General features: G+C 69.6%; 63 protein-coding genes and 1 tRNA gene. 31 read left to right on the top strand and 33 right to left on the bottom strand.

Annotated features, from left to right (window positions below):
* Positions 1 to 95: 95 nt before the first annotated feature.
* Complete coding sequence (locus KUG41_RS11260) at positions 96 to 2264, top strand: ATP-binding protein (RefSeq protein ID WP_216904158.1); 2169 nt, start codon at positions 96 to 98, stop codon at positions 2262 to 2264.
* Here KUG41_RS11260 and KUG41_RS11255 read toward each other — a convergent pair.
* The 5 genes from KUG41_RS11255 to KUG41_RS11235 all read right to left on the bottom strand — a co-directional run bounded on the left by KUG41_RS11255 (position 2223) and on the right by KUG41_RS11235 (position 7469).
* A complete protein-coding gene (locus KUG41_RS11255; RefSeq protein WP_216904157.1) occupies positions 2223 to 3131 on the bottom strand; it encodes an NAD(P)-dependent oxidoreductase in 909 nt (302 codons plus the stop codon). The two genes, KUG41_RS11260 and KUG41_RS11255, sit on opposite strands and share 42 nt — an antisense overlap.
* Before the next feature lie 52 nt (positions 3132 to 3183).
* The gene (locus KUG41_RS16145) at positions 3184 to 4902 is read right to left on the bottom strand and encodes a mechanosensitive ion channel family protein (protein ID WP_216904156.1); all 1719 of its coding nucleotides are present in this window, start codon (positions 4900 to 4902) and stop codon (positions 3184 to 3186) included.
* 71 nt (positions 4903 to 4973) lie between these two features.
* Positions 4974 to 5636, bottom strand: a complete 663-nt coding sequence (locus KUG41_RS11245; RefSeq protein ID WP_216904155.1) for a DoxX family protein — start codon at positions 5634 to 5636, stop codon at positions 4974 to 4976.
* 77 nt (positions 5637 to 5713) lie between these two features.
* Complete coding sequence (locus tag KUG41_RS11240) at positions 5714 to 7309, bottom strand: cryptochrome/deoxyribodipyrimidine photo-lyase family protein (RefSeq protein ID WP_216904154.1); 1596 nt, start codon at positions 7307 to 7309, stop codon at positions 5714 to 5716.
* Between the two features lie 22 nt (positions 7310 to 7331).
* Complete coding sequence (locus tag KUG41_RS11235) at positions 7332 to 7469, bottom strand: hypothetical protein (protein ID WP_216904153.1); 138 nt, start codon at positions 7467 to 7469, stop codon at positions 7332 to 7334.
* A 201-nt stretch (positions 7470 to 7670) separates the two neighbouring features.
* Here KUG41_RS11235 and KUG41_RS11230 point away from each other — a divergent pair, with 201 nt between their 5' ends.
* The 3 genes from KUG41_RS11230 to KUG41_RS11220 all read left to right on the top strand — a co-directional run bounded on the left by KUG41_RS11230 (position 7671) and on the right by KUG41_RS11220 (position 9005).
* A complete protein-coding gene (locus tag KUG41_RS11230) occupies positions 7671 to 7925 on the top strand; it encodes a hypothetical protein (RefSeq protein ID WP_216904152.1) in 255 nt (84 codons plus the stop codon).
* A gap of 63 nt (positions 7926 to 7988) precedes the next feature.
* Entirely contained in the window at positions 7989 to 8132 is a 144-nt protein-coding gene (locus KUG41_RS11225; protein ID WP_216904151.1) for a chlorophyll a/b-binding protein, read from the top strand.
* 81 nt (positions 8133 to 8213) lie between these two features.
* Positions 8214 to 9005 carry a hypothetical protein gene (locus KUG41_RS11220; RefSeq protein WP_216904150.1) on the top strand — a complete coding sequence of 264 codons (792 nt, stop codon included), beginning with the start codon at positions 8214 to 8216 and terminating at the stop codon, positions 9003 to 9005.
* Between the two features lie 33 nt (positions 9006 to 9038).
* Here the strand turns inward: KUG41_RS11220 and KUG41_RS11215 are convergent, their stop codons facing one another.
* The 3 genes from KUG41_RS11215 to KUG41_RS11205 all read right to left on the bottom strand — a co-directional run bounded on the left by KUG41_RS11215 (position 9039) and on the right by KUG41_RS11205 (position 10614).
* Positions 9039 to 9251 (bottom strand): hypothetical protein, encoded by a 213-nt coding sequence (locus tag KUG41_RS11215; protein ID WP_216904149.1) that lies wholly within the window; start codon positions 9249 to 9251, stop codon positions 9039 to 9041.
* Positions 9252 to 9357: 106 nt separating this feature from the next.
* Entirely contained in the window at positions 9358 to 9951 is a 594-nt protein-coding gene (locus KUG41_RS11210; protein WP_216904148.1) for a pyridoxamine 5'-phosphate oxidase, read from the bottom strand.
* 3 nt (positions 9952 to 9954) lie between these two features.
* The gene (locus tag KUG41_RS11205; protein ID WP_216904147.1) at positions 9955 to 10614 is read right to left on the bottom strand and encodes a class I SAM-dependent methyltransferase; all 660 of its coding nucleotides are present in this window, start codon (positions 10612 to 10614) and stop codon (positions 9955 to 9957) included.
* A 94-nt stretch (positions 10615 to 10708) separates the two neighbouring features.
* Here KUG41_RS11205 and KUG41_RS11200 point away from each other — a divergent pair, with 94 nt between their 5' ends.
* Positions 10709 to 11101, top strand: coding sequence for a VOC family protein (locus KUG41_RS11200; RefSeq protein ID WP_216904146.1), 393 nt, complete (start codon positions 10709 to 10711; stop codon positions 11099 to 11101).
* On the opposite strand, the gene KUG41_RS11195 is transcribed toward KUG41_RS11200, so the two are convergent.
* The 6 genes from KUG41_RS11195 to KUG41_RS11170 all read right to left on the bottom strand — a co-directional run bounded on the left by KUG41_RS11195 (position 11088) and on the right by KUG41_RS11170 (position 16256).
* Positions 11088 to 12416, bottom strand: coding sequence for a cytochrome P450 (locus tag KUG41_RS11195; protein WP_254217164.1), 1329 nt, complete (start codon positions 12414 to 12416; stop codon positions 11088 to 11090). The genes KUG41_RS11200 and KUG41_RS11195 overlap by 14 nt on opposite strands.
* A gap of 28 nt (positions 12417 to 12444) precedes the next feature.
* On the bottom strand, positions 12445 to 13353 hold the full coding sequence (locus KUG41_RS11190; protein ID WP_216904144.1) for a PfkB family carbohydrate kinase: 909 nt from the start codon (positions 13351 to 13353) through the stop codon (positions 12445 to 12447).
* Positions 13354 to 14142: an ABC transporter permease gene (locus KUG41_RS11185; protein WP_216904143.1), complete on the bottom strand. Its 789-nt coding sequence runs from the start codon at positions 14140 to 14142 to the stop codon at positions 13354 to 13356. It lies immediately after the preceding gene.
* A complete protein-coding gene (locus tag KUG41_RS11180; protein ID WP_216904142.1) occupies positions 14142 to 14954 on the bottom strand; it encodes an ABC-2 family transporter protein in 813 nt (270 codons plus the stop codon). Before KUG41_RS11180 ends, KUG41_RS11185 begins: the two co-directional genes overlap by 1 nt.
* Positions 14951 to 15934, bottom strand: coding sequence for an ATP-binding cassette domain-containing protein (locus tag KUG41_RS11175; protein WP_254217163.1), 984 nt, complete (start codon positions 15932 to 15934; stop codon positions 14951 to 14953). Before KUG41_RS11175 ends, KUG41_RS11180 begins: the two co-directional genes overlap by 4 nt.
* 61 nt (positions 15935 to 15995) lie before the next feature.
* Positions 15996 to 16256, bottom strand: coding sequence for a galactose oxidase (locus tag KUG41_RS11170; protein ID WP_216904141.1), 261 nt, complete (start codon positions 16254 to 16256; stop codon positions 15996 to 15998).
* A 163-nt stretch (positions 16257 to 16419) separates the two neighbouring features.
* On the opposite strand from KUG41_RS11170, the gene KUG41_RS11165 reads away from it, so the two are divergent.
* A complete protein-coding gene (locus tag KUG41_RS11165; RefSeq protein ID WP_216904140.1) occupies positions 16420 to 17247 on the top strand; it encodes a transglutaminase family protein in 828 nt (275 codons plus the stop codon).
* A 36-nt stretch (positions 17248 to 17283) separates the two neighbouring features.
* On the opposite strand, the gene KUG41_RS11160 is transcribed toward KUG41_RS11165, so the two are convergent.
* A complete protein-coding gene (locus KUG41_RS11160; RefSeq protein ID WP_216904139.1) occupies positions 17284 to 17535 on the bottom strand; it encodes a hypothetical protein in 252 nt (83 codons plus the stop codon).
* A gap of 220 nt (positions 17536 to 17755) precedes the next feature.
* On the opposite strand from KUG41_RS11160, the gene KUG41_RS11155 reads away from it, so the two are divergent.
* The 8 genes from KUG41_RS11155 to KUG41_RS11120 all read left to right on the top strand — a co-directional run bounded on the left by KUG41_RS11155 (position 17756) and on the right by KUG41_RS11120 (position 22785).
* Positions 17756 to 18085, top strand: a complete 330-nt coding sequence (locus KUG41_RS11155; RefSeq protein ID WP_216904138.1) for a hypothetical protein — start codon at positions 17756 to 17758, stop codon at positions 18083 to 18085.
* A 75-nt stretch (positions 18086 to 18160) separates the two neighbouring features.
* Positions 18161 to 18934, top strand: coding sequence for a phycobilisome rod-core linker polypeptide (locus tag KUG41_RS11150; protein ID WP_216904137.1), 774 nt, complete (start codon positions 18161 to 18163; stop codon positions 18932 to 18934).
* 193 nt (positions 18935 to 19127) lie between these two features.
* A complete protein-coding gene (locus tag KUG41_RS11145; protein WP_216904136.1) occupies positions 19128 to 20084 on the top strand; it encodes an orange carotenoid-binding protein in 957 nt (318 codons plus the stop codon).
* An 82-nt stretch (positions 20085 to 20166) separates the two neighbouring features.
* Positions 20167 to 20871, top strand: a complete 705-nt coding sequence (locus KUG41_RS11140) for a fatty acid desaturase (protein WP_216904135.1) — start codon at positions 20167 to 20169, stop codon at positions 20869 to 20871.
* 149 nt (positions 20872 to 21020) lie between these two features.
* A complete protein-coding gene (locus KUG41_RS11135) occupies positions 21021 to 21347 on the top strand; it encodes a hypothetical protein (RefSeq protein WP_216904134.1) in 327 nt (108 codons plus the stop codon).
* 154 nt (positions 21348 to 21501) lie between these two features.
* Positions 21502 to 21645, top strand: coding sequence for a chlorophyll a/b-binding protein (locus KUG41_RS11130; RefSeq protein WP_216904133.1), 144 nt, complete (start codon positions 21502 to 21504; stop codon positions 21643 to 21645).
* Between the two features lie 423 nt (positions 21646 to 22068).
* Positions 22069 to 22404, top strand: coding sequence for an RNA-binding protein (locus KUG41_RS11125; protein ID WP_216904132.1), 336 nt, complete (start codon positions 22069 to 22071; stop codon positions 22402 to 22404).
* 168 nt (positions 22405 to 22572) lie between these two features.
* Positions 22573 to 22785 carry a hypothetical protein gene (locus KUG41_RS11120; RefSeq protein WP_216904131.1) on the top strand — a complete coding sequence of 71 codons (213 nt, stop codon included), beginning with the start codon at positions 22573 to 22575 and terminating at the stop codon, positions 22783 to 22785.
* Here the strand turns inward: KUG41_RS11120 and KUG41_RS11115 are convergent.
* Both KUG41_RS11115 and KUG41_RS11110 read right to left on the bottom strand, forming a co-directional pair.
* A complete protein-coding gene (locus tag KUG41_RS11115) occupies positions 22764 to 23663 on the bottom strand; it encodes a transglutaminase family protein (protein ID WP_216904130.1) in 900 nt (299 codons plus the stop codon). The two genes, KUG41_RS11120 and KUG41_RS11115, sit on opposite strands and share 22 nt — an antisense overlap.
* A 3-nt stretch (positions 23664 to 23666) precedes the next feature.
* On the bottom strand, positions 23667 to 24041 hold the full coding sequence (locus KUG41_RS11110) for a hypothetical protein (protein WP_216904129.1): 375 nt from the start codon (positions 24039 to 24041) through the stop codon (positions 23667 to 23669).
* A 319-nt stretch (positions 24042 to 24360) separates the two neighbouring features.
* On the opposite strand from KUG41_RS11110, the gene KUG41_RS11105 reads away from it, so the two are divergent.
* A complete protein-coding gene (locus KUG41_RS11105) occupies positions 24361 to 24807 on the top strand; it encodes a hypothetical protein (protein WP_216904128.1) in 447 nt (148 codons plus the stop codon).
* Positions 24804 to 25682 carry a hypothetical protein gene (locus KUG41_RS11100; protein WP_216904127.1) on the top strand — a complete coding sequence of 293 codons (879 nt, stop codon included), beginning with the start codon at positions 24804 to 24806 and terminating at the stop codon, positions 25680 to 25682. Before KUG41_RS11105 ends, KUG41_RS11100 begins: the two co-directional genes overlap by 4 nt.
* Before the next feature lie 19 nt (positions 25683 to 25701).
* Here the strand turns inward: KUG41_RS11100 and KUG41_RS11095 are convergent, their stop codons facing one another.
* Positions 25702 to 26172, bottom strand: a complete 471-nt coding sequence (locus tag KUG41_RS11095; protein ID WP_216904126.1) for a hypothetical protein — start codon at positions 26170 to 26172, stop codon at positions 25702 to 25704.
* 194 nt (positions 26173 to 26366) lie between these two features.
* Between KUG41_RS11095 and KUG41_RS11090 the strand changes: the two genes are divergently transcribed.
* Positions 26367 to 26594, top strand: a complete 228-nt coding sequence (locus KUG41_RS11090) for a Nif11-like leader peptide family natural product precursor (RefSeq protein ID WP_216904125.1) — start codon at positions 26367 to 26369, stop codon at positions 26592 to 26594.
* Between the two features lie 202 nt (positions 26595 to 26796).
* On the opposite strand, the gene KUG41_RS11085 is transcribed toward KUG41_RS11090, so the two are convergent.
* Together KUG41_RS11085 and KUG41_RS11080 are read right to left on the bottom strand one after the other, a co-directional pair.
* On the bottom strand, positions 26797 to 27243 hold the full coding sequence (locus tag KUG41_RS11085) for a universal stress protein (RefSeq protein WP_216904124.1): 447 nt from the start codon (positions 27241 to 27243) through the stop codon (positions 26797 to 26799).
* 40 nt (positions 27244 to 27283) lie between these two features.
* Positions 27284 to 29365, bottom strand: coding sequence for a cation:proton antiporter (locus tag KUG41_RS11080; protein ID WP_216904123.1), 2082 nt, complete (start codon positions 29363 to 29365; stop codon positions 27284 to 27286).
* 165 nt (positions 29366 to 29530) lie between these two features.
* On the opposite strand from KUG41_RS11080, the gene KUG41_RS11075 reads away from it, so the two are divergent.
* Positions 29531 to 30838, top strand: coding sequence for a Rieske 2Fe-2S domain-containing protein (locus KUG41_RS11075; RefSeq protein WP_216904122.1), 1308 nt, complete (start codon positions 29531 to 29533; stop codon positions 30836 to 30838).
* Between the two features lie 21 nt (positions 30839 to 30859).
* On the opposite strand, the gene KUG41_RS11070 is transcribed toward KUG41_RS11075, so the two are convergent.
* The gene (locus KUG41_RS11070; RefSeq protein ID WP_216904121.1) at positions 30860 to 31510 is read right to left on the bottom strand and encodes a ParB-like protein; all 651 of its coding nucleotides are present in this window, start codon (positions 31508 to 31510) and stop codon (positions 30860 to 30862) included.
* A 58-nt stretch (positions 31511 to 31568) separates the two neighbouring features.
* On the bottom strand, positions 31569 to 31772 hold the full coding sequence (locus tag KUG41_RS11065) for a chlorophyll a/b-binding protein (protein ID WP_216904120.1): 204 nt from the start codon (positions 31770 to 31772) through the stop codon (positions 31569 to 31571).
* 143 nt (positions 31773 to 31915) lie between these two features.
* Between KUG41_RS11065 and KUG41_RS11060 the strand changes: the two genes are divergently transcribed.
* The gene (locus KUG41_RS11060) at positions 31916 to 33022 is read left to right on the top strand and encodes a sirohydrochlorin chelatase (RefSeq protein WP_216904119.1); all 1107 of its coding nucleotides are present in this window, start codon (positions 31916 to 31918) and stop codon (positions 33020 to 33022) included.
* Between the two features lie 391 nt (positions 33023 to 33413).
* Positions 33414 to 33665, top strand: coding sequence for a DUF2811 domain-containing protein (locus KUG41_RS11055; protein ID WP_216904118.1), 252 nt, complete (start codon positions 33414 to 33416; stop codon positions 33663 to 33665).
* 210 nt (positions 33666 to 33875) lie between these two features.
* Here KUG41_RS11055 and KUG41_RS11050 read toward each other — a convergent pair whose 3' ends face one another.
* Positions 33876 to 35546, bottom strand: a complete 1671-nt coding sequence (locus KUG41_RS11050; protein ID WP_216904117.1) for a GMC oxidoreductase — start codon at positions 35544 to 35546, stop codon at positions 33876 to 33878.
* Positions 35547 to 35724: 178 nt separating this feature from the next.
* Between KUG41_RS11050 and KUG41_RS11045 the strand changes: the two genes are divergently transcribed.
* Entirely contained in the window at positions 35725 to 37464 is a 1740-nt protein-coding gene (locus KUG41_RS11045; RefSeq protein WP_216904116.1) for a vanadium-dependent haloperoxidase, read from the top strand.
* A 38-nt stretch (positions 37465 to 37502) separates the two neighbouring features.
* Here KUG41_RS11045 and KUG41_RS11040 read toward each other — a convergent pair whose 3' ends face one another.
* The 6 genes from KUG41_RS11040 to KUG41_RS11015 all read right to left on the bottom strand — a co-directional run bounded on the left by KUG41_RS11040 (position 37503) and on the right by KUG41_RS11015 (position 40833).
* Positions 37503 to 37976 carry a hypothetical protein gene (locus KUG41_RS11040; RefSeq protein ID WP_216904115.1) on the bottom strand — a complete coding sequence of 158 codons (474 nt, stop codon included), beginning with the start codon at positions 37974 to 37976 and terminating at the stop codon, positions 37503 to 37505.
* Positions 37977 to 38096: 120 nt separating this feature from the next.
* A tRNA-Met gene (locus KUG41_RS11035) sits at positions 38097 to 38173 on the bottom strand.
* Positions 38174 to 38271: 98 nt separating this feature from the next.
* Positions 38272 to 39243: an asparaginase gene (locus KUG41_RS11030; protein WP_216904114.1), complete on the bottom strand. Its 972-nt coding sequence runs from the start codon at positions 39241 to 39243 to the stop codon at positions 38272 to 38274.
* A 33-nt stretch (positions 39244 to 39276) separates the two neighbouring features.
* Positions 39277 to 39795 (bottom strand): CGLD27 family protein, encoded by a 519-nt coding sequence (locus tag KUG41_RS11025; RefSeq protein WP_216904113.1) that lies wholly within the window; start codon positions 39793 to 39795, stop codon positions 39277 to 39279.
* Positions 39796 to 39806: 11 nt separating this feature from the next.
* Positions 39807 to 40205 (bottom strand): ribosome silencing factor, encoded by a 399-nt coding sequence (rsfS, locus tag KUG41_RS11020; protein ID WP_216904112.1) that lies wholly within the window; start codon positions 40203 to 40205, stop codon positions 39807 to 39809.
* A complete protein-coding gene (locus KUG41_RS11015; RefSeq protein WP_216904111.1) occupies positions 40198 to 40833 on the bottom strand; it encodes a DUF3318 domain-containing protein in 636 nt (211 codons plus the stop codon). Before KUG41_RS11015 ends, rsfS begins: the two co-directional genes overlap by 8 nt.
* A 123-nt stretch (positions 40834 to 40956) precedes the next feature.
* On the opposite strand from KUG41_RS11015, the gene carB reads away from it, so the two are divergent.
* Together carB and KUG41_RS11005 are read left to right on the top strand one after the other, a co-directional pair.
* A complete protein-coding gene (gene carB, locus KUG41_RS11010) occupies positions 40957 to 44280 on the top strand; it encodes a carbamoyl-phosphate synthase large subunit (RefSeq protein ID WP_216904110.1) in 3324 nt (1107 codons plus the stop codon).
* A gap of 22 nt (positions 44281 to 44302) precedes the next feature.
* On the top strand, positions 44303 to 44968 hold the full coding sequence (locus tag KUG41_RS11005) for a DUF3386 domain-containing protein (RefSeq protein WP_216904109.1): 666 nt from the start codon (positions 44303 to 44305) through the stop codon (positions 44966 to 44968).
* 16 nt (positions 44969 to 44984) lie between these two features.
* On the opposite strand, the gene KUG41_RS11000 is transcribed toward KUG41_RS11005, so the two are convergent.
* On the bottom strand, positions 44985 to 45215 hold the full coding sequence (locus KUG41_RS11000) for a DUF6447 family protein (protein WP_216904108.1): 231 nt from the start codon (positions 45213 to 45215) through the stop codon (positions 44985 to 44987).
* 39 nt (positions 45216 to 45254) lie between these two features.
* Positions 45255 to 46994: an ABC transporter ATP-binding protein gene (locus KUG41_RS10995; RefSeq protein WP_216904107.1), complete on the bottom strand. Its 1740-nt coding sequence runs from the start codon at positions 46992 to 46994 to the stop codon at positions 45255 to 45257.
* Positions 46995 to 47033: 39 nt separating this feature from the next.
* Between KUG41_RS10995 and KUG41_RS10990 the strand changes: the two genes are divergently transcribed.
* Genes KUG41_RS10990 through KUG41_RS10975 form a run of 4 tightly spaced genes read left to right on the top strand, consistent with a single transcriptional unit; the run spans position 47034 to position 49983 of the window.
* On the top strand, positions 47034 to 47252 hold the full coding sequence (locus tag KUG41_RS10990) for an RNA-binding S4 domain-containing protein (RefSeq protein WP_216904106.1): 219 nt from the start codon (positions 47034 to 47036) through the stop codon (positions 47250 to 47252).
* A gap of 10 nt (positions 47253 to 47262) precedes the next feature.
* Positions 47263 to 48024 (top strand): triose-phosphate isomerase, encoded by a 762-nt coding sequence (tpiA, locus tag KUG41_RS10985; RefSeq protein WP_216904105.1) that lies wholly within the window; start codon positions 47263 to 47265, stop codon positions 48022 to 48024.
* A gap of 8 nt (positions 48025 to 48032) precedes the next feature.
* Positions 48033 to 48902 carry a dihydropteroate synthase gene (folP, locus tag KUG41_RS10980; RefSeq protein WP_216904104.1) on the top strand — a complete coding sequence of 290 codons (870 nt, stop codon included), beginning with the start codon at positions 48033 to 48035 and terminating at the stop codon, positions 48900 to 48902.
* Positions 48903 to 48933: 31 nt separating this feature from the next.
* The gene (locus KUG41_RS10975) at positions 48934 to 49983 is read left to right on the top strand and encodes a methyltransferase domain-containing protein (RefSeq protein ID WP_216904103.1); all 1050 of its coding nucleotides are present in this window, start codon (positions 48934 to 48936) and stop codon (positions 49981 to 49983) included.
* Here KUG41_RS10975 and KUG41_RS10970 read toward each other — a convergent pair.
* Positions 49980 to 50249, bottom strand: coding sequence for a hypothetical protein (locus tag KUG41_RS10970; protein ID WP_216904102.1), 270 nt, complete (start codon positions 50247 to 50249; stop codon positions 49980 to 49982). The genes KUG41_RS10975 and KUG41_RS10970 overlap by 4 nt on opposite strands.
* Before the next feature lie 138 nt (positions 50250 to 50387).
* Here KUG41_RS10970 and KUG41_RS10965 point away from each other — a divergent pair, with 138 nt between their 5' ends.
* The gene (locus KUG41_RS10965) at positions 50388 to 50591 is read left to right on the top strand and encodes a hypothetical protein (protein ID WP_216904101.1); all 204 of its coding nucleotides are present in this window, start codon (positions 50388 to 50390) and stop codon (positions 50589 to 50591) included.
* A 19-nt stretch (positions 50592 to 50610) separates the two neighbouring features.
* On the opposite strand, the gene KUG41_RS10960 is transcribed toward KUG41_RS10965, so the two are convergent.
* Positions 50611 to 51111, bottom strand: coding sequence for a LexA family transcriptional regulator (locus KUG41_RS10960; RefSeq protein WP_216904100.1), 501 nt, complete (start codon positions 51109 to 51111; stop codon positions 50611 to 50613).
* Positions 51112 to 51191: 80 nt separating this feature from the next.
* On the opposite strand from KUG41_RS10960, the gene KUG41_RS10955 reads away from it, so the two are divergent.
* From KUG41_RS10955 to KUG41_RS10945, 3 genes are all read left to right on the top strand, one after another.
* A complete protein-coding gene (locus KUG41_RS10955) occupies positions 51192 to 51692 on the top strand; it encodes a cupin domain-containing protein (protein WP_216904099.1) in 501 nt (166 codons plus the stop codon).
* Between the two features lie 65 nt (positions 51693 to 51757).
* Positions 51758 to 52096 (top strand): hypothetical protein, encoded by a 339-nt coding sequence (locus tag KUG41_RS10950; RefSeq protein WP_216904098.1) that lies wholly within the window; start codon positions 51758 to 51760, stop codon positions 52094 to 52096.
* 40 nt (positions 52097 to 52136) lie between these two features.
* A partial coding sequence (locus KUG41_RS10945) for a DUF4912 domain-containing protein (RefSeq protein ID WP_216904097.1) occupies positions 52137 to 52485 on the top strand: 349 nt, incomplete at its 3' end.

Raw genomic sequence — 52485 nt, 5'->3', positions numbered from 1 at the left:
GGCCTGTTGCCGCAGGCGGTTGCCTGCCCGCTTCCTGGATGGGTGAATGGCAACGATCTTCCATCGCCCCTGCGGGCGGCTGGCAGCCTGGTCCGATGAAGCCCCTCCGCTGCCATCTCCTGATCGGTCCGCCGGCCAGCGGCAAGACCACCCTGGCCCATGCCCTGGCGCCTCTGCTCACCGCAGCGGGGGAAGCCCCGGCCCGGGTGCTGTCCACCGATCGGATCCGCCAGGAGGTGTTCGGGGACGCCGCAGTCCAGGGGCCCTGGACCGCCATCGAGGACCAGCTCCATGGCTGCATCATCAAGGAAGTGGCCGCCGGCAGGCCGGTGATCGTGGATGCCACCCATGCCCGGCGCCCCTGGCGGCTGGCGATCACCCAGGCTCTCAGCCTGCCGGCTCCCGTGGAGTGGATCGGCTGGTGGCTGTTCACCCCGGTGGCCACCTGTCTGGAGTGGAATCGCCGCCGTCCCCGCCTGGTGCCCGAACCGGTGATCCGCGAGATGGCGGCAGCCCTGGCCGATGGCCACTTCGGCCCCAGCCGGGACGAGGGCTTCGCTGCCCTGGTGAGTGTGGTGCCCCAGCACCATGAACAGCTCGAACCCCTGCTCACCGATGAGCTGGCCAGGCTGGACCGCCGCATCCGCTCCGCCACCAACCGGGAGAAGGCTCTGCAGCTCCACGGCCACTCCCGGCTGCTGGATCTGGAGCGGCTGCTTCACCTGCTTCGCCTGCTCAGCCGCTTCCCCGCCCTGGAGGCGTCCGATTCCGGCACCCGCGATCAGCTTGAGGCGATCGTCTCCCCCCTGCCCCAGGGGGATCTGGCGGATCGGGCGGCGGCCTACCTGCAACGGCTTCACGGCGCCTGCTACGGGAATACGGCGGCGATCCGGAAGGATCTGGCCTGGCTGGAGCGGGAGGGATTCACGGCGACCATGCCCGCCACCACGCCCCTGGTGCCCCTGCCGCCGTCCCCGCTGGAGGGGCCCTGCCCTGCCACCGGCGGGGTCCACGGCGGCTATCCCTCCCTGGGGGACAGGGCTGTGTTCATACGGGTCCTGACCCTCCTGCGCCACCTGCTGCAGGCACCCTTCGACCAGGACCCCCAGCTCTCCCTTCCGGAGCATCTGATCGCCCGTCTGGAGGCCATCCCCGGCAGCTATCTCCCCGGGGAGGTGGCCACCCTCCGCAAGGACATGGAGAAGCTGCTCACCCCCTACGGATTCCGGGCGCGCAACGACAACGTGCGCCACGGCTATGCCATCGGCACGGCTTTGCTGTCGGCACCGCGGCTGCGGGAGGTGCATGCCCTGGTCCAGCAGGCGGCTGGTCCCCTGGCCGATCCCTCCGCCCAGGACCTGCTGCGGGAGCTTGAGGAACGGCTCCACTGGGGGGGCATCGACACCGAAGGCCATCCCCCCGTGCGGGCCTTCGCCAACCACGCCGTGGCCCATCCCTCCTGGGTGCGCTCCGATTCCCTGGCGGTGGCGGCCCAGGCCGAGCGCATCGAGACGGCGATCCTGGAGCACCGCCTGGTGGTGCTGGAGCGCTACGCCTCCGCCGCCGCCTTCTCCGACAGCCCCCAGGGAACCCTGCAGGTCTGGCCGCTGCAGTTGCTGTTCCATAACGTCGCCTGGTACCTGGTCTACGAGGACCACCCCATCGGCCGGGCCGAGGGGCTGATCCACACCGAGCGGCTGGAGCGGCTGGCCCTGCGCCAGACCGGGGCCCTGCCCCACCGGGATGGGGCCCTCCACCGCCGCTCCCTCAAGCGGGTGCGCCAGCTCCTGCGGCACTGTGGCGGCATCTACTTCGGCGCTGATCTGGAGCAGCAGCTCGTTCTGGCCCATGGCCCCGCCCGCCGCCGGGCCGAGCTGCTGGTGACGCTGCGCGTCTCCTGCCAGGACTGGGCCTTCGCCTTCATCCGCGAAGGGCAGCAGCTCTATCCCGCCGAGCACACCCGCTTCTCCCGGCCCCTGGCTGGTGACACCTGGTGGTGCCACCCCAGCGCTCCCCATGTGCTCGAGCCCAACCCCCGGGGCGACAGCCACCCCTATCCGGTGGAGTTCGACCTGCCGACCTGGACCGTGGCACGGGACGTGGACCTGCGCCGCTGGCTGTTCGGTTTCGCCGGGGGCATCCGCATCGAGTCGCCCGAAGACCTGCGCGAGGAACACCAGCAGCGTTGCCGGGAGGGGCTGGCCGCCTATGCACGGCAGGCCTCAGCCCCCGCCTTCTTTCCCAACCGGCTGCGCCGCTCCTGAAGGGGTGACCGCCGCGGTGAGCCGGTGCAGGGCGCTGTAGTCGAGGTTGTCGATGCCGGCTGCCGTGGCTTCTGCGAGCAGCTGGGCCAGTCCCGCCAGGCCATCCGTCCGCAGGCCATGGGCTTCAGCCGCCTCCATGAAGAGACGGAGGTCCTTGCGCAGGTGGGCGGTGGGGAAGTTGGGGTTGGCGTAGTCGCCGCTGCGCAGCTTCGGCAACTTCTTGTCGAAGGTGGGGGCGTAGAGCGCGCTGGCCCGCAGGATGGCCATGAAGCTCTCCACCTCCACGCCGGCGGCCTCCACCAGATGCAGGGAGAGGCTGAAGGCGTGGGTGAGGCTGGCGATCAGCTGGTTCAGGGCCAGCTTGGTCTCCAGCCCGGCCCCCCTCTCCCCCATGCGTCGGGGTTCCGGGTCCAGGTCCCGCAGCAGGGGGAGGGCCCGCGCGAACAGCTCGGTGTTGCCGCCGGCCATCACCTGGAGCTGGCCCGCACGGGCCTCCGGTCGGCTGCCCAGCACCGGCGCCTCCAGAAAGGCGCCGCCCCGGGCCTCGACCTCGGTGGCCAGCGCCCTGCTCTCGCCGACTCCGATCGTGCCGATCTGGATCACGGTGCGTCCCCGCAGTCCAGCGCCGATGGCGTCGATCAGCACGCTGCGGCAGGCGGCCCCGTCGCTGAGGACGGTCATGAGCCAGGGGCAGCGAGCGGCGGCTTCGGCCGCGCCGGTGGCCGCGGTGGCGCCGGCGTCCACCAGGGAGGCCGCCCGTTCCGGCGTCCGGTTCCAGACCGTGAGCCGGTGCCCCCGTTCCAGCAGCCGTTCGCCGATGGCGCCGCCCAGAAGCCCGCTGCCCAGCAGGGCGATGTCCAGGGCCATGGTGCCAGCGGCAGCTGGCTGCGACCCTATCGGTGGCGGGGGCCCTCTGCCCTCAGGCCAGGCGGATCTCCTCCCGGGTGAAAGCCTGCTGCACCCGCAGGCGCAGTTCCCGGGCCACACTCCACTGGGCCATCGGCGTGGTCTTCAGCCAGACGCGCAGGGTGATGCCGGCCGGTGAGAGGTCCTCGATGCCCAGCACCTCGGGAGGGTGGGGCAGCCGCTGCCGCCAGGAGGGATCGTGTCGCAGATCCTCGGCCACCTGCCACAGCACGGCCATCACCCGATGGGGATCGCTGCTTCCCGCCACCTGGATGGCCAGGTCCACCTGGGCCCAGTCCCTGGTGGTGTTGATGACGTCGTTGATGAGGCTGTTGGGCACCGTGATGAGATGGCCCTGGCTGTTGCGCAGCTGGGTGATGCGCAGGTTCAGATTCTCCACCAGGCCCGTCCTGCCGCCCACTTCGATGATGTCCCCGATGGCGTACTGGTCCTCCAGCAGGATCAGGCAGCCGTGCACCAGATCCTTGACGAGGTTCTGGGAGCCCAGGGAGACCGCCAGACCGATGACCGCACCCCCCGCCAGAATCGAATAGGTGGGGACGCTGAACAGGCCCAGGGTCAAAAGAACGCCCATGATCACCAGCACCACGGTGAGCAGGCCCTTGAGGGCGCCGGAGATCGTGCGGGCGCGCAGGGCCTGCCGCTGGCCTGCATCGCCGGCCAGCCCAGGTGAGCCGGCCCAGCCGTCGAGCGCCCGTTCCACCAGGCTCTGGCCCACCCGGATCGCTGCGCTGACTCCGAACCAGAGCAGCAGCAGGAACAGGGGGGTCGTCAGCACATAGGGGCTCCAGCCCATCAGCACCGGCAGCCGCGAGAGGATGCGATACAGGCCCGCGTACCACAGACCGAGCAGCATCCAGAGCAGGGCCCAGGCCAGGACCCCGTGGGTGCGGATGCGTCGCTCAAGGCTGAAGCGCTGCTGGACGGTGCGCAGGAAGCGGCTGCGCAGATCCAGCATTTCTCCGGCTTCGGCACCGGGCCCCCGGGGCGGCGGCGGGCCCTCGACCGGAGGCTGAAGCGCCTCGATGAGGGCCCGGTTGTGGCGCAGCAACCGGTGGCGCAGCCATCCCAGGGCCAGGCTGGCCGCCGCCAGGGCCAGGAGAATGCGAGCCGCCTCGCCGGCCCGCTGGAGCAGTTCCTCCCGGGAGAGCACCTGCCGGGCCCGGTCGAGGTCCTGCTGCAGCCGCTCACGCCACTGCCAGGCCAGCTGGTCGGCACTGGTGCCGTGATACGCCGCGTCCTCCTCGGTAACGGCGAGCAGCTGGATCGGTGAGGAGTTTCCGGGATCGACGATCGTCAGGATCGGCCTGCCATCGGAGCTGGAGACCCTGACCGTGGCGGTCTCGTCTCCGAACAGCGACCGCGGCAGGGACTGCAGCAGCTTCCTGGAGACGTCCCGGGCCCGTACCTCGACGGGAACCCGGTCCTCGGGGATCTGCTCCCGGTTGAAGACCGTGGGGGACGCGATGGCGAAGAGCGGTCGGTTGTCGATCGGGGAGCTGACCCGGGCTGACTCGAGATCCCCCAACCGGGTGACTCCGACAGGAGGCTTTCTCGGGTCCTGGATCACCCCGGTGGGCAGGGTCTGGAGCTGAGCCCGGCCCGGCTGGATGGGCCCCAGCAGGCTGGCCATCAGCAACAGAGTGAGCGCCAGCCAGCGCAGCAGGCGACGTCCAGGAGCTCTGCTCAGAGGGGTGTGGCGCGGGGGCACGGACGACCTCCTCCTTCCGGGCCGCCCAAGGTATCAGCGATGCAGGGCTCCCGACGCTCACCCGGGCCTGCTCAGCCGGCGTCAGACACCATGGTGAAGGCGGGAGCCTCGGCTTCCGGGGCGTCAGTCGCAGTGTCCGCGGCGAGGGTGTCGTCGGCCAGGAGTTCCGCCACGATCCCGGCATCGAAGGAGTAACGGCCAGGGCCCACCAGCAGCAGGGCCAGGCTGCCGCCCAGGTAGAGCACCACAAGCTCGAGCACGTAGATGTTGAGCCCGCTGGTGAGGATGTGGTGGTAAGCCGCCACCGACATGGTCCCGGTCAGGGCGAGGGCACCGAGGGGAGAGAGCAGGCCCAGGATCAGCAGCCAGCTGCCGAAGATCTCCGCGTAGCCAGCCGCGTAGGCGAAGAACAGGGGAAAGGGGAGGTGCAGGGGCACCACGTAGTTGTCAGCGAAGGACTGGGGGTTGCCCAGCTTGTCCTGGCCGTGGTGGATCATCATCGCTCCGATGGCCAGCCGCAGCACCAGCAGGCCGATGTTGGCCAGGCGACCTTCCCGCAGGAAGTAGCTCTCAAGTCCCCCTCGAATAGCGGCGACGGGGGGAAGAGCGAAGGCAGGCGGGGTGCTGGCGGGGCCGGAGGCGACGGAACGGGGACGGTTGAGGGCGATCATCCAGAGGGCCACAAAGGCGGTGAAGAAGCCCGCGAAGATCTCGAGCAGGAGAGTGGTGGTCATGACAACGGCTGAAGTGTGAAGATTCTGGCGCTTCAGGTAACGAAACGTGAAGCGCCTTCTGCCGTCTCCGCGCCGCTTCAGGCTCCTGGTTGCGGGCTGCTGCCGGCCCCATGGCCGAGCCCCAGGTTCAGGTCGAGGCTGAGCTGGCCATCGTCGCCACGACGGCGGCCGCTGCTCCGGCGCCGCCCGGTGGGAGGCAGCCCCGATCGCCTGGAGCCGTGCCGCTCCTGGATGGCCGCCGCCGTGGCGGCGAAGCCGTCCTGGCGCCGCAGGGCCCACAGCCGCTCACGGGCCTGCCGGGCGGCGACGGCCAGGTCCACGATCGGAGCCGGATAGTCCGACCCGATGCGGCAGCCGCAGGCCGCCTGGGTGGCCCCATCCATCCGCCAGGGCTCATGCCGCCAGGCGGCGGGCACCCGGGCCAGCTCCGGCAGCCAGCGGGTCAGGAACAGGCCGTCGGGATCGTGGTCGAGGCCCTGCTTGAGCGGGTTGTAGATCCGGATCGTGTTGATGCCGGTGGTGCCGCTCTGCATCTGGCACTGGCTCCAGTGGATGCCGGGCTCGTAGTCGACGAACTGGCGGGCCAGGTGCAGGCCGCTGTCGCGCCAGTCGATCCAGAGGTGGTGGCTGGCGAAGGACATCAGCATGGCCCGCATGCGGAAGTTGATCCAGCCGCTGGCCCGCAGGGCACGCATGCAGGCATCCACGAAGGGCACCCCCGTGTGCCCCGTGCTCCAGGCCGCCAGCCGCTCCGGGTCGGTACAGCGCAGTCCGCGGGTGGCGGGATGGAGCTCCAGGTTCTCGATCGAAGGCTGACTCTCCAGCTTCTGGATGAAGTGGCAGTGCCAGTGCAGACGGGAGAGGAAGGCATCGAGAGCCCGGGGCCAGCCGGCCGCCGCCGCCGCGGGCAGCCCCATCAGGTCCTGGCGCCGGGCGCGGGTGGCCTGCACCACTTCCGCCATGGAGATGGTTCCCCAGGCCAGATGGGGAGAGAGCCTCGAACACGCTTCGAACGCCGTCAGCGGACTGGAGAGCCGGAGGTGGTAGGCACGCCCCCGTTGATGCAGGAATCCCTCGAGCAGGTCGAGGCCCCTGGCCCGTCCGCCCCGTTGTCGCCCGGGGCAGGGATCCTCCGTCAGCCCCAGCTCCCCGGCGGCGGGCAGGGCACCGGGCCGGATCCCGTCAAGGGGGGGCAGGCCCTCGGGGGCGCCCGGCAGGGGGTCGGCCATGCGGCGCTCCCAGGCCCGGGCCCAGCCGCGGCGATCCTTCAGCCCCCGGATCACGCCGAAGGGGGCGGTTTCCCGCCAGGGAATCCCCCGCTCACGGGCCCAGGCGGCCACGCGCCGATCCCGCTCGAAGGTCCAGAGGTTGCCCGTCTCCTGGTGGCTCCAGAGACCGGCGATGCCGTGGCCTCGGTGGGCGGCTTCGAGCACGGCCACCACATCGCCGACGCGCACCACCAGGGGCTGTCCGAGGTCGGCCAGGGCTGTGCGCAATTCCTCGAGCCCCTCGCGGCAGAAACTCCACTGCCGCGAGGAGGCGTCGGGTTGTCGCCACAGCTCGGGCTCCGCCACGAACAGGGGCAGCACCGGACCCCGTCGGCGAGCTTCCAGCAGGGGGCGGTGGTCGTGGCTGCGCAGATCGCGCTTGAACCAGACCACCTGCAACGCCATCAATTCAGCTTAGGAACCGCGTTCAGCGCTTCGGCAGATCGCTGGGCCGGAGCACCACCACCACCACGCCGACCACCACCATCACGATCAGGACCGCCGCCCCGGCGATGGGCAGCACCACTTCCGTATCCATGAGCATCCTCACCGTCTGCAGGTTCATCCTGCTCTCTCGGGCAGGCAAGGGGGTCGCCGGGGCAGGGCGAGGCCAAAAAAAAGGACGGGTCAGCGAACCCGTCCCCGAAGAACGTCTTAAGAATTGTAAACACAGCGGCCGCGACGCCGCGACCTTGTCTCCATCCGGAGGCCGCCCCACGGTTCCCGGCGGGCTGCGCCACAATCTTCATGTTCCGTTACATAAGCCATGACGGTCGGTGAGCTTTATCTCGAATCCCTCTCGACGGGTGTCATCACCCCTTCAGAACTCTCCTGGCTGACCCACGGCCAGGATCGCTTCTCCCGCCTCGAGGAGGCCACGGCGCTGCGGCTCGGGCGGCTGCTCGACCAGGGCGACATCCAGCTCGGCTGTCGTCTGCCGTCGATCAGCCCGCTTGAAACGGCGTCGTCCGGCCTGTTCGATGAATGGATCGAGCCCCTTGGCCGACAACGGCATCGCTGAATACCGTCACAAGGCTTCACGATCCTTTACACTCTCTTCAAGTTTCGCAACCCACTCCCCTTCATGACTGACTCCACCTCCCGCTTCGGTTTCGTCGCCTTTGCTGAAACCTGGAATGGCCGACTGGCCATGCTTGGTTTCGTGATCGGCCTCGGCACCGAGATCCTCACCGGCCAGGGCATCCTTTCCCAGATCGGCCTCGGCTGATCCTCCGAAGCCTTCTGCGTCAACGGCCCGGATGGCTCTGCCATCCGGGCTTTGATGTTTGCGGCGATCCCACTTCCTGCCATGGCGCACGCTCTCGTCTTTGTCCTCGCCCCTCAGGGATTGCTGCCCGATGAGGATGTTGCCTGGACGTCCCTGGTGGCGGCCCAGCGTCAGGGGGTCGCCAGCGGAGTGGCCCTGCGCATGTTCCGGGTACCTCCGCACCACGCCGGCACTCTCGATGAGCTGGTCGGCTCTGGTCAGGCCGATGCGAGTGGCGCTGATCCGTTCGAACCCGTTCGCACCGAACCCTGCGAAGGGGAGCAAGCGGAGGTTTCGAATGGTTCAGCCCTGCCCCGTCGAATGATCTGCGATGCAGTGGTTCCCCACATCGATCCCAAGTCTCTGTGGCTGGGAGCCTATGAGCTGACCGGATCGGAGCAGGAAGAGGACATCAGCGTCCATCCGGCCCGGCGCCTGCAGCTGGAACGCATCACCTGTCTGGATCAGTTCCCTCTGAGGGATGCCGATAACGAGACCTGCTGGTTCTATCCCACCGAAAATGGCAACTATCTTTGCTGGGAAAACCGACGGCGCCTTGAATTCTCGCCCGGTTTCCCCGCGGAGCGCAGTCTTCAGCAAGAGCCGATCGCCTACCAGCGCAGTGATCTGAGGCTCCTGTGGTCGCTGATGGCCGACGATCAAGCTCTCACCTGCGTCGGCCTGACCTACCAGAGGCGACGCATCGAATGGCCCATGACCGGTTCCGATCCGGAACCCTTCGCCACCTGGACCGCTTTCCGGGTGGACAGCATGGCGGAGGATACCTACAGGGAGCAAGCCAGCATCACGGTCTTTCCACGTCCGGACAACTGATCGGCTTGTGGAGTGGGGCCTGCCTGTGAGGGATCAGGAGGCTTGTTCGTAGAGCTTCTCGAGCCGTTCACGGCTCAGGTCCACGTACAGCACTTCCTCTCCCTGGGCGGGGGCTTCGGGGTGACGCTGGCGAGGGGCGGGCATGGCGGAGGCGCTGCGCAGGTTCTGCGTCATCAGCGAGAAGGCCCCGCCGGCGATCGCCGCGAAACAGACCAGATAGACGATGGGGAACAGAAACTCGAGCATGGGTCTCACCTTTTCACCCATCTTAATGTAAAGATCTGTTAATCGTGGATGGACGTCCCGGTGGGGCGTGTGGGGACGTTGGAAGCAATGGGCTCAGGCGAGTGGCTCAGGGATTGAGCCACTCCTCCTGCCAGCCCGTCTCCTCCCGCCAGCAGCGGCGCCGGTGCGGGTGACCTTGCAGCTCCAGCAGTTCCACCCGCTGCAGCCACACCCGCAGCAATTCGAAATGCTCCGGCATCGGGGCGCCATCCTGCAGTTCGCGCGGAAATGCCGCCTCCGGCTCCAGCGGTTCTCCGGGAGTGGGCCAGCCCCAGAGAGCACGGGCCCTGGGGGTGAGCGCCTCCCAGTGCCGGCGCAGGGCCAGATCCTCCGCGTCGCCGTCGAGCTGCAGCCGGTGACCCCGCAGCCGGAACTGGCTGCGGGCCCGCGGCAGCAGCCAGCAGAGCTCCAGGGGCGATTCCGCCGTCAGCTCTCCGCTTTTGGCGCTGCGCCGGTCGGTGAGCAGATCAAGGGCCGATGACCCGGCCCAGCAGCGGAACACCAGGGTGCGCACCCGCGGAGTGCCGTCGCTGCCCAGGCTGGCCAGCTGCAGCCAGCGGGCCTGGGGCGAGCGGCCCTGCCGTTCGATCGCCCCGCGCAGCAGGGGGCGCCAGGGGGGCAGGGGATCGGCGGGGCCTGGGGAAGGGACAGACGTCGCCATGGTTCAGACCCGGGGCGCGGGCTTGCTGGCGATCACGGCGAAGAAGGGATCCCCCTGCCCCCCCAGCCAGCCCATCGGGCCTTCCGCCCGCGTCGGCTCGGCGATCTGCTCCGGGGCGGGCCAGCCCTGGGCCTGCAGCACCCGGCTCACGTAGGCCAGGTGATCCCGGTCGCTGCCGTCGGTCCAGATCCGGGGTGCCTTCTGGAAGAACATCCGGTTGGAGAAGGCCACGATCACCAGGCCGCCCGGGCGCACCACCCGAAGCAGCTCGGCGGCCACGGGTTCGGGCCGCTGCAGGTACTGCCAGCCGGCCACGATCAGCACCGCATCCACCGCGGCGTCGGCCAGGGGGAGCGTCTGGTCCTGGTTGAGGTTCTGCAGCCAGTGGCGATCCAGCCGGGGGTTGGCCGCCAGTTCGGCTTCGTTGAGTCCGTGGCCGATCACCTCCTGGTAGCGCACCTCTTCCGGCAGATGGCTCACCCAGCTGCCCATCAGATCCAGCACCACCGCGCAGGGGGGGATGCGCTCCCGGTAGAGGGCCGTGAGCCGCTGGCGGAAGGCCCCGTCCAGGTGCTGAACGAAGCGCGGCTCGGCATAGAAGAGGGCATCGTCGCTGCCGTCCAGCTTGCGCCGCTCCGCTTCGTTCAGCACCTGCACAGCCATGACCCGTCGCCCTCGTTCGCCTGCCATGGTGGCGAGCCGGAGCGCCCGGGCGAGAGGGCGGGCCAGACTCCATCGCAGCCGGAAGCCTCTGCCGATGCGCTCCTCCGCCCCGCGCCGTTCCCTCGTGCTGGCCGCCGACGATCCGGCTGGGCTGGCCCGGTTCTACGGCGCCCTGCTGGAGACAGCCCCCCAGGCGGGCTTCAGCGCCAGCCACTGGCGCCTGCCGTGGCCGGGGGAGGGTCTGCTGGAGATCTACGCCCCCTCCCGGAGCCGGCCCCGCCCCCGGGGGGAAGGCCGGCTGGGCCTCTGTCTTTCCCGATCGGCCGGGGGCTTCCCTCCGCTGGAGGTGCTGAACGCCTGGCTGGACGGTGTGCTGGCCCTGGGGGCCACAGCGGTGGAGCCGCCGCGGCAGGAGTCCTTCGGGGCCGAGTCCTGGCTGGCCGATCCGGAGGGCAATCGGCTGCTGTTGCTGGTCAGCGCCGGCTGAGGCCCACCCGCAGGCCATCGCGGGGCGTGGGCGAGGGAATGATGGCCAGGCTCAGGTCCTGATCCGGCAGCAGCTCCAGATCAAGCTGCTTCAGCAGCCCCACGCTCAGCAGGCGGATCTCCAGCTCAGCCAGGGCCTTGCCGAGGCACACCCGCTCGCCACCGCCGTAGGGCAGCAGCAGGGCCCCGCAGCCGCCGGCCTCCAGATGGCGGCGCGGGCGGAAGGCGTCCAGGTCGGCCTCCGGCGACCCGAGCCGGTGACTGGCCGCGATGCTCACCTGCACCACCCGGTCGGCGGGGATCGCCACCCCCGCCAGGGTGACGGGCCGGCGGGTGTAGCGGAAGAAGCCACCCACGGGTGGGATCAGCCGCATCACCTCCTTCACCACCGCATCCAGCCGCGGTGCCCGGGACGGATCGAAGGCAGTGGCGGCTTCGCCGGGGGCCGGCGGCCAGGAGATCCCCCCCAGTTCCTCCTGCAGCCAGGCCAGCTCCGTCGGATGCTGCAGCAGGCTCAGCAGCAGGCACACCAGCGACGAGGCGGTGGTTTCGTAGCCCGCGAACAGCAGCAGCAACAGCTGTTCCACCACGTCGGCATCCGCCAGGGGCAGGCCCGCCTCATCCAGGCCGCCCGCCAGCAGGTCCAGGCCTCCAGCTGCCTGGGGCCTGCCGGCGGCGGCGGCCTCCTGGGCCCGCGCCAGCACGGCGCCGATGCGCTCCAGCAGCCGCTGGCGGGCCCGCAGGGCCTGGGCGAAGGGGCTGCCGGGCAGGGCCACAGGGAAAGAGAACAGACCCTGGGTCCAGGTTTCGAAATCGAGGAAGAGGGCGTCCCGCTCGCCCGCGTCCAGGCCCAGCACGGGGCCGGCGATCACCGCGAAGGCGAACCGGCGCAGCCGGCCGGCCAGGGCCACCGGCCCCGGGCTGGCCGCCAGGTCCCGGCAGAGGGCGTCGACCAGTCCCACGATGGCCGGGGCATAGCGCCGCAGGGCAGCGGCGGTGAACAGCTGACCCACCACCCGCCGCCGGGCCCGGTGGTCCGCCCCCTGGCGGTTGGCCAGGGACAGGCTGCCCAGCAGCCGGCGGACGCTCTCCGGCCACCAGCCCTCCAGGGCGTCCCCCTGGGCGAACAGGTCCGTCACGGCCTGCTCGCCCCGCAGAAACACCGTGCGCTGGCCCAGCAGCCGCGTTTCCCACAGATCGCCGTGGCGCCGGAAACGGTCGGCGGCGAACTCCGGGTCCCGGAAGAACGCCAGGGTTTCGAGCAGCCCGCTCACCGCCGGCGTGCGCGGCAGGGGGCGGGGCGCGACGGCGTGCAAGCTCAATGGGGACCGGGCGATCGGCCTTTCAGGCTGGCGGATCGCCGCCGGCAGCGCGTTGCCCACCGGCACCCAGCTGCAGCTGGCCCGCATAGGGGCCCCGTCCGTCCAGGCAGGCGGCGCCGCAATGGGCGCCCAGGCTGAGGGCCTGGTGCAGGGGCCAGCCGGCGGCCAGGCCCGTGGTGACCCCGGCGGCGAAGCTGTCGCCGGCGCCGTAGGCATCCAGCACAGGCCGCTGCCGCCCGACGGCGGCGTAGCGCCCCCCTGGGATCAGCACCCCGCCCCGCTCGGCTTCGGTGCCGATGTAGAGCCGCGGCGCAGGCTCCAGATCTCCGGGCCGGTAAGCCTCGCCCGGATCGGCGGCGCTGCCGATCAGGGCATCCAGCGCCACAGCGGCTTCCCGCAGGACCGCCAGGCGCACCCGCGGCGTGGCGGTGAGCACCCGGGCTCGCCGGGCCAGGACCAGGCCGGCGGCGTCGGTGGCGGTGACGAACACCCCATCGCTCCGTTCCAGGAGCTGCCAGGGCAGGTCATCGGCGGCGGTGGCCATCAGCCGCTCGCCGATCACCGTGATCGTGCGCTCGCCGTTCTTATCAATGAAGGTGACCCCACGGCGGGTCGGGGCGTCCCGCCAGGCGATGTGCAGCTCCAGACCCAGCGCCTCGAGCTCCTCGGCGGCCCGTCGGCCGGCCCCGTCCCGGCCCAGGGCGGTGAAGAAGGGCACCCGCTCTCCGCTGAGGCGGGCCATCTGCACCGCCACCACGGCCCCGCCCCCGGCCGGGAGCTCCAGACAGTCGCTGCCGTGGAGAATCTCACCGGCAACCGGCAGGTGGTCGACCGCGACGAAGCTCACCACCTCCACGTGCCCCACCACCGCCAGGGCCAGGGGCGGAAGCGGCGGCAGGGCCGCCAGGGGCAGGGGATGCAGTGGCTCCATTCAGCTGGAGGCGGAGGTGTAGAAGCGCAGGGCGAAGCGCCAGAACCAGCGGCTGGCGGCGATCGATCCGGCGGCCACCGCCAGCCCCGCCAGCAGCCAGGCGCCGGAGGCCCGGCCCAGGATCGCCTCCGCGGGCACCGTGGTGAGGAAGGCCACCGGCACCACGAAGGTGAAGAAGGCCCGCAGGCCCGCCGGGAAGGCGCTCACGGGGAAGCGGCCGGCCACCAGGACGCTGCGCAGCACCTCGGTGGCGTTCCAGATCTTCACGAACCAGATGCTGGTGGCCGCCAGCACGAACCAGAGGCTGTACAGGATCAGCAGGCTCGCGATCAGCATCAGGCCGGCGATCGCAACGGTGCGGGGATCGGGGCTGGCCCCGGCCTTCCAGGCGGCGTAGATGATCAGGCCCGCCCCCAGGCCGATGCCCGGCAGGCCCCAGGGGGAGAAGGTGCGGGCCGAGAGCCAGAACTGGCTGTCGATGGGTTTGAGCAGCACGAAATCCAGACTGCCCGTGCGCACATGGGCCACGATCGTGCTCAGGTTGGGCTGCAGCAGGGTGGTGGTGACCCCCTCCAGCAGGGTGTAGACCCCCAGCACCACCAGGGCCGCCTCCCAGCTCCAGCCCCCCAGGGAGCGGCCGCCGCCATAGAACAGCGACAGCACGAAGACACTGCCCACCAGGTTCCCCGCCGTGGCGACCAGCTCGATCAGAAAATTCGCCTTGTACTCCAGCTCGGCGGTCAGCGAGGCGATCCAGAACACCCGCAGGGTGGTGAGGTAGCGGCCCATCAGGCCCCCATGGCCGAGTAGTGGCGCAGCCCCCGGCGCCACAGCAGCAGGTTGATCGGCAGCAGCAGAGCCCCCCAGGCCGCCACCGCGGCGAAGCTCGCCCCCACGTTCACCGGCTCACCGGCCAGGATCCGGGCAGGCACGTCGACCATGTAGGGGAAGGGGGTCCACATGGCGAAGGCCCGCACCGGCTCGGGGTAGAGGGCCAGGGGCGCCACCAGGCCGGAGAGGTAGAGGTAGGGCAGGTAGAGGAGGCGCTCCAGGGCGCTGGCCTTCTCGCTCCAGAAGCACACCATCGTCAGGGTGAACTGCATCAGGAAGCGCAGGGCGAAGGCCGCCATGGTGGCCAGACCCGCCAGCAGCAGCGCCGGCAACGGCGGCCACCAGAAGGCGGCGGGATAGAGCAGGAAGAACAGGCCCACCAGGGCGACCACGAACGGCAGGCGCGTGGCCTGCTCCGCCAGGTGGGAGGACACGTAGCGCCACACCGGCGCCAGGGGCTGGAGCAGGTAGGGGGACAGGCGGCCGCTGAGGTTGTCCTCCTCGAAGGTGTACATCACCCAGACGATCGTGAACTGGCGCACCACGAAGGCCGCCAGGAAGTAGCGGGCCAGCTGCAGCTGACTCAGGCCCAGCTCGCCACCCACATCGGCGGCGCTCCAGAGGCCCAGCATGATGAAGGGCAGCACCCCGGAGAGGGCCCAGAGCACGATCTCGGCCCTGTACTCGAGCATGTAGGCGTACTGGCTGGAGAGCAGCGCGGTCGCGATGCGGCGGCCATGGGCGAGCCGCCGGTGGCGGGAACCGTTCATGCCAGTGCTCCCTGTCGGAACAGCCGGCCGATGATGTCCTCGATCGGCGGGTCCGACACCGAGAGGTCGACCACGGCCAGGTCGGCCAGCAGCCGTCCCACCTGCTCGGTGAGCCGCTCCCGCGGGATCAGCAGCCGCACCTGGCGCCCCTCGATGGCCTCCACCTCGCCGTAGCCGGCGAAGGCCTCGGCACCCAGGGGCTGGTGCAGCTCGAGACGCACCTCCCGGCAGGGCGCCAGCCGCTGGGTGAGCATCTCCAGGGTTCCGTCGTAGAAGAGCTGGCCCTCATGGATCAGCAGCACCCGCGGGCAGAGGGCGGTGATGTCGGCCATGTAGTGGCTGGTGAGCAGCACGGTGGCTCCGAAGCGGCGGTTGTAGTCGGCCAGGAAGCTGCGCACCCGGGCCTGGGCGTTCACATCCAGCCCCAGGGTGGGTTCGTCGAGGAACAGCACCGCCGGCCGGTGCAGCAGGGCCGCCAGCAGCTCCGCCTTCATCCTCTGGCCCAGGGAGAGCTTGCGCACGGGCCGGCGCAGTTCGTCGCCCAGCTCGAGCATGTCGGCCAGTTCGGCGATGCGGCGGCGGCTCTCCGCCTCAGGGATGCCGTAGACGGCCGCATTGACCCGCAGGGAATCGAGCGGCGGCAGATCCCAGATCAGCTGCTGTTTCTGGCCCATCACCAGGGTGATCCGGCCGAGGAAGTCGGCCTCGCGGCGATGGGGGATCGCGCCGGCCACCTCCACCGTGCCGCTGGTGGGATGGATCAGGCCGGTGAGCATCTTGAGGGTGGTGGTCTTGCCGGCGCCGTTGGCTCCCAGGAAACCCACGAACTCCCCCGGTTCGATCGCGAAGCTGACGTCCTGCACGGCCTTGATCGTGCGTTCGCGGCGGTTCAGGAAGTGGCGCAGGGTGCCGGCGAGTCCGGGCTGCTTGTCGGCGACCCGATAGGTCTTGCCGAGCCCCTGGGCGCGGACGATGGCCATGGGGCGGCACGGGGGAGGGGCAGAGCTCACCCTATCCAGCGCCCCGGGCGGGACGGGCTCCTCAGGCCGCTTCCGGGCACCAGCCGCTCCCGGCATGCCGGGGCTCCAACCAGCAGGGGCAGCGGTGGGTGAGATGGTCGCCGTGGCTGATCAGGGCCTGGTGCCACTGGCAGCTGAGCAGGGGGATGGTGTCGGCCTCGGCGTGGTGGCGGAACCAGTGGCAGGTGAGACAGACGCGGCGGCTGCGGCACGGAAGCAGCTGCTTGGACCCCAGGTAGGGCCAGGAGGCCAGGGTTTCGCCAGCGGGGAGGGAGAGAGACATGGCCAAAGGATGGATACATCTGTACTAGCTCCTTCCGGCTCGGCTGGCCAGCCGGGACGGCGCCGTTTCCGCTCCCGCTGACCGGAGGGCCGATCCTCCCCGATTCCCTTCCAGGCGGGCGAGAATCAGCAATCCGGGTGGTGTCGTCCCCCTTGCCCCCTTCATGCTGATCCGGCTCGGCTGCGAACTGACGATTTCCTGCTGGGCCCCGACGCCGGTGCTGGCCCTGGTCCATCCCCATGCCAGCCGGTCGGAGGATCGGCGCGGTCCCGAACGCCTGTGGCTGAGTCCTGATCGCATCGCTGAGGTGCTCACCGACGCCGACGGCAACCGCGCCTGCCGCTTCATCGCCTCCGCCGGCACCACCACCCTTGGCTTCGAGACCCTGGTGGCCGACGACGGCAGCCCCGATCCGGTGGTCCCGGAGATCGGCGAATGCCCGGTGGGGGCCCTGCCGATCGTCACCTACCCCTTTCTCAATCCCAGCCGGTACTGCGACACCGATCGCCTCGCCCAGGTCGCCTGGGGCCGTTTCGGTAGTGTCCGTCCGGGCTGGCAGCGGGTGCAGGCCATCTGCGACTGGGTGCATGAGCAGCTCCGCTTCGACTACGGCGCCGCCCGCAGCGACAAGACGGCCCACGACGCCCTGCGGGAAGGCCGCGGCGTCTGCCGCGACTTCGCCCACCTGGCCATCAGCCTCTGCCGCTGCCTCAACATCCCGGCGCGCTACTGCACCGGCTACCTGGGGTACACGGGAGTCTCTCCCCTGCCGGATCCGATCGATTATTCCGCCTGGTTCGAGGTTTTCCTAGAGGACCGCTGGCATGTCTTCGACGCCCGTCACAACATCCCGCGCATCGGCAGGGTGCTGATCGCCCGGGGGCGGGATGCGGCTGATGTCCCCTTCCTGCGCTCCTTCGGCGATCACCAGCTCACCGGTTTCCGGGTCATCACCGAGGAAATGGCACCCACTGAAGCCACGACCGGCTGAACCCCTGGCTGGTGGCAGGCAAGCCAGGGTCTGGATTCAGGCCGCCGCGGAGCGCTGACCGATCCAGCCGCTGGCCAGGGCCGCCAGCAGCGCGGCGCCGGCCAGCCCCCCCACCGCCAGGACGGTGAGGGTCTGCAGGACGAGCAGCAGAACCCCCAGGGCAGAGAAGAAGCGGATCTGGATCCGTGACTTGATCAGCAGCACCAGCAGAAGCAGCACCGTGGCCTTGAGGCCGGCCAGGGAGGCTGCTGTGAACGGGCAGAGGGGGCAGGGCGGAGGCAGCGGCATGGGGGAGCTGATCGGTTCATGCATCCTGGCGCGCTGTATGGAGAAATCATGCGCCAGGGATCGGCTCGGAGACGCCGGAGCCGAATCCCCCTACGCTCGGTGACTGAGGAATCCGCGGATCGATTCCTGCCCATCGGCCTCACCACCACGCGACCGGCCAGATCCCCTGCCGAAGGTGGCGAGTCGTGGGTCCGTCAACTTGATCACCGGGAACTCAGCGATGGCCCTGCGTATTGATGAAGCCACTTTTCTGGAAAGAGCATTATCCAGATTCGGTGCCAGATACGATTATTCCGCGGTGATCTACAGGAGCTACCGCAGCCCGATCAAGATCCACTGCAGGGAGCATCCGGTGAGGGAGATCGTGATCACTCCCGAGCGTCATCTTCAGACCACCGGCGGTTGCAAGTACTGTCTGCGTAATTACCGCAATCAGACGCTCGAGCGGGCGCTCAGAATCGATTGTGAGCCCTCCGAGCTGCCCGCACGCCAGCTGCCAATAACGCTCCAGAAGCCGCCCCTGGCCTGCAGCGAAGGTAAAGGTGTGTAAGGAAATGCGCCTGCTTAATCGTTGCCCATTTACATCACGTGTACCTTTTCGGGTCATTCCCCCTCCCTGCCCGCCATGGCACTTCCCCTGCTTGACTCCCCGCCTCTGAGCATCAATGCAAGGGTGCGGAACTTTGCCGTTCCCAGTGAGGAATCCCCTCGCCAGGTCGTCTCCGGCCTGGACAGCACCCTGGAGTCGGTCGATCGGCCCGGTCTCGATGCCCGGATCGAGCAGGCCTACCGCCAGATCTTCTTTCATGCCTTCAAAATCGATCGGGAAGTGGTGCTCGAGTCCCAGCTGCGCCGCGGCCAGATCACGATGCGAGATTTCGTCAGGGGACTGTTGCTCTCCAGGAGATTCCGGGAGGGTTTCTACGAATGCAACAGTAATTACCGGATGGTGGAGCAGCTGGTCGGCAGGGTTCTTGGGCGGCCCGTCTATGGCGAACAGGAACGCATCGCCTCCTCCATTCTGATTGCCCAGCATGGCCTGGCCGCCCTCGTGGACACCCTGCTGGATTCCTCCGAGTACCTCGACGCCTTCGGCTACGACACGGTGCCCTACCAGCGCTCCAGGGTGTTGCCGGGTCGGGCCCTGGGGGCCCTGCCTTTCAACCAGCAAGCTCCCCGCTACGACGCCCGATGGCGTGATGTGAGTGCCAGCCGAACCCCGCGCGGCGGATCCGCCCCATGGGTCCCCGGCACCCCTCGACCTGCCTGGCTGGGGGACCAGCCCTCGCCTCTGGCCCGGCAGGTGTGGCAGGGCCTGGTCACCACGGGTGGGTTTGTGCTCACCGGCTTTGTGCTCTGGACCGCCGCAGCGATGCTCAGCACGGGCTGGGGTGGCTGATCGCCCCGGCCCACACCCGGGAGGCCTGACGCCAGGGTTCGCAGTTGATCTCGGTTGTTGCGAGCTCTGACCCGCTGTGCGGACAGCTACGAAAACGTGCTTGGCTTGGATCAGGAGGTGCCCGCGCCGACGTCGCAGGCACCTCCCATGCTTTAGGTTTTGTAAAGGTTTATTGACCTCCGGAGGTTCAGCCATGTTCACGCTCGAGAAAGCGACCCAGATCTTTCCGGACACCCTGTCGGCCGATGTGGTGCCCGCCCTCAACGCCCGCTACAACCTGCTGAGTGCCGAGGACCAGCTGGCGCTGATCTGGTACGCCTACCTCGAGATGGGCAAGACCATCACCATCGCCGCGCCCGGGGCGGCCCGCATGCAGTTCGCCGAGCCGTTGCTGAACCGCATCAAGGCCATGAACTTCGCCGAGCAGAGCCAGGTGATGGTCGATCTGGCCAACCGGGCCGACACCGAGTTCTGCCGCACCTATGCGATCTGGTCGGTGAATATCAAGCTCGGTTTCTGGTACAGGCTGGGCGAGTGGATGGAGGAAGGGATCGTCGCCCCCATTCCCGAGGGCTACCAGCTCTCCGCCAACGCCGCTTCGGTGCTCAATTCGCTCAAGAGCGTCGATGCCGGCCAGCAGATCACCGTGCTCCGCAATTTCGTGGTCGACATGGGTTTCGACCCCAGCAAGGTGGACGGCTCCCAGCGCGTGGCCGAGCCGATCGTGCTGCCCACCGCTGCTGAGCAGCGCACCAAGGTGTCGATCGAAGGCGTCGACAACCCGACGATCCAGTCCTACATGGATCTGCTCAATGCCAACGACTTTGATCAGCTGATCGAGCTGTTCCTGCCAGACGGAGCTCTGCAGCCTCCCTTCCAGCGCCCCATTGTCGGCACCGATGCCGTGCTGCGGTTTTTCCGTGAAGACTGCCAGAACCTCCAGCTTCTGCCCGAGCGTGGCGTGAGTGAGCCCTCCGATGGTGGATTCACCCAGATCAAGGTGACCGGCAAAGTTCAGACCCCCTGGTTCGGTGCCGGTGTCGGCATGAATGTGGCCTGGCGCTTCCTGCTTGATCCCGACGGCAAGATCTACTTCGTGGCGATCGATCTGCTGGCCTCGCCGGCTGAACTTCTCAAGTTCGCGCGCTGATCACCCCGTCCCTTCCTTCCGACTTCTGCCACCCCGCCTCCGCCCGATGGAGCCCGTCGCCCCTGTCACTCACCCTGCGGTGATGAGCAGGGGCTTCTGGCTCGGCATGCTGATCTTCTGCGCTTGGCTGGTCACCCTCCTTGGGCTGCTGCTGGTCGACCCTCTTCGCTGGTCTCCCCCGGCCCTGCTGCTGGCCGTGGGTGTGCGCACCTTCCTGCAGACGGGACTGTTCATCCTGGGCCACGACGCCATGCACCGCACCCTGGTGCCCGCCCGCCGCTGGTTCAACGATGGGCTCGGACGCCTGGCCCTGCTCCTCTATGCCGCCCTGCCCTACGGCCACTGCCGGCGTCAGCATCTGCGTCACCACCGCAGCCCTGGCAGCGTCCGTGATCCCGACTTCCGCTCCACCAGCAGCGATGGACCGCTCCTCTGGTACGTGCGTTTCATGGGGAACTACCTCTCGACGGCGCAACTGCTCCGGCTGCTGCTCACCTGGGCGGTGGTGGCGCTGGCCCTTGCCAGGACAGAGCCCCTGCGGGCCACCAACGTGATGATCTTCTGGATCCTGCCGCTGGTGCTGAGTTCCTTCCAGCTCTTTCTCTTCGGCACCTATCTTCCCCATCGTCATGGCGTGTGCCCGGGAGAGGACGACAACGGGGTCCGGAGTCTGCCGTGCTCATGGTTTCTCTCCCTGCTGGCCTGTTATCACTTCGGTTATCACCGGGAACACCATGCCTGCCCCACCGTCCCCTGGTTCCGGCTGCCCCAGTTGAGCAATCGTTGAGCATTCAGAGAAGACACTGAGCAACCGCTGCAGGTCGCTGTTCCGTCAGGTCGGTCGACCGCTCCGGTGCCCCGCCGAGATCGCTCCGCTGAACGGCTCGCGCCCGCTCCTGGGACCACGGTAAGGTCGAAATGTGATTGATGAGAACAATGGTGAGTGTGGTGGCGGGCTGGACAGAGCTCGAGCAGGACATCGCCCGCCGTGCCTTCGACAGGGCCCACGCCCGGGCCGTCGCCGGCATCGTCCAGGCCGTCCAGGCCCAGGTCAGCAACCTGGAATCCGCAGAGCAGTGCTGGAAGCTCCATGACTTCCTCAGCATTCAGCGCCACGAGGTCGAAGGTCGTTTTGACTTCCGGCTCCCGGGGCTGTTGTTCGTTTTTGCCAGCCTGGTGAAGGACGGCCTGTTGCAGGTCGATGAACTCGAGGGGCTGGACCGGGAGAAGCTCAGCAAGATCGCCGCAATGGCGAAAATGTGAGAGAGGTGGATCCTCTCCAACAGCTCCTCAGGATCTGCCTGCCGGGAGCCACTTGCGATTGATCGCGCGATGGTTCGGATATCCCCCCCAGCGGCACCAGGGCCGACGCAACAAAACGTGTTAAGGTTTGTAACGTCAGCCCCGAACAAGCATTATGACCACCACCGACTCCCGCTTCGGCTTTGTTGCCTTCGCTGAAACCTGGAATGGCCGTCTGGCCATGCTCGGCTTCGTGATCGGCCTCGGCACCGAACTTCTCACCGGCCAGGGCATCCTTTCCCAGATCGGTCTGGGCTGATTATTTCTTAAGCTCCATCCCGGTATTGGCGGGACTGTTGATTCTTCTGACCCCAGTCTGATCGGCTGGGGTTTTTTGTGGATTTCTCCACACCTTCGGTTCGGCTTCGAAGATTGCATCCCGCTGAAATTCCTGCAGCAATCCGTCAATCCTTTCTGTTTTGCCCTTCACGGCCCTGTTTGCTGGCCAGTCGTTGAGGCCAGTGGCTGCAGGGTCTCCGGGCTGTTGAACGTGCTGATCGGTCCGCTGCCGCGGAAGGGCACGCTGGCCCGGTCATGGCCTTCCATCCCCGCGGGTTCGGTCCTCCCTCCTGAAGGGGCACGCGGGTGGATGTAGGCTTCTGGGGATTCCAAGATTTCTCTCCAGCAAGCTCATCACTTTCTAGTGAGCTGTCGAAGGATCGGTTCATAGTTTTTTCGGTTCATGACCATTTACATCGGGAATCTTTCCTTCGACGCCGAAGTGGAAGATGTTAAGAATCTTTTTGCTCAGTATGGCGAGCTTCGCCAGTGCACCCTTCCCCTTGACCGCGACACCGGCCGCAAGAGGGGCTTCGCTTTCGTTGAGATGACCAACGACGCCGATGAGACCAAGGCCATCGACGATCTCCAGGATGTGGAGTGGATGGGACGCAGCATCCGGGTCAACAAGGCCGAACCCCGCACTGGCGGCGGCGGCGGCGGCGGTCGTTCCGGCGGCGGTGGCTACGGCGGTGGCGGTGGCGGCTACGGCGGTGGCGGTGGCCGCAGCCGCTACTGATTCGCCGGGCCTGAGGCCCAGTCCATGCATCAACCGCCCCGCTCTCCGGGGCGGTTTTTTTCTGCCCGAGGCCCCCGTGCCTCCAGTCCCCGGTGGGGTCTCCGGCACGGATCGAAAGACACTCTGCTGCTGCAGCGTTTCGAGGCTGTCGGGGAGCAGATTGGGTCCATGAGTGAACCCCGCCCGCGCGGCTGCTATCGGGTCCGACCCGCCGACCAGAATGAGACCACGGTCCCGAACGACGTCCAGGGCCCCCTCTTCGACCAGCGCGACGAGGCGGAGCGCTACGCCCAGAATCTGGCCCTGGCCCGCCATGCGCCGGTGATCGTCGAGAAGCTGGCGCCGGCGGGTTGCTGGCTTCAGCTGGGCATCGTCGGCTGAGAGGGCGATGTCCCGTCCAGCCCTTCGAGTTCGGGGCCGGCCTTGAGCTGGATCCGGTAGGAGAGGCTGGAACCGACCCCGGTGCCCCTGTACCGGCCGCTCACCGGTGCCGCCAGGTGATGATCCGGAGCGGCGGCCAGCACCACGTGGCCATCGGCGACGGCCAGGCCCAGGCTGGGATCGAATCCCCTCCAGCCGCCCCCCGGCAGGTAGGCCTCGGCCCAGGCGTGCAGTTCGTGCTCGCTCACCTCGGGGGGATGGTGCATCGAGTAGCCGCTGACGAATCGGGCCGCCAGCCCCTGGCTGCGGCAGGCCGCCACGAAGAGCATGGCTGTGTCCCGGCAGGCTCCGGTGCGGGTCGCCAGGGTCTCGGCCGCCGTGGTGGGTTCCCCATCCAGGCGCCCGATGTGATGGAAGCCGTGGTGGATCTCATCGGCCATGGCACTGAGGAAGGCCGTGGCCGAGCCGTTGACCCGGTGGGCGAGGCCCCCGGCCCAGGCGACCACCCCGGGATCGATGTGATCCCCGTGGCAGCCGGCCAGGGAGCGGGCCTCCGCCGATGGATAGGTCACCGGCAGGTGCTGGGCCTCCGGGTGGGTGACGATCCAGTCGAAGGGGTTGCTGCGCAGGGTTTCCACGAGCATGTCGACCTCGATCACCAGCCGGTCGCGTTCCTGCTGGAACCAGGCGACCGCGGCGTCAGTCCCGTCGGGCTCGAGCACCCGGGTGAGGCCCGCCGCCGGCTCCACCAGCCGCAGGCTGTGCGCCAGCAGGCGCTGGCTGCAGTCCTGGCGAGGGGTCAACCGCAGGGTCATCGGCTCCAGGAAGACGGGCCGCTCGTACTGGTATGTGAGCTGGTGCTGGATTCGGAAGAACATCGCTCAGCCCATGGCCTCACGCAGGGCGTCCTGGAAGCCGTCGTCGATCACATAGGTGCGGAGCGGCTCCTCGCCCAGGTCCTCGACCAGGGGAAATAAACGTACCGAGAACCAGGCTTCGAACAGTTCCAGACTTCGGGGGTGGGGCCAGCGGCTGCGGTCCCGGCACCAGAGATCCAGTTCGGCGGTGAAGATCTGCCCGTAACTGTCGAGCAGCCTGTCCTGCGCTTCCAGTTCGCTGTCATAGGTGGGGATCAGGTAGAGGCTGTGGTCCTCCCCCAGCCCCTCCATGTCCTCACGGGTCCAGAACGGTCGGGTCCAGTCGACCATCGGCTGCCGTGGTGCCACCGCGATCGCACAGCGGTTGAGAACGGCCATCGAAGGCTTTTCAGTGGCTCCTGAACGCTAGCGAGCCAGGGGAGCAGGGGCATGGGCGAAAGCCCTGAACCCCGCCGGCAGCAGGACAGCGGAGCACCGCCGCTGACCGGGCTACGTTCCATGGCGTGAAGGTTGTCAAGGCAGCTCAGGGCTGGCCACCCTGGGACTGACGGAGTTCATCCCATCGCCGCTCCATCCCATGCCCCAGCACCGGCCGAACCATCCCGTCCACGGTTGCTGTAGGGGCGTCCTCCCCCCCTGGCCCATCCCGGCTGGGGGCGCGATCATTGCCGGCCTGACGGTCGCGGGCCTGTGCTCAGTGCTGCCCGCTGCCGCCGCCCAGCCGGTTCCGGCCGCCCGGGTGCTCTACACCCTCTCCACCGAGTGCCGTCTGCAGGGCGAAGCGCCGATCCCCTGCACGGTGGAGGCGGTGGATCAGGGAGGGGCCACCCTCTATCGCCACCGCATCGGCCGCAGCATCGAAACCGTGCGTATCACCGATGAACCGGTGACCATGGCGATCTGGGCGAACGACAGGAAGGAGTGGCGCCCCCTGCGCGGCGCGGCGGCACGCTTCTCCACCAACACGATCTGTTTCAACGGCCGGGAGCTCTGCGTGGTCAACCCCAACTACCTCAACAGCGTCCGGGAGGACCGCGCCAACACCCGCCTGCAGGGTCGTGATCTGGTGATGGTGCACTTCGGCAGTGACGGCCGGGTGGATGCCAGTTGTTACGACGACGCCTGCGCGTTGCTCCTCAAATGAAGATCTCCGCGGGACTCGCGCTGCTGATGGCCGGTGTGCTCGTCGCCCCGGTGGGTGCGGCCCCGGCGCTCGAGACCCCTTCCGCTTCAGTCACTGTCCAGCTGATCGCCCGCGGCGGCGGGGGCCGTGGCGGTGGGGGTGGCCGAGGCCGGGGCGGCGCCGGCAGGGCCGGTGGGGGATCGGCCGGCCGCAGTGGCTTTCAGGGTTCCGGCGGCGCCGGTGGTCTCAACCGGGGCACCACGAGACCCAGTGGTGGTTGGAGCAGCGGCGGGTCCGGCAGGGTGGGGAGTCCCTCGCTGGATCGTCCGGCGACCCGCCCCGGAGGCACGGCGGGGCTCAGCAGGCCTGGCGGGAGCGGATCCATCAACCGCAATACCAACGTCAACCGCAATACCAACGTCAACCGCAACACCAACGTCAACGTCAACCGCAACTGGAGCCGCAGCGTCAACGTCAATGCCTACGCCGTCAGGCCGGGCTGGGCCCGTCCTGGCTGGGGGGTGGCCCGCCCGTGGAACCACGGCTGGTATGGCGGCTGGGCCACCCCCTCCTGGGGCTGGTGGGGCGCCAGGGCGGCCGCCTGGGGCGTGGGAACCCTGGCGACCGCCGCCATCATCAACAGCGCGGTGGACGCGGCCGTGGCCGGCAACCAGACCACCATCGTGGTGCCCAACACCGACTACCAGCTGCTCTACGGCACGGTTCAGCCATCGGGGACCTATGCGGTCTCCTTCGACGTCAGTGCCGACGGCGCTGTCTACCAGCTCTCGGCGGACTGCCAGAGCGGGCTGCTGAATGGACAGGAGCCCCGGACGGCCCAGGAGGCGGAGCTGCTCAATGCCGCCTGTCAGGTGGCCTACGGAGCCGCCTCCTGAGCTTGGCAGTGTCAGGACCTCACCAGGAGAGGGGAGGCCGCTGGGCACCGATGTTGCAACCGAGCTGCTGGCCCACCAGGGCGCCGATCGGCACGGCCCAGGCGCGGCCTTCCTGACGGGAGGCGGCATAGCCCAGGCTGCCGCCCAGGATGCCCCCCACCACCCGGCCCACGGTGCAGCGCTGCTCGTTCTGGGCCTGGATGTAACCGGGATTCAGGGGAACGGCACCCTGGTAGCGGTTGGCGTCGTAATCGGCCCGGTAGCCGCCTCCATAGCCGCCGCCATAACCCCCGCCGTAGCCGGAGGGGCTGGGCAGGGTGCGCACCGGATAGGGGCCCCGACGGCTGTCGACAGCCTGGGGATAGCCGTAGTAGGGCTGGTTCCAGGGACCGGCCCAGGCCTGCAGGGGAGTGGCCAGGAGTCCGAGGGCACCGGTGGTGCCCAGCAGGCCCACCAGGCGGCTGGAAGGGCGACGAAGGATGGTCTTCATGGTAGTTCGCGTTGTGAGGAGCGACCCCGTGGACGGGGATGACTTCAATCAAGCGAGGCTCTGTGACCCAGCCATGAATGGAACCCTGTGGAAGTCCGACAGGATGTGACTGACGCCCTTGCATCGCTTGCTACTCCACCCCTGGTCAGATCGCTCCGTTCTTGCCAGGGTGAGTGGATCGGTGGGAGAACCCGATGAGCTGGAGCGAGCTGGAGCGGCTGGTCGAGGAGGCCGAGACGGACGAGGTGATCCGGCGCGGACTGCGCCATTGCCGGTCGAGCCCGGAGCTTCTGCTGGCGGCCCGCCGGCTGGGATTCCGGGTCACCCGGGTGGATCTGCAGCGGGCCTGGCAATTGCATCAGCGCGGTGAAGCCCCGGCCCCTCGGCAGGCGGAGCGGAGGCTGGAGCATCCCTCAGGCTGATCGCCGCATGGCCCGGTTCCCATGGAGGATCATGGCGCCGGACTCCCGGCCTGGATCAGCACGATCGGCTTGCTCAGGTCCACGTCCCGTGCCGCTGAGAGGAACGAGCGGGGGGCACCGATCCATTGCAAGTGGATGACGAAGCTGGGCTGTGGGCCCCCGGGTCGTCCCAGGTGGGTGATCAGCTCCCCCCAGTCCATCTTCAGCGGTACACCAGCACCGGACAGCGGGACTGGACCAGCACCCTCTGGGTTTCGCTGCCGATCAGCAGCCCCACCAGCCCGCGCCGGCCGTGGGAGGCCATCAGGATCAGATCGCAGCCCAGCCGGTTGGCGGCCTCGACGATGGCCTGGTGGGGCAGGTCACTCATCACCCGCTCGGCGTCGGCGTTGATGCCGGCCTCCCGGGCCACCGCCAGGGCGTCCTCGAGAATGCGCTCCACGTCCTTGTGGCTGGCGCTCATCAGGGCCTCCATGGTGACGGCATCGAGCATCTCCCCCAGCCCCACCAGCTGCACCGGCACGCTGGCCTGGGCATGGAAGAAGGTGATCCGGGCCCCCAGGGCAGCAGCCAGCTCCACGGCGTGCCGCACGGCCCTGATCGAGAGATCGGAGCCGTCGCTGGGCACCAGCAGGTGGCGATAGGACATGGGAGCGGCTCAGCTGGGTTCTGTCTAGTCAAGCCCCGGATCAGTGCAGCGGGTCGCTGATCACCAGGGCGGAGCAACGCAGCCGCCGCAACAGGCTGGTGGCCTGGTCGCTGGCGGGAATCGGCAGTCCCTCCACCAGGCGCCGCAGGGAGCGCAGGATCACCAGGTCGTGGTGCTCGCTGCTGCGCTCGATCGCCTCGGACACGCTCTGGCCGGCCTGGAGGTCCAGGGTCACCGGCACGCCTCCCCCGCGCCTGGAGCCCTCCGGGATCCAGCCCTGCAGCTGCACCGCCAGCTGCTCCCGCTCCGCCTGGGGCAGCCAGGGGTCATGGACGTGCAGCAGGGTGATGGCGGCGCCGTCGCCGGCCTGGCGGCCACTCAGCAGCCGTTCGGCCAGCTGGAACTGTTCCAGGGCGCCGGCGGAAAGGTCCTTCACCGGCACCAGCAGACGGCGGAAGGTGGCCGGATCCTCGCTCAGCCGGGCCATCACCACCGGACAGTGGGCCTGACGGCAGATGGCCGCCACCAGATCGCCGAACAGCCAGCGGCCCAGCCGGGGCCCGGAGGCCACTCCCACCAGCACCAGGTCGGCGCCCTGTTCCAGGGCCGCCCGGGCGATGCCGCCGGGCACGTCGTTGTCGACCCTCAGCAGGGAGCGGCTGGGCACCCCCGCCGCCGCCGTGATGGCATCGGCCCGCTCCAGCAGCCGTCGCCCCGTGGCCAGGGCCCGGTGCACCCCCGGCCCAGGCCCCCGACCCGCCTCGGCCTGGCGCGGCGACACCACCGAGAGCGGCAGCACCGTGCCCTGCAGGCCCGCGTCGCCATCGATCAGCCGGCCTGCCAGCACCAGCAGGTGTTCCTCGCCACGGGCCTCCCGGATCGGCACCAGCACCCGCAGGGCCCGACGCACCAGGGCCAGCTGGCCGCTCTCCTGGAGGCTGAGATCCTGGGCCCGGCGGGTGGCCATCCGGGTCATCGCCATCGCGGTCATGATCGGACCCAGAGTCGCGGTCACCACCATCAGCGCCAGCACGCTGTTGAGCATGCGTTCATCCAGCAGGCCCTGGCGGAAGCCCACGAAGGTGGCGGCGAGGGTGGCGGCCACCTGGGGCAGCGACAGGGACCAGAGGGTCAGCATCTGGGGCCCGTCGTAGCGGTAGAGCAGCCCCGAGAACCAGGAGGCCAGGCCCTTGCTGGTGATCAGGGTCAGGATCAGGGCGATGGCGAAGATCGAACCGGTCATGGTGCTCACGAACACCGGCAGATCGAGCAGCAGGCCGAGATCGATGAAGAACAGGGGGATGAACAGGTTCGCTCCCACCACCACCACCTGCTCCTTGACGCGGCCGTCCGGCAGCACCCCGTTCACCGCCAGGCCGGCCAGGAAGGCCCCGACGATCTTCTCCACCCCCACCAGCTCAGCCCCCACCGCCGCCAGGAACAGGGCCAGCAGCACCGCCACGAACAGGCGGCTGTCGTTGTCGACGCTGCGGCGGATCAGGCTGCGCCCCAGCAGGCGGATCAGCAGCAGCACCGCCCCGGCATAGACGGCCACCTTGAGCAGCAGGGCGATCACCCCCGGCGCGCTCAGCTGGCCCCGGCCGAGGCTGACGCAGAGGGCCAGCACCACCAGGGCGGCGATGTCGGTGAAGATCGTGCCGCCGATGGCCACCGTGACGCACTCCTCACGCATGGCGCCGAAGCTGCGCACGATCGGGTAGCCCAGGGGCGTGTGGGAGGCCAGGATCGAGCCGATCAGCACGGCGCTCACGGCCGGGTAGCCGTAGGCGAATCCCAGCGCGCTGCCGGCCAGCATCGGCAGGGTGAAGGTGAGCAGCCCGAAGCGGAAGGAGCGGGCCCGGATCCGCTGGAACTCTCCCAGGTCGATCTCCAGCCCGGCGATGAACAGCAGGTAGATCACCCCCACGTCGGAGAGCAGCCGCACGGTCTCGTTGGTGGAGGCCAGCCAGCCGAGGGCGTGGGGGCCGATCGCCACCCCGGCCAGCAGCAGGCCCACCAGATCCGGCAGCCGCAGGGGCCGCAGCAGGGGGGGCACCACCACGCTGAGCACCAGCAGCAGGGCGAAGATCGCCAGGGGATTGGCGGCCAGAAAGGTGCCCACGGGACTGCGGAGGGAGATGAAGGGAGCGTCCCCGTCTTCCTAGGAGCGACCGGGCCGCTGATCGGGTCCGTGCGGGTTCTCGTAACGGGTCCGTGCCGGTGCTCCGCTCCCCCGGGCCGGGCCCCGATCCTCCGGAGCAGGTCGCAGCCCAGCAGAATCGTTGGCATGACGGATACCGCCTGGCGCCAGCACTGGTTTCCCGTGGCCTTCCTGCGCGACCTCGATCGGTCGAAGCCCACGGCCTTCACCCTGCTGGAGCAGGACCTGGTGTTGTGGTGGGACAGGGCGGGAGACGCCTGGCGCGCTTTCGCCGACGTCTGCCCGCACCGGCTCGTGCCCCTCAGCCAGGGACGCCTCAACAGTGCAGGCGAGTTGGAATGCCCTTACCACGGCTGGAGCTTCGCGGGCGACGGCCACTGCACCGCCATCCCCCAGGCCCTGGAAGGCGCCAGCCCCAGCACCACGCGATCGGGCTGCCGGGCCTATGCCACCGCCGAAGCCCAGGGGCTGTTGTTCGTCTTCGCCGGTGAGGCGGCCGGGGCCTCGGCGGTGCCCCTGCCCCTGGTGCCGGTGCTGGAGGAACCGGGCTGGTTCGTGCAGGACACCTTCCGGGACCTGCCCATGGACGCCCTCACGCTGCTGGAGAACGTGCTCGACGTGAGCCATGTCCCCTTCACCCACCACCGCACCGTGGGCAAGCGGGAGAATGCCGCTCCGGTGGAGGCGGTGATCACCGGCTCAGGCCCCTGGGGGTTCACGGCCCTGTGGGAGGAGGGGCCCCGCAAGGGGAAGCTCGGCAGCCAGCACACCACCTTCGCCGCCCCCGGCCTGATGTGGCACGACCTCACGGCTTCGGGCTTCGCCCGCATCCTGACGGTGGTGTATGCCACTCCGATCCGCCGGGGAGAGTGCCGCCTGTTCGCGCGCTTCCCCTTCCGGTTCGAGTCGCGGCTGCCGTCGCTGTTGCTCGCCCTGCGCCCCCTGTGGCTGCAGCACATCGCCAATCACATCGTGCTGGAGGACGATCAGGTCTTCCTGCACTGGCAGGAGCGGGTGCTGGAGGAGCGGGGCCGCAGCGACGGGGCCGAGCGGGCCTTCTTCCTGGCGACCCGTGCCGACGTGTACGTGCGGGCCCTGCACGACTGGGTCAATCGCTTCGCAGGCGATCCCTTCCCCGGACAGAGCCTTCCGCCACGCCTCGATGACGGGGCCCTGATGGATCGCTGGCACAGCCACACTCGCCACTGCGCCGCCTGCAGCGGTGCCCTGCGTGGCATCCGCCGCTGGCGCCCCCTGGTGGCGGCCCTCCCCTGGCTGGCCCTGCTCGGCATCGCCTGGTGGCACAGCCTGCCGGTGCTGGCAGCAGGCGTGGCCCTGGCCGGTGCCGCATGGCTGCTGGGTCGTCGTCTTGATCGCTGGGAACAGCTGCTGCAGGCTGGTGATGGCCACCCGCCCCGCAATCGTCACGAATGACGGCAACCGATGCCGGCCACCTCAACCCTTCCAGCCCGCCAGGTGGGAGGCGGCACTCGAGCGCACCAGGGAACGGGCGGTGGCCAGGGCAGGGGTGAGCCGGGAAGAACTGAAAGGGGGCAGGGACCGGCGCCTGAGCCAGGCTCCCCAACGGAACTCGTGGAAGGGAATCAGGGGCGCCGGGTCGATCATGCCCTCCTTCTTCAGTTTCCACACCAGGCTGCGGTAAGGATCATCCTGGAGACCGTGCAGACGGGCCGGCAGGGCCGCGGCTGCCAGGGGACCAAGTCCGCGGCCGTCATAGAGATAAAGCCACCCTCGCGCCTGCAGTTCGGCCAGCACCGCCTGGGGTTCGGCGCCCGGCAGATCAAGCACCAGGTAGCCGTAGGCCATGGCGGTGGGATCGATCTCGATCAGGCCCCGGAGGCGGTGGTGGCGGTCGACCATCCAGAGGTCGCCGCCACCGCTGCGCACCAGGGGCACCGGCTTGCCGCGCAGGTAACGGAGGCGCTGTTCCGGCGACTCGCGGGAGAAATCCTGCTGGCGACTGCGGACCTCCGCCAGACCCACGCACATCTGGGTGGGCTGGAGATCGGCGATGGCAACCTTGAGCAATTCCTCCCGGGGGCCCGGGGGGGGCAGGGGCCGGTAGGGGGGAAGGTGGAGGCTCATGGATGCCGGGTGTTCGGCCCCATCCTGACGGCTTCCCCGCTGAATCAGCCGCGGCGGATCAGCCCTGGGAGAGCAGGGTGCCCAGACCGATCTGGTGCAGGATCCCCTGGCCGGTGAGGGCTTCGGTGAGCACGCCGATCACGAAACCGAGCATGGCGGCCCGACCGTTGAAGCGTTCGACAGCCTGAAGCTGCTCGGCGTGGATCTGGGCGGTGGCGGCGCTTTCGAACCAGGCCTGGTCAATGTTGGAGGTGTTGGTCATGGGGGGTTGGGGGGCAACTGCGAGCAAATGTAACAAAACAATGCAATGGCTTGACCGCCTCAGGGTTCGGCTTACCGGCTTCGCTTTTGACGCTCCCCTCGTTCGTTGCCCCCGGGATAGGGTCATCCCAGGCGCAGAGCTCCATGACCACCGCCCCTGATCGCGTGATCGCTACGGAGGGGCCCCACGGCCCGATCGGGGTGCTGGTCTGCGGCCATGGCAGCCGCAACCGGCTGGCGGTGGCCGAGTTCGCCTCCCTGGCCCATCAGCTGCGGCACCACCTCGGCCCCGTGCCGGTGGATCACGGCTATCTGGAATTCGCCCGGCCGATCCTCCGCGATGGCCTAGACGCCCTGCGGGGACTGGGTGTGCGCCACGTGCTGGCGGTGCCGGCGATGCTCTTCGCCGCCGGTCATGCCAAGAACGACATCCCTTCGGTGCTCAACACCTACGCCGCCGAGACCGGACTGCGCATTGATTACGGCCGGGAGCTGGGCGTCGACCTGAAGATGATCCAGGCTGCCGCCGCCCGCATCCGCGCCTCCCTGGAGGCCGCCGATGCCGCCGCCCTCGCCGCCGGCCGCACCCCGGTTCCCCTGCACGACACGTTGCTGGCGGTGGTGGGCCGCGGCTCCTCCGATCCCGACGCCAACTCCAATGTGGCCAAGGTGACCCGGATGCTGGTGGAGGGCTTCGGCTTCGGCTGGGGCGAAACCCTCTACTCAGGGGTCACCTTTCCTCTGGTGGAACCCGGCCTGCGCCAGGCCGTGAAGCTCGGCCACCGGCGCATCGTCGTCTTTCCCTATTTCCTGTTCTCCGGCGTGCTGGTGAGCCGCATCCGCCAGCACAGCGAACGGGTGGCCGCCGACCATCCCCAGCTGGAGATGGTCCAGGCCTCCTACCTGGGGGACCATCCGCTGGTGCTGGACACCTTCCGCGAACGGGTGGAGGAGGTCCTGGGGGGCGACGTGAACATGAACTGCTCCCTCTGCAAGTACCGGGCCCGGGTGCTGGGGTTTGAGCGGGAGGTCGGAGCTCCCCAGCACAGCCACCATCACCACGTGGAGGGTCTGGTGGAGAGCTGCACCCTCTGTGAGCGGGAATGCACCGGCGCCTGCCAGCCCGATGGGGTGCCCCTGGCTGTGGGCGGCTCCGGGCCTGGCCAGGACCATGGCCACCACCACCATCCTCCCTATCCCCATGCCGACCACCCCCTGGGTCCGAGGACCCTGCGGCGTTCCGCCGACTGAGCGGCGGCGGCGGTGACGGCGCAGGCCGGCTGGTCTCATCCCGTCTCGGGGTCAGGGAGACTTCGATCTGATCAGTTTTCCCAATCAATGGGGGCTTTCCCCACGACAGGAGCTTTTTCCACAGATTCGCGGGGGTTTTTCCACAGATCGCGGCGGCTCGGCGGCCACGGCGCCGTGGGGCTGGGGAAAGCCGTCGTTTGCTCAGATCCTGCTTGACAGCCTTGCCCCGCAGCCATCACCCGCGGTCGTGTTGTGGAACACCCCGACTCGGACCCAACCGGGGCAACGGGTCTCACGCCTCTGAGCCGGTACCCGCCCCCGTCGCGGCCCCTTTGACGTGGAACGCCGCCTGTGGCGTACTGGGGTCCGACCTCTGACGAAACCCAGGAGCATGGCCAAGGATCCGGAGCCCCCCGGGTGCAGCATCGCCGGCGTCAGCACCGGCAATGGCGCCAGTGTCAGCCTCGAAGCCGAGGTGCCCGAGGTGCTCTTCGATGGCATGAGGGACTTCATCAGCGCCCATCCCCACTGGGATCAGTACAGCGTCATCACCTCCGCCCTGGCCGGTTTCCTGTTCCAGAACGGCTGCCAGGAGCCCACCGTCTCCCAGCACTACCTCGACGGCCTGTTCCAGCGACGCTGACGGTTTGGCCGGAACGTTCCGGCCTGGAAGGTCAGGGACAAAAAAAAGCGAGGGTGCCAACCCTCGCCCGTGTTTTTCTCCCTTGCCCGACCCTTGGAAGGTCGCCCCGCCATTGTGCGCACAGTCCGCCGGGCTGTTTGTGGTGATCGACACCGCCATCACCTCCCGGTGAGGGCTCCCTGACCGCCGCCCCATCCGGCCGGTCGCGCCTCAGCCACGCCGCATCCGGCCGGCAGCCGCTTCACAGGCCCGCCAGGTGATCGCCATCTCCGTGAGAGTGGGGCTCTGCCAGCCGGCACTGGGCCAGCAGGCGCCATCGGTGACCAGCACGTTGGCGGCCCCCCAGCACTGGTTCCAGCCGTTGACCACCCCCTCCTCGGGCCGGTCGGCCATCCGGGCCCCGCCCAGTTCGTGGATGTAGTAGCCCGGTGGCGGCGGCTCGGGCCGCACCGCCAGGCTGGTGCGGATCAGGGGCTCCAGCAGGGGCAGCACGAACAGCTCCTCGATCGGCCGGATGCGGCCACCGGCCGCAGCCACAACCGCGGCCATGCGGGCCTGCATGTGCGACACCATCGCCTGCTCGTTCGCTCCCCAGCGGCAGTCGATGTGGGGGACGGGCAGGCCCCAGGCGTCGGTGCGGGAGCCATCGAGGCTCACCCGGTTCCCGGCGCGGGGCAGCACCTCCCCATGGCCGATCAGGAATCCCACCGCCTCCCCGGGCCGGCGCCGCAGCAGGGCTGGAGGGTCGAAGCGCTGCACCGCCGCCCAGATCCCGTAGCCCCGCAGGAACGCCTGCCGCTCTGTGTCGTCCAGATTCAGCGTGTTGGGGATGAAGCAGCTGCCGGCCCCGGAGAGCTCGGCCGGCTCGGCGGGTTCAGGGATCGCGGGGATCGAGAAGAAGCGGCTGGTGGAGATGTGGTCCATCAGGAAGCGGCCCAGGCTGCCGGAGGGATCGGCCAGGCCCCCGGGGCGCACGGCCTCGCTGGAATGCAGCAGCAGCCGCACCGTTTCGATCGTCGAGGCGCAGAGCACCACCAGGGGGGCGGGGATCCTCTCCCGCCGGCCACTGGCCGCATCCACCAGCACCACCGCCGCGGCGCGGCGCTGATGGTCATCCATCTCCAGATGGCTCACCACGGCCCCGCTGCGCACGTGCACCCGGCCAGTGGCCAGCGCCCGGGGCAGGGTGAGGCCCTGGGCGCTGGAGCGGGGCCAGGGGGCCTCCGGAGTGGGCCGGTGCAGGGCGAAGCCGCGGGAGTGGATCAGGGGCAGGCCCAGGTCACGGCCGATCGCCTCCTGCAGGTGACGCTCCCCCGGGGTGAACGGCAGCGGTGGCTGGAAGCGGCCGTCCGGCAGCTGGGGAAGGCCGTCCCGCTGCCCATGGACCCCCAGCAGGGTCTCGAGCCGGTCGTAGTAGGGCGTCAGCTCGCGGCTGGCGATGGGCCAGGCGGGGCCGTGGCCATCGCGTCGGGCGGCATGGAACTCCGTGTCCGAGAGGCGCAGGGTGATGCCGCCCCAGGTGAGGCTCTTGCCGCCCACCTGGCGCCCCCGGGTCCACAGGAACGGAGCCTCCGCGGGGGTGGTGTAGGGGTTCCGGCGTTCGTCGACGAACAGCTCGGGGTTGTGTTTCCAGAAGCCGGGGTGATGGCGCTGCAGCCGCTGCCGGCCGCTGCTCAGGTGGGCTGCCCGGCGTAGGCTGTTGAGGGGCTCGCTGCCCAGGGCGCGGCGGGGGGAGAGGTCCGGGCCCGCCTCCAGGACCAGCACCCGCAGGCCCGCTTCCGCCAGCACCATGGCCGCCACCGAACCGTTCGCGCCCGCTCCCACCACCACGGCGTCCCAGGGAGGCTCGCTGCCGGGGGCGGCAGATGGGGCGACGGCCATGGGCATGGGGGAAGGGCCGCCTCATCGTGGCGGGTCGCCTGCTGACGGGCGGCCAGGGGCGCACCTGGCACCTGGATGCCCTGTGAGGCAAAGAGGGGGCTTCACTGCAGCTTCCGTTGGGGATGTGCGGGGAATTCCTGTTGGGTAGGGATGGGATGTGACCCTTGAGAGAACCGACATGACGTTTCCGACAGCCAACAGCGATGAACTCAAGGAGTTCGGCACTCCGGGTTCAGCCGCCGCCTTTCTGGGAAATTTTCACAAGACCCTTCCCCATGATCAGTTCGGCGAAGTGGATCGGGACGCCTACCGGGACTTCGTCCGCACCTGTCAGGACATCGCCGCCGGGGTGCGCACCTCCTTTGAGCGGGTCCGCCCGGGCTCCCTCGCTCCTCCCTTTGCGCCGGCGGCGGACCCGGGCGCGACGGCGGCCGTCGCCAGGTTCACCAGCCCCCTGGCCGGCGCTGCCGCCGAGGGCTGGGGGCCCGACCCCGCCGCCATGGAGATGCCTCCGGCCCCCGGGATCAACAGCGTCAGCTCGGCAGCGGAGATGGTCGAGCTGTACTGGATGGCCCTGCTCCGCGACAAGCCCCTGCACGACTTCGCCACGGATCCGGACGTCGCCACGGCCGTCGCTGAAGTCGGCTCCTCCTTTCAGGCGGCCCTGAACCAGGACCGCGCCAGAGGGGGCCTGCGGCTGGTCGAGGATCTGCCCGCCTCCGCCTCCGGGCTGGATCTGCGCCAGGAGACGCTCTTTCGCTGCGGGCTGCACGATGAAGACCTCGGTCCCCTGGTCAGCCAGTTCTTCCTGCGGGACATTCCCTACGGCGTGCAGACGATCTCGAGCAAGCAGACGCCCTACGTGCGGGAGAAGGACTTCCTGACCAGCCGCGATGACTGGCTGCGGGCCCAGAACACCGGCAAGGATCGCTGGGGGAGGGATTACGGGGCCTGCAACAACTATGCCGATCAGCTGGATCCGGCCCGGGGGGAGATCTATTACGCGAGCTCTCCGCGTTACATCTCGACCCTCAGGGATCTGGCCCGGTTCGTCAACCGGGATGCTCTCCATCAGGCCTACTTCAATGCCGCCCTGTTCCTGGATGCCATCAACACCCCCCTCGATGACGGCAATCCCTACAAAGGGGTGCGAAAGAGCAGGGAGGGAGGCTTCGCCACCCTCGGTGGCCCAGACCTTCTGACCGTCGTTTCGGAGGTGTCCAGCCGTGCCCTCAAGGCGGTGTGGCGCCAGAAGTGGCTGGTGCACCGCCGGGCCAGGCCCGAGGTGTACGGCGGCATGATCGAGATGCAGGAAGTCGGGCTCAGCGGCAGCAAGCGCTTCTATGGACTCCAGCGGCTGGCCATCGACTCGGTGGCCGCGCAGCGGGTGCGCCTGCAGCACGGCACGAACTTTCTGCCGATGGCGTTCTCCGCCGGTTCCCCTCCCCACCCGGCCTACGGGGCCGGCCATGCCACCGTGGCCGGTGCCTGCGTGACGGTGCTCAAGGCCTGGTACGACGAGGATGCCCGACTTGAGCCCCTGCTGGCCCAGGCGGCCGGCGCCTCCCGGCGCAGGGAGCCCGTGGTGATCGACGGCCTGCTCCAGCCCGGTGCCCATCTGGGCGGCGAGAATTTCGCGGCTCCCGCCCCCTACACCGGCGCCGACGGCGGCCAGATCACCGTGGGGGGCGAGCTGAACAAGCTGGCCGCCAACGTGGCCATGGGGCGCAGCATGGGCGGGGTGCACTGGCGCTCGGACAACACCCGCAGCCTGCGGCTCGGCGAGCGGGTGGCGATGGAGATCCTCCGCAAGCGCACCCTGGAGTACGCCGAGCGGCCGCTGTCCTTCACCTTCCGGAGTTTCGATGGGGTGTTCATCACCATTTCCGAAGGCCAGATCGACCCTCCCCCCACCTGAGGCCTGATGCCACCCCGCATCGGCCGTGGGTCACCGGCTCAGCGGGCCCGGCCGGCACAGCGCTGCCGCAGGGCGGCCAGCAGCCGCGGAACCGCGTCCGGCTGGCTCTGGAGGGCGAAGGCTTCCTGCTCCGCCGCCTTGTTGCCGTGGTAGGCGGTGGCGAGGATCCCGCCGATCTGCTGGCGCACCACCGGTGCCAGGGGCAGCTGCCAGCCCAGGGGCGCCACCACGCCGGTGGGGCAGCTCTGCACGGCGTGCACCGCCTCGTGCAGAAAGGTCGGGCGGGCGATGCCGAGTTCGAAGCTGATCGGCGCCACCCAGATCGTTCGCTGGCGGGCCTGGTAGAGCCCGTAGACCCCCCGCACCGGGGGCACGGCCAGTTTCACGCTGAACCCGTGGCGCCCCAGCTCCCTCACCAGGGGCTGGAGGTCGGCCGGCAGGGCGCTGAGGGGCATCGGGTTGAGGGGGGAGCCGGCCACCAGGGCGAGGGCACCGGCCAGAGGATGGGTCATGGGTCCCAGCATCGCCAGCACCGGCCGGGCCTGCCAGGGAGCGGGCCCCGCACGCACCGGCCATAAAAAACCCCCGGCGGGGCGGGGGTGAGGATCGGACCGTTGGGGGTCTCGACGAATTGGTGGCGGGGAGGAGATTTGAACTCCTGACCTTCGGGTTATGAGCCCGACGAGCTACCAGACTGCTCTACCCCGCGATGCACCAGAGGGTTGACCTCTCGCTCGCGACCGCCGGCGTGGATCCGCTTGCAATCGCTGGCTAACTGTATCAGCCGATGCGCCTGACCCCGGCGCCTCAGTCGAAGCGCAGCTCGCCGATCACGTCGAGCCGCAGGTGGTCGGCGGGCGCCAGGTAGCGCCGGCGCAGCTCCTCCAGGGTGGAGGGGGTGAGCCATTCGAGCTGTTCAAGCAGGTGCAGGGCCACGGCCTGCTTGGCGCGGCGGGCGCCGTCCTCCACCTTGATGGCCACCCCCATGCCCTCCCCCACCCGGCTGAGGCACTGGATGCCCTCGGCGCCCCCCTTGCTGATCACCTGGCCCAGGCCCCGTCGCATCAGTTCGGTGTCGAACTGCCCCTCACCGGCGATCAGGTCGGGGTGGGCGAGCATGGCCCGGCTGAGCCGCTCCAGGTCGGCCTGCTCACCGCCGCCGAGGTGGGCGAACAGCAGGGCCATCTGGGCCAGTTGCAGCTGCAGGGTGGGGGCCCCGCAGTCGTCCATGGCGGTGATCAGTTCGGCTCCAGGCAGGCCCAGCAGTTCGCCCACCCGCTTGAGCACCTCCTGCTGCAGGGGATGGTCGCTCTGCAGGTAGCTCTCGAGAGGCCAGTGCATCTGCCGACAGGCCGCCAGGAAGGCGGCGTGCTTGCCGGAGCAGTTGTGCTCCAGCGGGCTGCTGGCTCCCGGGGGGGTGGGGCACTGCAGGTCCTCGGTGTCCAGTTCGGCCCCCCAGAGCAGCTTGAAGGCCTCCCGGGCATGGGCGGCGGTGCCGGCATGGGAGGCGCAGGCGATCGCCAGGCCCCGCTCGCCGGCCCCCATCCGATCGGCGGCGCCGCTGGCCACGAACACCGTCGCCTGGAAGGGTTTGAGGGCCGAGCGCACGAAGCTCAGCTGCTGGGGATCACCGGCCCTCATCAGCACCCGGCCACGCTGGTCGCAGACCACCGCGTGGACCCGGTGGCGCGATTCCACGATCCCGTCGCGCAGCAGGCGGACCTCCAGCGAAGGGATGCCGGGGCGGCCCGGGCCGGCGAAACTGGAGGACAGGGTCATGGCGGACGGAGACGCTCCGAGGGGGGGCCGACGTCAGAGAGCCTGGCAGAGCCCCGTCCCGAGCAGCAGCAGGCCGATGGCGACGGTGAAGGCCCGGCGCAGGCGGGCCAGCACCGGCTGCACCTGGTGGCGGGCCACCAGCAGGTCCTGCTGGCGCCAGGTGATCGGCTTCTCCCACACCTGGCCGTCGTACCAGCCGGACTCCTCGTACTCGACCCGCTCCGAGACCAGCCTTCTCTGCACGTAGGTCCAGCCGAGCCACTGGCGCAGCAGCAGGAACAGGGGCAGCAGCACCGCGGCGGCGGCGGCGGCCACCACCAGCCGGGGCGGATCGTGGCGCAGGGGGATGCTGCCGCTGGCCACCAGCAGGGCGAAGGGCAGGGAGAAGAGCCAGGTGACGCCGAGGGCTCTCCAGAGGCGGGCGGAACCATCGGCGGGCCAGGTGAAGAACCAGGAGCGGCAGAGCTGCTCGTACTCCTGCAGGGGCCGCTGGGCCGGCGGCACCGGGCAGGGGGTGTCCTGGCTGGGCAGGCTGGGAACGCCGGAGGCCATCGACACCCTCCTCAGGTGCCGCCGCCCTGGCTGCCGCCGGCGACGCCGCTCACCTCGGCCGGGGTGCCGACGAAACGCTCCTGCTCCCCGTGGCCCCAGAAGGATTCCAGGTCGTAATAGCTGCGCTCCTGGGGGGTGAGCACGTGAACGATCAGTTCGCCGTAGTCGAGCAGCACCCAGCGGCCTTCGCTCTGGCCCTCCCGCCGCAGGGGCAGGCGCTGGGCGTCCGTTTCGAGGCGATCCTCCACGGAGCGGGCGATGGCCCGCACCTGCACGTCGCTGAGGCCGCTGCAGATCACAAACCAGTCGGCCAGGGAGGAGACCTCGTCGACCCGGATCAGGCGGATGTCGACCGCCTTGCGGTCATCACAGGCCTCGGCGGCAAGCCGGGCCAGGTCGCGACTATCCATAGACGTTCTCGCTGGTGACCGACTGGCGGGAGCCCTGCTGCTGGGCCATCTCGGCCCGGGCCTTGCCGGCGCTCTTGCGCAGGGCCTCCAGGCGGTCTTCGTAGAAGGTGCGGCGGCGTTTCTTGCGGGTCTGCTCGACCAGCTCCTTGAGCGCGCCCCCCAGACTCTTGTAGGCATTGGGCACGCTGTACCCGAAGCGGCAGGCGAGATCGATGGCCCGTTCGTCGGCCAGGATCGCGTCCTGCAGACGCTTCTCGGAGTTGTTCTTCAGATAGAGGCGATAGCCGGCGAAGCCCGACAGGCCCAGAGCCATCAGCAGCAGCAGGCCGTCCTGCACCCAGAGTTCACCGATGGCGCCCCCCAGGCCGATGGCCAGGGCGGCCATCTCCCAGCCGTCGCGGGGGATGGCATCGTTCTGGATGCGACCCACCTCGTGCCAGAAGAGCAGGTTGCGGTGGTCGAGGGCAAGAACATCCCATTTCTCGAGATCCACCTGGATCTCCACCTCGTCGCGGCCGATCTCCTCGATGGTGATCAGGGGCGGATCGACGGAGGCGGCCGCTTCCACGAACACCCAGCTCTGCATCTCAGGGGGCAGCAACCCCTTCAGGCGCTGGAGTTCGCTCATCGGCGGTATCTCGGGCGAAGGTACCCCGTCAGATTAGCGATTGCCTGCGGTCCCAGCGGTGTCGGGGGGCCGGTGGGGCCGGCGACCGTGAGAGGCTTGGCGGGTTTGCCCAGCCGACCCCCCATGCCGCGCCGCACGGATCTGAAGCGCATCCTGCTGCTGGGGTCGGGGCCGATCGTGATCGGCCAGGCCTGCGAGTTCGATTATTCCGGCACCCAGGCCTGCAAAGCCCTGCGGGCCGAGGGCTACGAGGTGGTGCTGGTCAACTCCAACCCGGCCTCGATCATGACCGATCCGGACCTGGCGGATCGCACCTACATCGAGCCCCTCACCCCGGAGGTGGTGGCCCGGGTGATCGAGCAGGAGCGCCCCGATGCCCTGCTGCCCACCATGGGCGGCCAGACCGCCCTCAACCTGGCCGTCGCCCTGGCCCAGGACGGCACCCTGGCCACCTACGGGGTCGAACTGATCGGCGCCAATCTCGAGGCGATCCGCAAGGCGGAGGACCGGCTGCTGTTCAAGGAGGCCATGGCCCGCATCGGCGTGGCCGTGTGCCCCTCGGGGATCGCCAACGACCTGGAGGAGGCGATCCGGGTCGGGGAAGGGATCGGCACCTATCCGCGCATCATCCGCCCCGCCTTCACCCTCGGCGGCTCCGGCGGCGGCATCGCCTACAACCCCGAGGAATTCGAGGCCTTCTGCAAGAGCGGCCTGGAGGCCAGCCCCGTTTCCCAGATCCTGATCGAGCAGTCGCTGCTCGGCTGGAAGGAGTTCGAGCTGGAGGTGATGCGCGACAGCGCCGACAACGTGGTGATCGTCTGCTCGATCGAGAACCTGGATCCGATGGGGGTCCACACCGGCGACTCGATCACCGTCGCCCCTGCCCAGACCCTCACCGACCGGGAGTACCAGCGGCTGCGGGACCAGTCGATCGCGATCATCCGCGAGATCGGTGTCGACACCGGCGGCAGCAACATCCAGTTCGCCGTCGACCCCGCCAACGGCGATGTGGTGGTGATCGAGATGAACCCCCGGGTGAGTCGCAGCTCGGCCCTGGCCAGCAAGGCCACCGGTTTCCCGATCGCCAAGATCGCCGCCCGGCTGGCAGTGGGCTACACCCTCGACGAGATCGTCAACGACATCACCGGCGCCACGCCGGCCTGCTTCGAGCCCACGATCGACTACGTCGTCACCAAGATCCCCCGCTTCGCCTTCGAGAAGTTCCGCGGCTCCCCGGCGGTGCTCACCACCTCGATGAAGTCGGTGGGGGAGGCCATGGCCATCGGCCGCTGCTTTGAGGAGTCGTTCCAGAAGGCCCTGCGGTCCCTGGAGACGGGCCATGCCGGCTGGGGCTGCGACCGGCTCGACCTGCCCCTGGATCCCGCCGATCTGGAGCGGCGGCTGCGCATCCCCTCCCCCGACCGGATCCATGCCGTGCGCGCCGCCATGCTGGCCGGCCGCAGTGACGAGGAGATCCACCGACTCAGCGCCATCGACCCCTGGTTCCTGGCCAAGCTGCGCCGGATCCTGAGCCTCGAGGCCGCCCTGCTGCGGGGACGGCCTCTTGAGGCGATCGGGGCCGAGGCATTCCTGGAGCTGAAGCAGGCGGGCTTCTCCGACCGCCAGATCGCCTGGGCCACGGGCAGCGACGAGCTGAGCGTGCGGCGCCGCCGCCAGCGGCTCGGCGTGAATGCGGTCTTCAAGACGGTCGACACCTGCGCCGCCGAGTTCGCCTCCTCCACCCCGTACCACTACGCCACCTACGAGCGGCCCCTGGAGCGGCTGGAGGCCGACGGCTCCCTCACGGTGCTGCCCCCCGAGGATGAAGTGACCCCCGAGACCCGCCGCAAGGTGATGATCCTGGGGGGCGGCCCCAACCGCATCGGCCAGGGCATCGAGTTCGACTACTGCTGCTGCCACGCCTCCTTCGCCCTGCGGGAGGCGGGTTTCGCCACTGTGATGGTGAACAGCAATCCGGAGACCGTCTCCACCGATTACGACACCAGCGACCGCCTCTACTTCGAGCCCCTCACCCTGGAGGACGTGCTCAACGTGATCGAGGCGGAGAAGCCGGAAGGGGTGATCGTCCAGTTCGGCGGCCAGACCCCCCTGAAGCTGGCGATCCCCCTGCTGCGCTGGCTCGCCTCCCCGGAGGGACTCGCCACCGGCACCCGCCTGTGGGGCACTTCCCCCGAATCGATCGACCGGGCCGAGGACCGGGAACAGTTCGAGGCGATCCTGCGCCGGCTGGACATCCGCCAGCCCCGCAACGGCCTGGCCCGCACCGATGCCGAGGCCCGGGCGGTGGCGGCGGCCGTGGGTTACCCCGTGGTGGTGCGCCCCAGTTACGTGCTGGGGGGGCGGGCCATGGAGGTGGTCTTCGACGAGGAGGAGCTCAACCGCTACATGGTGGAGGCGGTGCAGGTCGAGCCCGACCATCCGGTGCTGATCGACCAGTACCTGGAGAACGCCATTGAGGTGGATGTCGATGCCCTCTGCGACCGGCAGGGCACGGTGGTGATCGGTGGCCTGATGGAGCACATCGAGCCGGCCGGCATCCATTCGGGCGACTCCGCCTGCGCCCTGCCCTCGGTGTCCCTGGGGGCCGACGCCCTGGCCACCATCCGCCGCTGGAGCACGGAGCTGGCCCTGGCGCTGGAGGTGCGGGGCCTGATCAACCTGCAGTTCGCCGTCCAGCTCGACGGGGCCGGCACCGAGACCGTGTTCATCATCGAGGCCAACCCGCGGGCGTCCCGCACCGTGCCCTTCGTGGCCAAGGCCACCGGCGTGCCCCTGGCCAAGATCGCCAGCCAGCTGATGGCCGGCCGCACTCTGGCCGAGCTGGGGCTGCTGAGCGAGCCGGTGCCACCGCGCCAGACCGTCAAGGAGGCGGTGCTGCCCTTCAAGCGCTTCCCCGGGGCCGACACCCTGCTGGGACCGGAGATGCGCTCCACCGGCGAGGTGATGGGCATCGCCGCCAGCTTCGGCCTGGCCTACGCCAAGGCGGAGCTGGCCGCCGGCGAACCCCTGCCCACCACCGGCAACGTGTTCCTCTCCACCCACGACCGCGACAAGCCCGCCCTGGTGCCGGTGGCCCGCCACCTGCTGGCTGCCGGCTTCACCCTCACGGCCACCTCGGGCACCGCCGCGGTGCTGGCGGCGGCCGGTCTGACGGTGGAGTCGGTGCTCAAGGTGCACGAGGGCCGGCCCAACATCGAGGACGCCATCCGCTCCGGCCTGGTGCAACTGATCGTCAACACGCCGGTGGGGCGCCAGGCCGCCCACGACGACCGCTACCTGCGGCTGGCCGCCCTCGACTACGCCGTTCCCACGGTGACGACCCTGGCCGGGGCCCGCGCCGCCGTGGAGGCCATCGCCGCCCTGCAGGAGCAGCGGCAGGTGGAGGTGGCAGCCCTGCAGGACATCCACCCGCCCTGGGTAGGGTGAACCCCCGATCGCCCGTCGCCCCGTGACCAGCTCAGTGGCAGCCCAGCCCGTCGCCCCCGGCACCGACCTGCGCGAGGCCTTCCGCGCCGCCTACGAGAACCGCTACACCTGGGAGCCCGGCTTCGCCGGCTACCAGGGCCGCTGCATCTGGGAGCAGGGGGAAAAGCGTCTGGAGGGCACGTTCCAGGTCGGTGCCGATCTCAAGGCCACGGTGGAGGGGATCGCCGACGAGGAGGTGCACAAGGCGGTCGCCTCCCAGCTGTGGGAGGTGGCGATTCACCGGGTGCGCCGCCCCTTCGAGCAGACCCACGGCGCCAACACCTTCACCGCCGGCGACACCGACGCGGTGGGCACCGAGGTGATCATGGGCGGCAAGGCCGAGGGCGACCGCTACCGCATCAAGGACAACGTGGTGACCATGGTGCACCGCCACATCCACGGCACCGTGGTGACGATCTTCACGGAAAGCGTCACCGACACCGGCCACGGCTACCTCAGCCACACCTACACCAGCCGCTACAGCGACCCAGCCAGCGGCGAGGCCCGCGGTGGCACCAGCCGCTTCACCGATCGCTTCGTACCCCTCGGCGAAGGGGGCCCCTGGGTGCTGGCCGAGCGCCGCATCAGCAGTGAGGATCCCGTGGCCGAGCAGCGCTTCCTGTTTGAGGACCTGGCCCCCCTGGCCTGAGCCGGAGGGGGCGGGATCAGCCCGCTTCGGACAGGGGGGCGATGCCCTTGAGGCGCTCGTTCAGCTGCATGGCCATGGCCTGGCGGCCCACCGCCAGCACCTTGAGAGTGTCCTCGTGCATGCGCAGCTGGGCATCGGCCACCTGCATGCCCCGCACCATCTCCTTGACCTCGTCGGGCAGGCCGTTGAGGTCGTAGCGCTTGCCTTCGAAGGTCAGCACGGGAGGTTGCTGGCTGGGCGTTTCCAAGGGAAAGGGTGCGGATCGGGCAACCCTAGGTGGCGAGCCTCAGGCCTCCAGGCGGATGAACTGGCGTTCGCACAGCTCCCGGTAGCGGCCGCCGCTGGCCATCAGCTGGTCGTGGCTCCCCTGCTGCACGATGCGGCCGCCGTCGAGCACCACGATCAGATCCGCCTCCTGCACCGTGGCGAGCCGGTGGGCGATCACCAGCACGGTGCGCCCCGCCATCGCCTGCTCCAGCCCCTGTTGCACCGCCTCCTCGGCCTCCGCGTCCAGGGCGCTGGTGGCTTCATCCAGAAGCATCACCGCCGGGTCGCCCAGCACCGCCCGGGCGATCGCCAGACGCTGCAGCTGGCCGCCGGAGAAGTTGCTGCCCCGCTCCTCGATGCGGCTCTCGTACCCGTCGGGGAGGCTTTCGATGAAGTCGGCGGCATTGGCGAGCCGAGCCGCCTGGCGGATCTGCTCGGCGCTGGCGGGGCGCCCGAAGGCGATCGCATCGGCCACCGTGCCGGAGAACACACTGCTCTGCTGGGGCACCAGGGCCACGGCCCGGCGCAGCTCCCTGGCCCTCAGGTCGGCCAGGTCCTGGCCGTCGAGCAGCACCCGGCCGCTCTGGGCCGTGTTGAAGCGCAGCAGCAGGGAGAAAAGGGTGCTCTTGCCGGCACCGGAAGGCCCCACCAGGGCCACCACCTGGCCGGGCCGGATCCGCAGATCGAGGTGGCGAAGCACGGGACTGGCCGGCTCGTAGCCGAAGCTCACCCCTTCCAGCACCAGCTCGCCGGAGACGCTGCCCAGGGGGCGGGCATCGGCATGGTCGGGGGGCTCCACCGGTTCGGCCTCGATGGCCCGCAGCCGCCGCAGGGAGGCCTGGCCCTGCTGGAATTCGTTGAAATTGGTGGTGAGGTGGGAGATCGGGTCGATCAGCATGAGCAACGCGGCCACATAGCTGCTGAAGCCCTGGCTGTCGAGCCCACCGGCCCGGATCCGGGCCGCGCCGATCAGCAGCACCGAGAGGATGCCTGCCGCCTCGATGAATCCCACCACCGGATGCTGGAGCGCCAGCAGCTCCAGAGTGCGGTAGCGGGCCTGGCGGTGCAGGTCGATCTCGGTGTCGAACCGTTCCTGAAGCCAGGGCTCGGCGGCGAAGGCCCGCACCAGGGGCAGGCCGCCGATCGCTTCCCCCAGCAGGGAGGCCAGGTCGCTCACCTGCTTCTGGCTGCGTTCGGCCGCTGCCATCACCCGGGCGCCGAAGCCGCTCACCAGCAGGGCCACCAGCGGGGCCAGCAGCAGGGTGGCCAGGGCCAGGGGCCAGTCGAGCCACACCATGTAGCCCAGAACCACCACCAGTTGCAGGGCGCTGGGGGTGGTGTCCTGGATCGTCTTGTAGATCACTTCGCCCACCCGGTCGGCGTCCTCGGTGAGGCGGTAGGTGAGATCGCCGGATGAGAGCTTCTCGAGGGCTCCGAACTCCAGCCGCTGCAGCCGGGCGAACAGCTGGCGCCGCAGCTCCTGGCTCACCCGCAGGGCCGGACCCGCCAGCAGGGTGTCCTGGCCGAACTGGGCCGCTTTCTGCACCAGAAACACCCCCAGGGCGGCGGCCACGGTGCGCAGCACCGTGTTGAAGTCTCCGGCGCCGATGGCCGGAATCAGCTGGCCCGCCAGCCAGGCCAGCAGGGGCCAGCAGGCCACGAAGACCAGCATGCAGAAGCCCCCCAGCAGCAGGGGTCGCCGGTGGGGCTTCAGCAGCGGCCAGAGCCTGCGGAAGCCGGCCGGCGAGGGTGCAAGCATCGACGAACCCTATCAGCGCTGTTCGGGCGCCTCTGGACGGTGAAGCTGGATCAGTTCCTCAAATGGCAGGGCCTCGTGGGCACCGGCGGCGAGGCCAAGCAGCGCATCCAGCGGGGCGATGTGACCGTGAACGGGGCGATCGAGACCCGCCGCGGTCGCCAGCTGGCCCCGGGGGATGCCGTGGCTATCGACGGCCGCGAGGTGCTGATGCTCTCCCCACGCCTGGCCGCTGAGGGAAAGGGGGCCATCACCCCTTAGCCTGCCTCGAATGTCGCTGCCAGGAGACTCCGTGCGCAAGGCCGTCATCGCAGGCAACTGGAAGATGCACATGACCTGCGCCGAGGCGCGGGCGTTTGCCGCCCGCTTCCGGCCCCTGATCGCCGATCTGCCCGATGACCGGGAGGTGATCCTGGCCCCGCCGTTCACCGCCATTCCCACGGTCTGCCGTCACCTGGCCGGCACCGACGTCGCCATCGCCGGCCAGAACGTGCACTGGGAGGAGAGCGGCGCCTACACCGGCATGATCTCCGCCCCGATGCTGCTGGAGCACGGGGTGACCCACGCGATCGTGGGCCACAGCGAGCCGCGCAAGTACTTCAGCGAAACCGACGAGCAGATCAATCTGCGGGCCCGCACCGCCCAGAAGGCCGGCCTGATCCCGATCCTCTGCGTGGGCGAGAGTGACGACCAGCGGGAGGCCCGCGAGACCGAGCGGGTGATCCACCGCCAGGTGGAGCAGGGCCTGGAGGGCATCGATCCCCTGCGGCTGATCGTGGCCTACGAGCCCATCTGGGCGATCGGCACCGGCAAGACCTGCGCCGCCGAGGAGGCCAACCGCATCTGCGGCCTGATCCGCGGCTGGGTGGGCAACCCCGATGTGGTGGTGCAGTACGGCGGTTCGGTCAACCCCGCCACCATCGACATGCTGATGGCCCAGAGCGACATCGACGGCGTGCTGGTGGGTGGCGCCTCCCTCGATCCGGTCAGCTTCGCCCGCATCGCCAACTATCAGGTGCCGGTGACGGCCTGACCAGGCCCATGGGGCGGACCACCCCCGTGGCTGGCGGCTTGCTGCCTGGGTTCCACTGGGGAGATCGCACCCTGGTGATGGGCATCCTCAACCTCACCCCCGACTCCTTCAGCGACGGCGGCCGTTTCGAGGCACCTGAGGCCGCCCTGCGCCAGGCCCGGCTGCTGCACCGCCAGGGGGCCGACCTGCTCGATCTGGGTGGCCAGAGCACCCGGCCCGGGGCCTGCGACGTCGGCGCCGAAGCCGAAATCGCCCGGGTGCTGCCGGCCCTGGAGAGGATCCTGGCGGCGCTGCCGGCCCCCGATGCCGGCGGCCCCCTGCTCTCGATCGACACCTTCCGCGCCCCGGTGGCCGAGGCGGCCCTGGCCGCAGGAGCCCACTGGATCAACGACGTCAGCGGCGGCCGCCGCGACCCGGCCCTGCTGGCGGTGGTGGCGGCGGCGGACTGCCCCTGCGTGCTGATGCACAGCCGTGGTGACAGCCGCACCATGGACAACCTGGCCGTCTACGGCGATGTGGTCGCCGAGGTGCGGCAGGAGCTGCTGCGTGCCACCGAGCGGGCCCTGGCGGCGGGGGTGCGGCCGGAGCGGATCCTCTGGGATCCGGGGCTGGGCTTCGCCAAGACCACCGCCCACAACCTGGCCCTGCTGCGGGACCTGGCTCTGCTGCGGGACGAGGGGTTCCCGCTGCTGGTGGGCCCGTCGCGCAAACGCTTCATCGGCGAGGTGCTGGCCGAGCCCCGTCCCCGCGCACGGCTGTGGGGCACGGCGGCGGTCTGCGCCCAGGCCATCGCCGCCGGTGCCGACGTGCTGCGGGTCCACGACGTGGGCCCAGTGGTCCAGACGGTCCGCATGGCCGATGCCCTCTGCCGGACCTGATTAGGGTCACATCACATTTCTTTGTTCCGTCATGTCGTCGTCCCTGCAGGAGGTCGTTCAGGCGTATTACGGCCAGGAGCTCACCGGCACCGCCGACCTCAAGACCACCGCCTGCTGCGACGCCGATGCGGTGCCGGCCTGGCTGCGGCCGCTGCTGGCCCGGGTGCATCCGGAGGTCACAGGCCGCTACTACGGCTGCGGCCTGGTGTGTCCACCGCTGCTGGAGGGCTGTCGCATCCTGGATCTCGGCTGCGGGGCGGGGCGCGACGTCTACCTGCTCTCGCAGCTGGCCGGTGCCACCGGTGCGGTGGTGGGGGTCGACATGACGCCCGAGCAGCTGGCGGTGGCCCGCCGCCACCAGGCCTTCCACGCCGAGTCATTCGGCTTCGCCAACGTGACCTTTCTGGAGGGCCGCATCGAAGCCCTCGAGGCCCTGGATCTGGAGCCGGGTGGGTTCGATGTGATCGTCTCCAACTGCGTGCTCAACCTCTCCACCGACAAGGCGGCGGTGCTGGCCGGCATCCGGCGGCTGCTGAAGCCCGGCGGTGAGTTCTACTTTTCCGACGTCTACGCCGATCGCCGCCTGCCCGAGGCGGTGCGTTCCCATCCGGTGCTCTACGGCGAATGCCTGGGCGGCGCCCTCTACTGGAACGATTTCCTGCGGCTGGCCCGTGCCGCCGGCTTTGCTGACCCCCGGCTGGTGAGCGACCGGCCCCTGGCCATCACCGAGCCCCAGCTGGCCCCGCTGGTGGGGGAGGCCCGCTTCTTCTCCGCCACCTACCGGCTGTTCGCCATCGATGCCCTCGAGGACGCCTGCGAGGACTTCGGCCAGAGCGTGACCTACCGGGGCACGGTGGAGGCCGAGGCCGAGCGGCTGGCCTTCGACAAGCACCACCTGTTCGCGGCCGGCGAGGAGCAGCGGGTCTGCGGCAACACCTGGTCCATGCTCCAGGCCAGCCGCTTCGCCCCCCACTTCCACTTCCGCGGCGACTTCCGCGCCCATCTGGGCCTGTTCCAGGGCTGCGGCAGCGCCCTTCCCTTCGACGAGACCAGTGCCGCCCCGGCGGGCGGCTGCTGCTAGCCGTCCCGCCCTGACAGCAGGGTGTGCACCATCAGTCGCAGGGTGGTCCGGTTGCCGCCGGCGGCCCGCCAGCTCTCCAGCCACTGGAGCAGGGGCGAGGCGCTTGCTTCGCCATCGGCCTGCTGGCCGATGCCCAGCCGTTCCAGGAAGGCACTGGCATCATCCAGGCAGGATCCGCCTTCCCCGAAGCCATCCAGCAGCGGATCCAGGGCGGCCAGCAGCGTCTCCAGTTCGGCGGTGCTCAGCTCCGGCAGGGGCTCGATCATCGAAGCGGGCAGGGGCGACGTCGACGCCCATCGCCCCCAGCATGACGCCTGGGTGGCGCTTTTCCGGCGGCCCGCCGCGGCCTTTCGCCGTCGCCGCCCCTAGGCTGGTTCCAGCACAGCGTCGCAGCTGCTCCCACCGTGCTGAAACTCTGCCTGCAGGTGCTTGTCTGCGTCACCATCGTGCTGCGTTGCATGGTGATCTTCGGCCATCTGCGCAAGCTCTGGATGGCGGATGGGCTGGCCGGTGAATTCCGGCGTGAGCTGCGCCGCCGCGGCCTGCTGGTCACCCCTCCCCCCATCTCCGGCGACCCGCGTGCCCTGCCCCACCGGGCCGATCCCTGACGCCCGGTCCGGTGGCCGATCAGCGGCGCCGGGAGGGGGCGCCCGCCAGGTGATGCACGGCGTGGATCACCACGCCCCAGAGGTCGGCGCCCGCGCCGCCAGTCCCGGTGTCGGCCGCTTCGTCGCCGGCCAGCGCCAGGGGCGGACTGGTGCCATCGCTGGCCACCAGCCACAGACCGGTGCCACGCCGGGCCAGGCGGCGCAGCAGGAAGCCGCCTGCATGCACCGCCACCACCACCATGCCGGGACGGGGATCGACGCTGCGGTCGATCACCAGCAGGTCGCCGTCGACGATGCCGTCCCCCCGCATGGCATCGCCGCAGACGCGCATGAAGAAGGTGGACAGGGGGCGGGGGATCAGTTCGATGTTGAGATCGATCCGGGCCTCCACGTAGTCGTCGGCGGGGCTGGGGAAGCCGGCGCTGACGGCTTCGGTGGCCAGCAGACAGAACAGCGCCGTGGCTCCTTCCCGCGGGGGCAGGGGCCACGGCGCTGGCGGCGAGGGGGGCAGGGCGGCCATCGATCCGGAACAGTACAGATGTTCTACTCCGGATGGCGGCGGCCGCGGGATCATCGGCAGCGACCCTCCGCCGCCAGGCCATGTGTTCCGCCGATCCGGACGCCCTGATCGCCCGCCTCGATCTGCGGCCCCATCCGGAGGGGGGCTGGTACCGGGAGCTGCACCGCTCCGCCGGCCGGGTGCGGCGCGCCGATGACGGCGGGCAGCGCGCCGGCCTCACCGTGATCGCCTTCCTGCTCACGGAGGGTCAGCGCAGCCGCTGGCATCGGGTCGACGGGGCGGATGAGGTCTGGCATCACGCCGGGGGCGATCCCCTCGATCTCTGGCGGCTGGCCCCCAGGGGAGGACGCGCCGAACGGCTGGTCCTGGGTCCCCTGGGTGCCGGTGGGGACCCCGGGACGCCGGATCGGGGTCCGATGGAGATCGTCCCGTCAGGCTGGTGGCAGGCGGCCCGCAGCCAGGGCCGCTGGAGCCTGCTCCACTGCTGCGTGGGACCGGGTTTCGACTTCGAGGATTTCCGGCTGATGGCCGATCTCCCGCCCGGCGATCGCCCCGCCGGTGCCGATCCGGCGCTTCTCTGATCCCCGGGTTTCTCTGTGGTGCCGGGGCATCCGCCACCATGGAGGGGCGATGTATCCGGTGACGAATGGCTTGCCCGAACTGCGGCAGCTGGGCTGTGAAGGCCGACCGCAGCCTCGCGGGTCGGATGGTCTGCGCCCGCTGCGGAGAGCCCCTGGGCATCGGCAGGGCGCGACGGATCGCCCGCGGCGGGGAGCGTGGCGGGCTGGGGCGCGGCAACTCCCTGGTGGTGTCGCGTCGCTGGCGCCTCTGGCTGGCGCTGGGGGCCCTGCTGACGGTTTCGGCGCTGCTGGCCGCCATGCCGGAACGCCGGCCCCGCCCTCTGGTGCGGCCGGGCTTCGACGCCACCCGGGGCGCCATGCTGCCGCCATATAGCCATCCGCTGACAGGGGCAATCCCATCCTGATCCCATCCGGGATCATGGGTGTAACGATTCTTGAAATACCATGGCCAGGTCCAACCCCTTCGCGAACCTGGCTGATCTGAGCATGCGCCAGTTGCGCGAGCTGGCCAGGACTCTGGGCATCCAGCGCTACAGCGCCCAGGGTCGGGATGCCCTGGCAGGAGCCATCGCTGATCGCTCGGGCGAGCCGGCGTCCCCGGCGGCCCCGTCTCCGGTCACCGCCACGGCGGAAAGGCCGATGGCGGCAGTGGAGTCGGAGATGGCCCCGGCCCCCCGCCCGGCCGCCGAGACCCGGGTCGTCTTCCTGCCCCGCGATCCCCAGTGGGCCTATGTCTTCTGGGACATCTCCGAGGACGACCGCAGCGATGCCCTCCACGCCGGTGCCTCCCAGC

This window comes from Synechococcus sp. CCY 9618, assembly GCF_019038415.1.
GTDB lineage: Bacteria > Cyanobacteriota > Cyanobacteriia > PCC-6307 > Cyanobiaceae > Cyanobium.
Note: the sequence above shows the minus strand (reverse complement) of the source record. Positions and strands in the feature narration are given on the sequence as shown.

Coding starts and splice junctions, on each gene's coding strand:
- KUG41_RS11125 (WP_216904132.1), top strand. CDS start 22,069: ATGACCATTTACATCGGGAATCTTTCCTTCGACGCCGAAGTGGAAGAT.
- KUG41_RS11215 (WP_216904149.1), bottom strand. CDS start 9,251: ATGCTCGAGTTTCTGTTCCCCATCGTCTATCTGGTCTGTTTCGCGGCG.
- KUG41_RS11205 (WP_216904147.1), bottom strand. CDS start 10,614: ATGGCTGTGCAGGTGCTGAACGAAGCGGAGCGGCGCAAGCTGGACGGC.
- KUG41_RS11040 (WP_216904115.1), bottom strand. CDS start 37,976: ATGACCCATCCTCTGGCCGGTGCCCTCGCCCTGGTGGCCGGCTCCCCC.
- KUG41_RS11160 (WP_216904139.1), bottom strand. CDS start 17,535: ATGCCGCTGCCTCCGCCCTGCCCCCTCTGCCCGTTCACAGCAGCCTCC.
- KUG41_RS11190 (WP_216904144.1), bottom strand. CDS start 13,353: ATGGAGCCACTGCATCCCCTGCCCCTGGCGGCCCTGCCGCCGCTTCCG.
- KUG41_RS11095 (WP_216904126.1), bottom strand. CDS start 26,172: ATGAAGACCATCCTTCGTCGCCCTTCCAGCCGCCTGGTGGGCCTGCTG.
- KUG41_RS11015 (WP_216904111.1), bottom strand. CDS start 40,833: ATGAGCGAACTCCAGCGCCTGAAGGGGTTGCTGCCCCCTGAGATGCAG.
- KUG41_RS11150 (WP_216904137.1), top strand. CDS start 18,161: ATGGCACTTCCCCTGCTTGACTCCCCGCCTCTGAGCATCAATGCAAGG.
- KUG41_RS11220 (WP_216904150.1), top strand. CDS start 8,214: ATGGCGCACGCTCTCGTCTTTGTCCTCGCCCCTCAGGGATTGCTGCCC.
- KUG41_RS11140 (WP_216904135.1), top strand. CDS start 20,167: ATGAGCAGGGGCTTCTGGCTCGGCATGCTGATCTTCTGCGCTTGGCTG.
- KUG41_RS10960 (WP_216904100.1), bottom strand. CDS start 51,111: ATGGCCGCCCTGCCCCCCTCGCCGCCAGCGCCGTGGCCCCTGCCCCCG.
- KUG41_RS11180 (WP_216904142.1), bottom strand. CDS start 14,954: ATGAACGGTTCCCGCCACCGGCGGCTCGCCCATGGCCGCCGCATCGCG.
- KUG41_RS11200 (WP_216904146.1), top strand. CDS start 10,709: ATGCGCTCCTCCGCCCCGCGCCGTTCCCTCGTGCTGGCCGCCGACGAT.
- carB (WP_216904110.1), top strand. CDS start 40,957: ATGCCGCGCCGCACGGATCTGAAGCGCATCCTGCTGCTGGGGTCGGGG.
- KUG41_RS11175 (WP_254217163.1), bottom strand. CDS start 15,934: ATGGCCATCGTCCGCGCCCAGGGGCTCGGCAAGACCTATCGGGTCGCC.
- KUG41_RS11025 (WP_216904113.1), bottom strand. CDS start 39,795: ATGGCCTCCGGCGTTCCCAGCCTGCCCAGCCAGGACACCCCCTGCCCG.
- KUG41_RS11245 (WP_216904155.1), bottom strand. CDS start 5,636: ATGACCACCACTCTCCTGCTCGAGATCTTCGCGGGCTTCTTCACCGCC.
- KUG41_RS10950 (WP_216904098.1), top strand. CDS start 51,758: ATGGCTTGCCCGAACTGCGGCAGCTGGGCTGTGAAGGCCGACCGCAGC.
- KUG41_RS11055 (WP_216904118.1), top strand. CDS start 33,414: ATGGCCAAGGATCCGGAGCCCCCCGGGTGCAGCATCGCCGGCGTCAGC.
- KUG41_RS11085 (WP_216904124.1), bottom strand. CDS start 27,243: ATGTCCTATCGCCACCTGCTGGTGCCCAGCGACGGCTCCGATCTCTCG.
- KUG41_RS11045 (WP_216904116.1), top strand. CDS start 35,725: ATGACGTTTCCGACAGCCAACAGCGATGAACTCAAGGAGTTCGGCACT.
- KUG41_RS11075 (WP_216904122.1), top strand. CDS start 29,531: ATGACGGATACCGCCTGGCGCCAGCACTGGTTTCCCGTGGCCTTCCTG.
- KUG41_RS11070 (WP_216904121.1), bottom strand. CDS start 31,510: ATGAGCCTCCACCTTCCCCCCTACCGGCCCCTGCCCCCCCCGGGCCCC.
- KUG41_RS10955 (WP_216904099.1), top strand. CDS start 51,192: ATGTGTTCCGCCGATCCGGACGCCCTGATCGCCCGCCTCGATCTGCGG.
- tpiA (WP_216904105.1), top strand. CDS start 47,263: ATGTCGCTGCCAGGAGACTCCGTGCGCAAGGCCGTCATCGCAGGCAAC.
- KUG41_RS11210 (WP_216904148.1), bottom strand. CDS start 9,951: ATGGCGACGTCTGTCCCTTCCCCAGGCCCCGCCGATCCCCTGCCCCCC.
- KUG41_RS11065 (WP_216904120.1), bottom strand. CDS start 31,772: ATGACCAACACCTCCAACATTGACCAGGCCTGGTTCGAAAGCGCCGCC.
- KUG41_RS11090 (WP_216904125.1), top strand. CDS start 26,367: ATGAGCTGGAGCGAGCTGGAGCGGCTGGTCGAGGAGGCCGAGACGGAC.
- KUG41_RS11030 (WP_216904114.1), bottom strand. CDS start 39,243: ATGACCCTGTCCTCCAGTTTCGCCGGCCCGGGCCGCCCCGGCATCCCT.
- KUG41_RS11185 (WP_216904143.1), bottom strand. CDS start 14,142: ATGGGCCGCTACCTCACCACCCTGCGGGTGTTCTGGATCGCCTCGCTG.
- KUG41_RS11110 (WP_216904129.1), bottom strand. CDS start 24,041: ATGGCCGTTCTCAACCGCTGTGCGATCGCGGTGGCACCACGGCAGCCG.
- KUG41_RS10975 (WP_216904103.1), top strand. CDS start 48,934: ATGTCGTCGTCCCTGCAGGAGGTCGTTCAGGCGTATTACGGCCAGGAG.
- rsfS (WP_216904112.1), bottom strand. CDS start 40,205: ATGGATAGTCGCGACCTGGCCCGGCTTGCCGCCGAGGCCTGTGATGAC.
- folP (WP_216904104.1), top strand. CDS start 48,033: ATGGGGCGGACCACCCCCGTGGCTGGCGGCTTGCTGCCTGGGTTCCAC.
- KUG41_RS11050 (WP_216904117.1), bottom strand. CDS start 35,546: ATGGCCGTCGCCCCATCTGCCGCCCCCGGCAGCGAGCCTCCCTGGGAC.
- KUG41_RS11135 (WP_216904134.1), top strand. CDS start 21,021: ATGGTGAGTGTGGTGGCGGGCTGGACAGAGCTCGAGCAGGACATCGCC.
- KUG41_RS11230 (WP_216904152.1), top strand. CDS start 7,671: ATGACGGTCGGTGAGCTTTATCTCGAATCCCTCTCGACGGGTGTCATC.
- KUG41_RS11155 (WP_216904138.1), top strand. CDS start 17,756: ATGGCCCTGCGTATTGATGAAGCCACTTTTCTGGAAAGAGCATTATCC.
- KUG41_RS11130 (WP_216904133.1), top strand. CDS start 21,502: ATGACCACCACCGACTCCCGCTTCGGCTTTGTTGCCTTCGCTGAAACC.
- KUG41_RS10970 (WP_216904102.1), bottom strand. CDS start 50,249: ATGATCGAGCCCCTGCCGGAGCTGAGCACCGCCGAACTGGAGACGCTG.
- KUG41_RS11235 (WP_216904153.1), bottom strand. CDS start 7,469: ATGAACCTGCAGACGGTGAGGATGCTCATGGATACGGAAGTGGTGCTG.
- KUG41_RS11165 (WP_216904140.1), top strand. CDS start 16,420: ATGCTGATCCGGCTCGGCTGCGAACTGACGATTTCCTGCTGGGCCCCG.
- KUG41_RS10995 (WP_216904107.1), bottom strand. CDS start 46,994: ATGCTTGCACCCTCGCCGGCCGGCTTCCGCAGGCTCTGGCCGCTGCTG.
- KUG41_RS11120 (WP_216904131.1), top strand. CDS start 22,573: ATGAGTGAACCCCGCCCGCGCGGCTGCTATCGGGTCCGACCCGCCGAC.
- KUG41_RS11060 (WP_216904119.1), top strand. CDS start 31,916: ATGACCACCGCCCCTGATCGCGTGATCGCTACGGAGGGGCCCCACGGC.
- KUG41_RS11145 (WP_216904136.1), top strand. CDS start 19,128: ATGTTCACGCTCGAGAAAGCGACCCAGATCTTTCCGGACACCCTGTCG.
- KUG41_RS11240 (WP_216904154.1), bottom strand. CDS start 7,309: ATGGCGTTGCAGGTGGTCTGGTTCAAGCGCGATCTGCGCAGCCACGAC.
- KUG41_RS11100 (WP_216904127.1), top strand. CDS start 24,804: ATGAAGATCTCCGCGGGACTCGCGCTGCTGATGGCCGGTGTGCTCGTC.
- KUG41_RS11255 (WP_216904157.1), bottom strand. CDS start 3,131: ATGGCCCTGGACATCGCCCTGCTGGGCAGCGGGCTTCTGGGCGGCGCC.
- KUG41_RS11260 (WP_216904158.1), top strand. CDS start 96: ATGAAGCCCCTCCGCTGCCATCTCCTGATCGGTCCGCCGGCCAGCGGC.
- KUG41_RS11225 (WP_216904151.1), top strand. CDS start 7,989: ATGACTGACTCCACCTCCCGCTTCGGTTTCGTCGCCTTTGCTGAAACC.
- KUG41_RS11115 (WP_216904130.1), bottom strand. CDS start 23,663: ATGTTCTTCCGAATCCAGCACCAGCTCACATACCAGTACGAGCGGCCC.
- KUG41_RS11170 (WP_216904141.1), bottom strand. CDS start 16,256: ATGTCTCTCTCCCTCCCCGCTGGCGAAACCCTGGCCTCCTGGCCCTAC.